At 64.8% G+C, this 56,500-nt stretch carries 53 protein-coding genes and 2 pseudogenes (1 of these 55 only partly in view); 25 read left to right on the forward strand and 30 right to left on the reverse strand.

Annotation, left to right across the window (positions count from 1 at the left end; genetic code table 11):
• Both F8237_RS02955 and F8237_RS02960 read left to right on the forward strand, forming a co-directional pair.
• Positions 1 to 689 carry the 3' portion of a branched-chain amino acid ABC transporter permease gene (locus F8237_RS02955; RefSeq protein ID WP_151642321.1) on the forward strand. It extends 289 nt beyond the left edge of the window, so only the last 689 of its 978 coding nucleotides appear in the window; the start codon falls outside the window, past its left edge; the stop codon is at positions 687 to 689.
• A gap of 20 nt (positions 690 to 709) precedes the next feature.
• The gene (locus tag F8237_RS02960; RefSeq protein ID WP_151642322.1) at positions 710 to 1,849 is read left to right on the forward strand and encodes an ABC transporter substrate-binding protein; all 1,140 of its coding nucleotides are present in this window, start codon (positions 710 to 712) and stop codon (positions 1,847 to 1,849) included.
• Positions 1,850 to 1,909: 60 nt separating this feature from the next.
• On the opposite strand, the gene F8237_RS02965 is transcribed toward F8237_RS02960, so the two are convergent.
• Positions 1,910 to 3,343 carry an amidohydrolase family protein gene (locus tag F8237_RS02965; RefSeq protein ID WP_151642323.1) on the reverse strand — a complete coding sequence of 478 codons (1,434 nt, stop codon included), beginning with the start codon at positions 3,341 to 3,343 and terminating at the stop codon, positions 1,910 to 1,912.
• Between the two features lie 42 nt (positions 3,344 to 3,385).
• Between F8237_RS02965 and F8237_RS02970 the strand changes: the two are divergent.
• From F8237_RS02970 to F8237_RS02980, 3 genes and pseudogenes are all read left to right on the forward strand, one after another.
• Positions 3,386 to 4,378, forward strand: a pseudogene (locus tag F8237_RS02970) (amidohydrolase family protein); the annotation flags it as partial.
• Between the two features lie 30 nt (positions 4,379 to 4,408).
• Positions 4,409 to 5,614, forward strand: coding sequence for an amidohydrolase family protein (locus F8237_RS02975; protein WP_151642324.1), 1,206 nt, complete (start codon positions 4,409 to 4,411; stop codon positions 5,612 to 5,614).
• A 140-nt stretch (positions 5,615 to 5,754) separates the two neighbouring features.
• The gene (locus tag F8237_RS02980; protein WP_151642325.1) at positions 5,755 to 6,072 is read left to right on the forward strand and encodes a hypothetical protein; all 318 of its coding nucleotides are present in this window, start codon (positions 5,755 to 5,757) and stop codon (positions 6,070 to 6,072) included.
• 13 nt (positions 6,073 to 6,085) lie between these two features.
• Here the strand turns inward: F8237_RS02980 and F8237_RS02985 are convergent, their stop codons facing one another.
• The 8 genes from F8237_RS02985 to F8237_RS03020 form a co-directional block, all read right to left on the reverse strand.
• Entirely contained in the window at positions 6,086 to 7,003 is a 918-nt protein-coding gene (locus F8237_RS02985; RefSeq protein ID WP_151642326.1) for a DUF1932 domain-containing protein, read from the reverse strand.
• Entirely contained in the window at positions 7,003 to 7,872 is an 870-nt protein-coding gene (locus tag F8237_RS02990; RefSeq protein ID WP_151642327.1) for a substrate-binding domain-containing protein, read from the reverse strand. Before F8237_RS02990 ends, F8237_RS02985 begins: the two co-directional genes overlap by 1 nt.
• 24 nt (positions 7,873 to 7,896) lie before the next feature.
• On the reverse strand, positions 7,897 to 8,580 hold the full coding sequence (locus tag F8237_RS02995) for a 4-carboxy-4-hydroxy-2-oxoadipate aldolase/oxaloacetate decarboxylase (protein WP_151642328.1): 684 nt from the start codon (positions 8,578 to 8,580) through the stop codon (positions 7,897 to 7,899).
• On the reverse strand, positions 8,577 to 9,290 hold the full coding sequence (locus F8237_RS03000) for a PIG-L deacetylase family protein (RefSeq protein ID WP_011086622.1): 714 nt from the start codon (positions 9,288 to 9,290) through the stop codon (positions 8,577 to 8,579). Before F8237_RS03000 ends, F8237_RS02995 begins: the two co-directional genes overlap by 4 nt.
• 66 nt (positions 9,291 to 9,356) lie before the next feature.
• On the reverse strand, positions 9,357 to 10,658 hold the full coding sequence (gene dctA, locus F8237_RS03005) for a C4-dicarboxylate transporter DctA (RefSeq protein ID WP_151642329.1): 1,302 nt from the start codon (positions 10,656 to 10,658) through the stop codon (positions 9,357 to 9,359).
• Positions 10,655 to 11,539, reverse strand: a complete 885-nt coding sequence (locus F8237_RS03010) for an amidohydrolase family protein (protein WP_151642330.1) — start codon at positions 11,537 to 11,539, stop codon at positions 10,655 to 10,657. The genes dctA and F8237_RS03010 overlap by 4 nt, the downstream gene beginning before the upstream one ends.
• Positions 11,539 to 12,522 (reverse strand): amidohydrolase family protein, encoded by a 984-nt coding sequence (locus F8237_RS03015; RefSeq protein WP_151642331.1) that lies wholly within the window; start codon positions 12,520 to 12,522, stop codon positions 11,539 to 11,541. The genes F8237_RS03010 and F8237_RS03015 overlap by 1 nt, the downstream gene beginning before the upstream one ends.
• Before the next feature lie 74 nt (positions 12,523 to 12,596).
• Entirely contained in the window at positions 12,597 to 13,307 is a 711-nt protein-coding gene (locus F8237_RS03020; RefSeq protein ID WP_151642332.1) for a TetR/AcrR family transcriptional regulator, read from the reverse strand.
• A 117-nt stretch (positions 13,308 to 13,424) separates the two neighbouring features.
• Here F8237_RS03020 and F8237_RS03025 point away from each other — a divergent pair, with 117 nt between their 5' ends.
• The 3 genes from F8237_RS03025 (at position 13,425) to F8237_RS03035 (ending at position 16,299) form a co-directional block, all read left to right on the forward strand.
• A complete protein-coding gene (locus F8237_RS03025; protein WP_151642333.1) occupies positions 13,425 to 14,405 on the forward strand; it encodes a tripartite tricarboxylate transporter substrate binding protein in 981 nt (326 codons plus the stop codon).
• A gap of 10 nt (positions 14,406 to 14,415) precedes the next feature.
• The gene (locus F8237_RS03030) at positions 14,416 to 15,216 is read left to right on the forward strand and encodes an ABC transporter substrate-binding protein (protein ID WP_151642334.1); all 801 of its coding nucleotides are present in this window, start codon (positions 14,416 to 14,418) and stop codon (positions 15,214 to 15,216) included.
• A 159-nt stretch (positions 15,217 to 15,375) separates the two neighbouring features.
• Positions 15,376 to 16,299: a PepSY domain-containing protein gene (locus F8237_RS03035; RefSeq protein WP_151642335.1), complete on the forward strand. Its 924-nt coding sequence runs from the start codon at positions 15,376 to 15,378 to the stop codon at positions 16,297 to 16,299.
• 15 nt (positions 16,300 to 16,314) lie between these two features.
• Here F8237_RS03035 and F8237_RS03040 read toward each other — a convergent pair whose 3' ends face one another.
• A complete protein-coding gene (locus F8237_RS03040; RefSeq protein ID WP_151642336.1) occupies positions 16,315 to 17,454 on the reverse strand; it encodes a mechanosensitive ion channel family protein in 1,140 nt (379 codons plus the stop codon).
• Between the two features lie 121 nt (positions 17,455 to 17,575).
• Between F8237_RS03040 and F8237_RS03045 the strand changes: the two genes are divergently transcribed.
• The gene (locus F8237_RS03045) at positions 17,576 to 18,826 is read left to right on the forward strand and encodes a DUF763 domain-containing protein (RefSeq protein WP_151642337.1); all 1,251 of its coding nucleotides are present in this window, start codon (positions 17,576 to 17,578) and stop codon (positions 18,824 to 18,826) included.
• Positions 18,827 to 18,829: 3 nt separating this feature from the next.
• On the opposite strand, the gene F8237_RS03050 is transcribed toward F8237_RS03045, so the two are convergent.
• Both F8237_RS03050 and F8237_RS03055 read right to left on the reverse strand, forming a co-directional pair.
• Positions 18,830 to 19,156 carry a hypothetical protein gene (locus F8237_RS03050; RefSeq protein WP_151642338.1) on the reverse strand — a complete coding sequence of 109 codons (327 nt, stop codon included), beginning with the start codon at positions 19,154 to 19,156 and terminating at the stop codon, positions 18,830 to 18,832.
• A 106-nt stretch (positions 19,157 to 19,262) separates the two neighbouring features.
• Entirely contained in the window at positions 19,263 to 20,036 is a 774-nt protein-coding gene (locus F8237_RS03055) for a ferredoxin--NADP reductase (RefSeq protein WP_015686883.1), read from the reverse strand.
• A 156-nt stretch (positions 20,037 to 20,192) separates the two neighbouring features.
• On the opposite strand from F8237_RS03055, the gene F8237_RS03060 reads away from it, so the two are divergent.
• Positions 20,193 to 21,389: an amidohydrolase family protein gene (locus F8237_RS03060; protein WP_151642339.1), complete on the forward strand. Its 1,197-nt coding sequence runs from the start codon at positions 20,193 to 20,195 to the stop codon at positions 21,387 to 21,389.
• A 98-nt stretch (positions 21,390 to 21,487) separates the two neighbouring features.
• Entirely contained in the window at positions 21,488 to 22,177 is a 690-nt protein-coding gene (locus tag F8237_RS03065) for a hypothetical protein (RefSeq protein ID WP_151642340.1), read from the forward strand.
• Positions 22,178 to 22,181: 4 nt separating this feature from the next.
• On the opposite strand, the gene F8237_RS03070 is transcribed toward F8237_RS03065, so the two are convergent.
• The 9 genes from F8237_RS03070 to F8237_RS03110 form a co-directional block, all read right to left on the reverse strand.
• A complete protein-coding gene (locus F8237_RS03070) occupies positions 22,182 to 22,571 on the reverse strand; it encodes a hypothetical protein (RefSeq protein ID WP_151642341.1) in 390 nt (129 codons plus the stop codon).
• A 42-nt stretch (positions 22,572 to 22,613) separates the two neighbouring features.
• Positions 22,614 to 23,081, reverse strand: coding sequence for a MarR family winged helix-turn-helix transcriptional regulator (locus F8237_RS03075; RefSeq protein WP_151642342.1), 468 nt, complete (start codon positions 23,079 to 23,081; stop codon positions 22,614 to 22,616).
• A 14-nt stretch (positions 23,082 to 23,095) separates the two neighbouring features.
• Entirely contained in the window at positions 23,096 to 23,800 is a 705-nt protein-coding gene (locus F8237_RS03080) for an ABC transporter ATP-binding protein (protein ID WP_151642343.1), read from the reverse strand.
• Entirely contained in the window at positions 23,797 to 24,588 is a 792-nt protein-coding gene (locus tag F8237_RS03085; protein WP_151642344.1) for an ABC transporter ATP-binding protein, read from the reverse strand. The genes F8237_RS03080 and F8237_RS03085 overlap by 4 nt, the downstream gene beginning before the upstream one ends.
• Positions 24,585 to 26,474, reverse strand: coding sequence for an ABC transporter permease (locus F8237_RS03090; protein ID WP_151642345.1), 1,890 nt, complete (start codon positions 26,472 to 26,474; stop codon positions 24,585 to 24,587). Before F8237_RS03090 ends, F8237_RS03085 begins: the two co-directional genes overlap by 4 nt.
• A 146-nt stretch (positions 26,475 to 26,620) precedes the next feature.
• Entirely contained in the window at positions 26,621 to 27,823 is a 1,203-nt protein-coding gene (locus tag F8237_RS03095; protein ID WP_151642346.1) for an ABC transporter substrate-binding protein, read from the reverse strand.
• Between the two features lie 63 nt (positions 27,824 to 27,886).
• Positions 27,887 to 28,471, reverse strand: coding sequence for an amino acid synthesis family protein (locus F8237_RS03100; protein ID WP_151642347.1), 585 nt, complete (start codon positions 28,469 to 28,471; stop codon positions 27,887 to 27,889).
• Positions 28,472 to 28,498: 27 nt separating this feature from the next.
• Positions 28,499 to 29,395, reverse strand: a complete 897-nt coding sequence (locus F8237_RS03105; protein ID WP_151642348.1) for a UPF0280 family protein — start codon at positions 29,393 to 29,395, stop codon at positions 28,499 to 28,501.
• Entirely contained in the window at positions 29,392 to 30,849 is a 1,458-nt protein-coding gene (locus F8237_RS03110; protein WP_201280203.1) for a 6-hydroxynicotinate reductase, read from the reverse strand. The genes F8237_RS03105 and F8237_RS03110 overlap by 4 nt, the downstream gene beginning before the upstream one ends.
• A gap of 268 nt (positions 30,850 to 31,117) precedes the next feature.
• Here F8237_RS03110 and F8237_RS03115 point away from each other — a divergent pair, with 268 nt between their 5' ends.
• Together F8237_RS03115 and F8237_RS03120 are read left to right on the forward strand one after the other, a co-directional pair.
• Positions 31,118 to 31,600 carry a (2Fe-2S)-binding protein gene (locus F8237_RS03115; protein ID WP_151642350.1) on the forward strand — a complete coding sequence of 161 codons (483 nt, stop codon included), beginning with the start codon at positions 31,118 to 31,120 and terminating at the stop codon, positions 31,598 to 31,600.
• Complete coding sequence (locus tag F8237_RS03120; RefSeq protein WP_151642351.1) at positions 31,600 to 35,121, forward strand: molybdopterin cofactor-binding domain-containing protein; 3,522 nt, start codon at positions 31,600 to 31,602, stop codon at positions 35,119 to 35,121. Before F8237_RS03115 ends, F8237_RS03120 begins: the two co-directional genes overlap by 1 nt.
• Here the strand turns inward: F8237_RS03120 and F8237_RS03125 are convergent.
• The gene (locus F8237_RS03125; protein ID WP_151642352.1) at positions 35,118 to 36,086 is read right to left on the reverse strand and encodes a catechol 2,3-dioxygenase; all 969 of its coding nucleotides are present in this window, start codon (positions 36,084 to 36,086) and stop codon (positions 35,118 to 35,120) included. The two genes, F8237_RS03120 and F8237_RS03125, sit on opposite strands and share 4 nt — an antisense overlap.
• Positions 36,087 to 36,378: 292 nt before the next feature.
• Here F8237_RS03125 and F8237_RS03130 point away from each other — a divergent pair, with 292 nt between their 5' ends.
• From F8237_RS03130 to F8237_RS03140, 3 genes are read left to right on the forward strand one after another with little or no spacing between them, the layout of a single operon-like run.
• Complete coding sequence (locus F8237_RS03130; RefSeq protein WP_151642353.1) at positions 36,379 to 37,605, forward strand: hypothetical protein; 1,227 nt, start codon at positions 36,379 to 36,381, stop codon at positions 37,603 to 37,605.
• Positions 37,602 to 38,702 (forward strand): hypothetical protein, encoded by a 1,101-nt coding sequence (locus F8237_RS03135; protein ID WP_151642354.1) that lies wholly within the window; start codon positions 37,602 to 37,604, stop codon positions 38,700 to 38,702. Before F8237_RS03130 ends, F8237_RS03135 begins: the two co-directional genes overlap by 4 nt.
• Before the next feature lie 11 nt (positions 38,703 to 38,713).
• Positions 38,714 to 40,099 carry an esterase/lipase family protein gene (locus F8237_RS03140; RefSeq protein WP_151642355.1) on the forward strand — a complete coding sequence of 462 codons (1,386 nt, stop codon included), beginning with the start codon at positions 38,714 to 38,716 and terminating at the stop codon, positions 40,097 to 40,099.
• Here the strand turns inward: F8237_RS03140 and F8237_RS03145 are convergent.
• Entirely contained in the window at positions 40,096 to 40,728 is a 633-nt protein-coding gene (locus F8237_RS03145; RefSeq protein WP_151642356.1) for an ABC transporter ATP-binding protein, read from the reverse strand. The two genes, F8237_RS03140 and F8237_RS03145, sit on opposite strands and share 4 nt — an antisense overlap.
• Positions 40,729 to 41,003: 275 nt before the next feature.
• Here F8237_RS03145 and F8237_RS03150 point away from each other — a divergent pair, with 275 nt between their 5' ends.
• Positions 41,004 to 42,743 (forward strand): ATP-binding protein, encoded by a 1,740-nt coding sequence (locus F8237_RS03150; RefSeq protein ID WP_151642357.1) that lies wholly within the window; start codon positions 41,004 to 41,006, stop codon positions 42,741 to 42,743.
• A gap of 122 nt (positions 42,744 to 42,865) precedes the next feature.
• Positions 42,866 to 43,447: a peroxidase-related enzyme gene (locus F8237_RS03155; protein WP_151642358.1), complete on the forward strand. Its 582-nt coding sequence runs from the start codon at positions 42,866 to 42,868 to the stop codon at positions 43,445 to 43,447.
• 41 nt (positions 43,448 to 43,488) lie between these two features.
• Here the strand turns inward: F8237_RS03155 and F8237_RS03160 are convergent, their stop codons facing one another.
• Together F8237_RS03160 and F8237_RS03165 are read right to left on the reverse strand one after the other, a co-directional pair.
• Positions 43,489 to 46,041: an HAD-IC family P-type ATPase gene (locus F8237_RS03160; RefSeq protein ID WP_151642359.1), complete on the reverse strand. Its 2,553-nt coding sequence runs from the start codon at positions 46,039 to 46,041 to the stop codon at positions 43,489 to 43,491.
• 361 nt (positions 46,042 to 46,402) lie between these two features.
• A complete protein-coding gene (locus F8237_RS03165; protein ID WP_162005848.1) occupies positions 46,403 to 47,134 on the reverse strand; it encodes a Crp/Fnr family transcriptional regulator in 732 nt (243 codons plus the stop codon).
• 161 nt (positions 47,135 to 47,295) lie between these two features.
• Between F8237_RS03165 and F8237_RS03170 the strand changes: the two genes are divergently transcribed.
• Positions 47,296 to 47,496, forward strand: a complete 201-nt coding sequence (locus tag F8237_RS03170) for a hypothetical protein (protein ID WP_151642361.1) — start codon at positions 47,296 to 47,298, stop codon at positions 47,494 to 47,496.
• A 32-nt stretch (positions 47,497 to 47,528) separates the two neighbouring features.
• Here the strand turns inward: F8237_RS03170 and F8237_RS36220 are convergent, their stop codons facing one another.
• Together F8237_RS36220 and F8237_RS03175 are read right to left on the reverse strand one after the other, a co-directional pair.
• Complete coding sequence (locus F8237_RS36220; protein WP_167527459.1) at positions 47,529 to 47,672, reverse strand: hypothetical protein; 144 nt, start codon at positions 47,670 to 47,672, stop codon at positions 47,529 to 47,531.
• A 154-nt stretch (positions 47,673 to 47,826) separates the two neighbouring features.
• Positions 47,827 to 48,453, reverse strand: a complete 627-nt coding sequence (locus tag F8237_RS03175) for a ParB-like protein (RefSeq protein WP_151642362.1) — start codon at positions 48,451 to 48,453, stop codon at positions 47,827 to 47,829.
• A gap of 331 nt (positions 48,454 to 48,784) precedes the next feature.
• On the opposite strand from F8237_RS03175, the gene F8237_RS03180 reads away from it, so the two are divergent.
• From F8237_RS03180 to F8237_RS03205, 6 genes and pseudogenes are all read left to right on the forward strand, one after another.
• Entirely contained in the window at positions 48,785 to 49,126 is a 342-nt protein-coding gene (locus F8237_RS03180; protein ID WP_151642363.1) for a hypothetical protein, read from the forward strand.
• Between the two features lie 223 nt (positions 49,127 to 49,349).
• On the forward strand, positions 49,350 to 49,637 hold the full coding sequence (locus F8237_RS03185; RefSeq protein ID WP_007592476.1) for an acyl carrier protein: 288 nt from the start codon (positions 49,350 to 49,352) through the stop codon (positions 49,635 to 49,637).
• 10 nt (positions 49,638 to 49,647) lie between these two features.
• A complete protein-coding gene (locus tag F8237_RS03190) occupies positions 49,648 to 50,118 on the forward strand; it encodes a 3-hydroxyacyl-ACP dehydratase FabZ family protein (protein WP_151642364.1) in 471 nt (156 codons plus the stop codon).
• A pseudogene (locus F8237_RS03195) lies at positions 50,115 to 51,322 on the forward strand (beta-ketoacyl-ACP synthase). The gene F8237_RS03190 and the pseudogene F8237_RS03195 overlap by 4 nt, the downstream one beginning before the upstream one ends.
• Positions 51,323 to 51,370: 48 nt before the next feature.
• On the forward strand, positions 51,371 to 52,648 hold the full coding sequence (locus F8237_RS03200) for a beta-ketoacyl-ACP synthase (RefSeq protein WP_151642365.1): 1,278 nt from the start codon (positions 51,371 to 51,373) through the stop codon (positions 52,646 to 52,648).
• Between the two features lie 8 nt (positions 52,649 to 52,656).
• On the forward strand, positions 52,657 to 53,589 hold the full coding sequence (locus tag F8237_RS03205; protein ID WP_151642366.1) for a lipid A biosynthesis lauroyl acyltransferase: 933 nt from the start codon (positions 52,657 to 52,659) through the stop codon (positions 53,587 to 53,589).
• Positions 53,590 to 53,694: 105 nt separating this feature from the next.
• On the opposite strand, the gene F8237_RS03210 is transcribed toward F8237_RS03205, so the two are convergent.
• From F8237_RS03210 to F8237_RS03220, 3 genes are read right to left on the reverse strand one after another with little or no spacing between them, the layout of a single operon-like run.
• On the reverse strand, positions 53,695 to 54,807 hold the full coding sequence (locus F8237_RS03210; RefSeq protein ID WP_151642367.1) for a polyamine ABC transporter substrate-binding protein: 1,113 nt from the start codon (positions 54,805 to 54,807) through the stop codon (positions 53,695 to 53,697).
• Positions 54,808 to 54,813: 6 nt separating this feature from the next.
• Positions 54,814 to 55,992, reverse strand: a complete 1,179-nt coding sequence (locus F8237_RS03215) for an aminotransferase (RefSeq protein ID WP_151642368.1) — start codon at positions 55,990 to 55,992, stop codon at positions 54,814 to 54,816.
• 8 nt (positions 55,993 to 56,000) lie between these two features.
• A complete protein-coding gene (locus F8237_RS03220) occupies positions 56,001 to 56,327 on the reverse strand; it encodes a rhodanese-like domain-containing protein (protein ID WP_151642369.1) in 327 nt (108 codons plus the stop codon).
• Positions 56,328 to 56,500: the final 173 nt, after the last annotated feature.

The following is a 56,500-nucleotide window of genomic DNA, read 5'->3' on the forward strand; positions in this document are numbered from 1 at the left end:
CGGCTGCCACGATCGCGCTGTGCCTTGCCGCAGCGGCCTTCCTCGGCGCCGTCACACTGCGCACCCGCGAGTTCGTGTTCTCGCTCGTGACCTATGCTGCCGCGGTCGTTGCCTACGAGATCGCGTTCAACTGGGACGCCGTCGGCGGCTCCGACGGCATCGTCGGCATTCCGCCGCTGAAGCTCCCCATGCTCGTCACCAATTTCTCCGGCGCCATGCAGGAAGACCTCTGGCCGATCGCCTTCATCCTGCTGCTGCTGACGCTCGCCTTCATCGCCCGCTTCCGCCGCTCGCGCCTCGGCACCACCGCGCTGATGGTGCAGATGAACCCGGCGCTGTCCGCGAGCCTCGGCGTCGATCCGCGCCGTATCAGGCTCGCCGTGTTCGTGATCTCCGCGCCGATCACCGGGCTTGGCGGCTGGCTGTACGCCTATCAGCGCGCCTATGTCGGCCCCGACATGTTCGAGTCCTACTTCCTCGTGATGATGCTCACCGCGATCGTGCTGGTCGGGCGCCGTATCCTGCTCGGCCCCCTGATCGGCACCGCTTTGCTGATTGCGCAGCAGAACCTGCTGTCGCTCGGCGGCGACTGGAACAAGATCGTGCTGGGATCGGTGCTGGCGCTGGTCCTGATCTTCTGGCCTGCGGGTCTCGTGGGCCTGTACCGCCGCATCACCAGGAAAACATGAAACACATTGGGAGGACGCGCATGCACAAGACGAAACTCGCTCTCGCGCTGCTGTTGGGGCTCGCATCCGTGCCGGCGACAGCGCAGGACATCAAGGTCGGCACCATCTTCCCGCTCAGCGGCGGCGCCGGCCCCGACGGCCAGACCGTGACCAATGCGGTCAAGCTGATGGTCCAGCAGATCAACGACAAAGGCGGTCTGCTCGGCCGCAAGCTGACCGTGATCTCCAAGGACGATGAAAGCACGCCCGCAGTGGGCGTCAGCCGCGCCAACGAGATGATCGCCGAGAAGGCCGACGTCGTGATCGAGGGCTGGAATTCGCCGGTCACGCTGGCGATGCAGCCGATCCTCGCGCGCGGCGGCGTCCTCGATATCACCGCCGTCTCGAAGTCGGACCTGATCCTCAGCGGTGAAACCAACCCTTACGCAATGCGCATCAACAGCTCGAATGGCTTCGACGCGGAGGTGATCGCCAGATACGTCGTCCAGACCATGAAGGCGAAGAAGGTCGCCTTCCTGACCCAGAACGACGTCTACGGCAACGGTTTTCAGACCGCGGTCGAGGCCGAATTCAAGAAGCTGAACTTCTCGGGCCACGTCGTCATGACCGAGAAATTCGCGTTCAAGGACACTGATTTCCGGGTTCAGCTCACCAATCTGAAGGGCACAGACGCCGACGCCATCATCGTCACCAACTCCTCGAACTCGTCCGGCCTGCCGGCGATGGTCGATCAGTATCGACAGGCCGGTATCAAATCGACCTTCGTCGGCGCTGTCGGCATCATGCTCAGCACGGTGTTCAAGGTCGCGGGCGATGCCAACAACGGCGTGATCTCGGCCGATATCTTCTTCCCCGATCTGCCGCCGTTCACGACCCAGCCGGAGAGCACCTCCTTCGTCGCGGCCTACACGAAAGCCTATGGCGCCCCGCCCGACAAGAGCGCGGCGCTTGGCGCCGCGGCCGTACAAGTCTGGGCACAAGCGGTTGAATCGACCAAGTCGCTCGACCGCAAGACCGTGGCGGAAGCGATCCGCGGCAAGCCCGTCAAGGGCACCGTGTTCGGCGACGTCCAGTTCCTGCCGAACGGGCAGATGCAGCCGCGGTATGTCGTATTCAAGGTGGTCGACGGCAAGAACGCCAAGCTCGAGGCGCTGCAGTAAGCGCTGCGCGCGAGACTGGAGGAACGCCCGCCTGGTCGTCAGGCGGGCGTCTTCCTGCTTCTATTCGCAGGTGAGCCGCTGCTCGAACCAGCCGGACAGCCGCTCCGCCAGCGGCGGCCACATCCGCTGAAAGCGTTCGAGCTTGCCGGCATTTACGCGGTACATGGCCCGCAATTCCTGCTCGATGGCCGGAAGGTCAACGCCAACACAGATCCCGTCCCGCGCGACGGTCTTGCCGGCGACGACGACCTCCTTCACCGGGGACGCATTCCCGCGCGCGAACAGCAGGGCCATGGGGTCGACCGGCATGATCTGGTCGCGGTCGAGCCGGTCGAGATCGATCACGACGTAGTCAGCCGGATGGCCGGGACTGAGCTCGCCGCTTCCGGGAGCGCCAGTCGCGCGGCGGCCGTTGCGGATGGCGAGCGCGAACAGCTCGGCCGGCGTCCATGTCGCCTTGAAGCCGAGACCGCCATGGACCATCTGCACCAGCCGCATCTCGCGCAGGATGTCGTCGTCCTCGTCGAACGCCAGCCCGTCGACGCCGACGGCGATGGCGCAGCCGCATGTATGGGCGGCGGCGATCGGAGCAAGTTCGGAGCGCAAATGCATGTTCGAGCTGAAATTGGTGACGATGCGCGCACCGGAGGCAGCGATCATCTCCAGCTCGTCCGGGCGGGCGTGGATGCAGTGCGCCAGCGTCAGCCGCTCCGAGAGGAAGCCGATGTCACGCAGCCAGCGCACCATGTCCGGAAAGTGCCGGTCGGCCCAGGCGCGCTGGTATACGGTCTCAAGCAGATGCATGTGGATGCGGCGGCCGGTTCGCGCCGAGTTCTCCGCGATCGCTTCCAGCAGAGGCTTCGAGCACCATTGCACGCCGGCCGGTCCGAGCTGCACGTCGACCATTGGACCGGCGATGGCCGCGGCAATGGCGTCGGTCAGCTCGATATACGCCGTCGGCGACATCGGCGCACGGACGAACAGGTCTTCGATCGTCTTGCGATCATCGTCGGGAATACCAGAGAGCAACGGCTCGGCATCGCCATAGACGATCGGATTCTGGTCGCGCACGGCAAGCGCAAAGGCCATGCGGATGCCGACGTCGGACGCGGCCTTGGCAATCGCCTTGGCCTCGTCGAGCAAGGGCATCGTTCCGCTCGGGCGGGTGTAGTGCACCATCATGGCCGCGCAGCCCGCCTTGGCGGAACGGGCCAGTGCGGAGGCCGCGGTCAGGTAAGGATCAACCGGCGTGCCGAGCGCGGTCCGCAGGATCCAGCTTTCCAGCGGCATGCGGACCGCGCCGAAGGACGAGGCGGTGGCGCGGGCGTGGTCGTGGGCGTTGACGAAGGCGGGAATGACGAAGGAGCGCGGCCCTGGCCCCGCTCCTTCCGAGATATCGGTGATGACGCCACCATCGTGCCGTAGCACGAAATTGTCGCTGACGCCGCGATCAGGGCCACGGAACAGGCTGGTTGCCGCAATCTCCGTGGCCATGAGCGCCTCCTCAAACTCAGTTGGCGGTATAAACCAACTCCCGCTCCGCGCGCGGCGGCAGGAACTCGCGCGAGAACACCTCTGCCGGCGTCGGCGCGCGGCGCAAAAGTGCTCGAACGCGCCATCGTGCACGGTACGACGCGCATGCGCACCCATGTCGAGATCGACCCGCGCATCGGCCTGCGCGGCTACGAGGCGGTCAAGGCACTGAAGCGCGACCATGCCTGGGCCATCGACCTCTCGCTCTGCGTCTTCCCGCAGGAGGGCCTGACCAACGATCCCGGCAGCGACGAACTCCTGGTCCAGGCGCTGCGCGACGGCGGCGGGGCGATCGGCGGCTGTCCCTATATGGACACCGACCCGAACGCGCACCTCGAACGCATCTTCGATCTCGCCCAGGAATTCGACGTCGACGTCGACCTCCATCTCGACTTCGATCTCGATCCGTCCTGGTGGCACCTCGACGAGGTCTGCCGGCAGACCGAGCGGCGCAGCTATCAGGGGCGCGTCGCGATCGGCCACGCCACGAAGCTCTCGGCGCTGGCGCCGGAGCGCTTGAAGGCGGCCACCGCGCAACTGGCAAATGCCGGCGTCGCCGTCACCGTGCTGCCCGCGACCGACCTCTATCTGATGGGGCGCGAGGCCACCCACAATGCACCGCGCGGATTGACGCTCGCACACAAGCTCGTCGACAATGGCGTGCTGTGCTCTGTCGCCACCAACAACGTTCTCAACCCCTTCACCCCGTTCGGTGACGCCTCGCTGCTGCGGATGGCGAACTTCTACGCCAATGTCGCGCACGCCTCGGTCAGCGACTTCGACACCTGCCTCGATCTCGTGACCGACCTGCCGGCACGGCTGATGAACCTTGGCGATTACGGCATCAAGGTCGGCAACCCCGCCGATCTCATCGTGCTCGATACGAAGGACAGCCGCTTCGCCATCGCCGAGCTGCCGGATATCGTGATGGGGTTCAAGAACGGCCGGCAGACGTTTGAACGGCCGCGCCCGACGCTGTTTTCGCCGCGGAGCTGAACAGCGCCGAAACGATCAACGGAGGAACCGATGGACTTCGACACAATCTTCCTCCACGCGCGCTTCGACGGCGGCACCCAACATCACATCGCGGTCACGGATGGTCGCATCGCGGCGATCATGCCCGCTGACCAGCCTCCGACTGGCGCTACGACGATCGATCTCAATGATGCGCTGGTCGTCCCCGGCTTCGTCGAAGGCCACATCCACCTCGACACCAGCTTCTATGGCGATGCCTGGCGTCCGCACAAGCCGTGCACCAACGGGTTCAATGTGCACGAGCGCGTCGCCTTCCAGGCAGAGAACATGGCCGAGGCTGCGCCGATGGACGTGCGGGCACGCAACCAGCTCGATCTCTGCATCGGACACGGCACCACGCAGATGCGCAGCCATGTCATGGTGGACGGCTCGGTCGGGCTCAAATCCCTCGAGACGATCCTGCGCGTGCGCGAGGAATATCGGGGCCTGATCGACATCCAGCTCGTCGCCTTTCCCCAGAGCGGCATTCTGGCGAGCCCGGGCACGCCGCAATTGCTGGACGAGGCGATCGGGCTCGGCGCCAACCTCGTCGGCGGGCTCGATCCTGCGAGCTTCGACCGCGATGTCGAGAAGCATCTCGACGTCGTGTTCGGCGTGGCCGAGAAACATGGCGTCGATGTCGATATCCACCTGCACGACATGGGCACGCTCGGCGCGTTCGAGATCGAGCAGATCGCAGCGCGCACGCGCGCGCTCGGCATGGAAGGCCACGTTGCCATCAGCCACGCCTACGGGCTCGGCGATATTCCGGCGGATTATCTCAGGAAGATCGCAGACGTTCTCGCCCGTTCCGGCGTCGCCATTATGACCAACGCGCCCGGCGCGCGGGCCTTCCCGCCGATTCTCGCCCTGCGCAACGCCGGCGTCACCGTCTTCAGCGGCAACGACAACATCCGCGATTCCTGGTGGCCTTATGGCGACGGCGACATGCTGCGCCGGGCCGCCACGCTCGGCTATCGCTCCGGCTTCAACATCGACGAAGAACTGCGTGTCGCGTTCGATGTCGTGACAGAGGCCGGCGCAAAGGCGCTGCGGCTCGAAGGCTACGGCCTGCGTGTCGGCGCCAAGGCCGATTTCATGACGTTGAACGCGGACCATGTCCCTGAGGCCGTCGTCGCGGTGCCGCAGGGGCGTTCCGTGTACAAGGACGGGAAACTTGTCGCTGTAAACGGCCAGGTTGTCGGCAAGCACGCCTGACCGTTCAATCGTACCGCCGAGCCTCCCCAAAACTCCGAGTCCGGTAGAATCCCGGTCCGTAGCCCAACGCGTTGCGGCAACGATCGGGTAATCTTACTAAGACCTTGCACTGACCATCTGCGTTCACCAGGAGTTTGGGAATGTTCAGCGCATTCAGTAGTATCGATTATCATTCCATCCGGGCCAGCACGCCTGCCGAGACCGCCGTCAAGCGCTTGAATGGCATCGGCGAAGTCCTGTCGGGCCTCGACATCACGGCAATCCACACACAGGACGACATGGCGCGTGCGCTCTGGACGCTGGATACAGCCGACAAGTGCGTTCGCCTGATCCTGACCGAGTTCCGCAGCGAGCGGACAACGGAGGTCGTGCGAGAGGCCAACAGCCTGATCGATCTGATCGAGGCCGCCCGCGACGAAGTCTCGGGCTATCGCGACGGCAGCAGGGTCCTGAGCTGAATGCGCCCCGACGTCAGCGCTTGATCTTCGCGAGAATCCTGTCTGCCTCGGTGCGCCAATCGGCGCTGCGGGCGAATTCCTTCGTTCCCTTCGGTCCGAACAAGCCCTCATCGGCGAGATCGGCCACCGAGGCCTGACGCTCGGCCGTGCCTTGCGCCGACCACGGCGTCAGCCCCGCCTCCCGCACGGTCTCCGCGACCTCGCGCACTTCCTCGGCGCGGCGGCGGCCGTGCTCGATCACGCGCTGGAAGAAATAGGTGCCCTGCTTCTCCCAATTGATGCTCGGGAAGGTTTCCGTGAGCGAAGCCAGCACCGCATCCTCGACGCCATAAGCGCGCGCGGTGGTGAAGCTCTCGATCACCATGGCCTCCAGGCCCTTGATCATGATGCTGCGGCACATCTTCACGGCCGACGACACACCGAGCTTGTCGCTGGCAACCTTCGCCGCAAAACCGATCGCGTTGAGCAGCGGCTCCAGCTCCTTCGCGCCGGGACCGCCGAGCAGCAGCGGCACCTTGATGCGATAAGGCGGCACCGAGGTCATCACCGCGCCCTCGACATAGCGGCCATCAGCGCCGTCGATCAGCGCCGCGGCGCGCTGCTTGGCGCCGGGAGAGGCCGAGTTGAAATCGAGGAACCAGGTGCCCTGGTTGATCGCGGCCGCGCAAGCCTGTGCGACCGGAACAGCCTGGCTCGCAGTCACGGCAGAGACGATGAAATCGGATGTCGCGGCCAGCTCCGTATGAGATGCCGCAAGCGCAACGCCGAACTTCGCCGCATGCTCCCTGAGCGCCGCGCCCTGCTCGCCTCCGAGCTTGATGTCGTAGGCGGAGACCCTGATGTCCTCCTGGCGCAAATCCTCGGCCAGAATCCGGCCGACCTCGCCATAACCAACCAACCCGATCTGCCAGCGTTTGGGATCGCCCGCCATCAGTTCAGTCCTCGCGTCGTTTCGTCGAACAGCTCCTCGACCGCGTAGCGGCGCGGGATCAGCGCCTGCTGGAATGCGTAATCGACGATCAGCTCTAGCGGCTTCCTGTTCGCCTCGATGCCGAACGGAACGAGGTCGGGTGAGCCCGCCGGCCCCGTCCGCACCTTGTTCTGCTTCAACAGATCATAGACGCCCGCAACCACATCAGGCCGCGATTTCGCAAGCTTCTCTGTCACGACCACAAGGTGATTGACCGGGACGACACCGCGGCGGACATACCATTTGGCGGCTTCCGCGGCCGGATCAGGAAACAGCGGCTTCAGCCTGAGGTCGTTCGACGTCTCGCCGAGGATCGCATCGAGCTTTCCGTCGAGCAGCATCTGCAGGACTTTCTTGTCCTTCGGTGCGCGCTCGGTGGTGTCGACATATTCGGCGACATGCGGATCCTCGAACGTGACCCAGCGGATCCTGTCGAGATTGACGCCGTAGTCGTTGGCGAGGATGCCCCTGATCCACGCCCCTGTCGTCGTGGTGAAGGAGCGGATACCGACGCGCTTGCCTTCGAGATCGGACGGCCCGAGCGTTCCATGCGCGGGATTGTACAGCGCATAGGAATGCTGGAAGCGGCCCATCATCGTCGCCGGCAGCAGGACCAGCGGCTTGCCATGCGCCTTCGCCATCAGATAGGTGACGATCGCCATCTCACAGACGTCAAAAGCCTGCTCGCGCACCATTGGCTTGAACGCCGTGTTGGTCGGCGTGTACTCGATGAAATCGAGGTCGAACAGGTCGGAGCGCAGCTCGCCGCTCTTCACTGCCTGGACATGGGGGTGACTACCGAGCACCGCCTTCAGTCTGAGACGATCCATCCGCCCGCTCCGCTTCTCGTCGCTTCAGACGTCCTCGGGATTGTCGACGTAGACGAGCCCCGCTTTCGCCAGCGCCTCGCGCATGCTGTACATGTCGAGACCGAGCTCGCCCGAGGCGAGCCGCTTGCGCTTGCCGCCCTCGTCGGCGTTTCGCTTCTTCGCCTTCTCGGCGACCTCGGCGGCATAGCGCTTCGGCACCACCACGACGCCATCGTCATCGGCCACGACGATGTCACCGGGATCGACGTTGACGCCGGCGCAAACCACGGGGACGTTGACCGAGCCGAGCGTCGCCTTCACCGTACCCTTGGCCGAGACCGCGCGCGACCACACCGGAAACTTCATCTCGTGCAGCGCTTTGACGTCGCGGCAACCGGCGTCGATGATCAGCCCCTGCACGCCGCGCGCCTGAAGCGAGGTCGCAAGCAGCTCGCCGAACATGCCGTCGGTGTTGTCGGTGGTGCAGCCGACGACGAGGATATCGCCCTTTTTGCACTGCTCGACGGCAACATGGATCATCCAATTGTCACCGGGCTGCGCCAGCACGGTGACGGCCGGGCCGGCGATCGACGCACCGGCCCAGACCGGGCGCAGGTACGGCTTCATCAGGCCGATACGGCCGTAGGCCTCATGCACGGTCGAGACGCCGTACTCCGCCATCCCGGCGGGATCGGCGCGCTTGATGTTGCGAACGACGACGGGCTTCATGCCAACTCCTCCGCGACCGTCGGGAACAGGCGCTGATAGGCCTCGCCATAGGTCATGGGCACGCCGGTGTTGCGGCTACCCTGGATGCCGCGGTTGAGCGCGACGCGCTCATAGTAACCCCAGAGGTGCTTCTGCGCGGCGAGGATCTGGAACGCCTCGTACTTCTCCTTCCAGACCTCGTCGATCTTGAGCAGCAGGTCCGGCTTGTAGTTGCACTGCTCGGGCTGGTGTGGCTCGAACAGGAACACCGGCGGCGCCGAGTATTTGTACTGCGCGCCGGGTTTGTGGCCCATCGCCTGCGCCACCACGCGGGTCTCCTGCGCGAAATGCGCGGCGTTCGGATGGTCGAAATTATAGGGATCTTCCAGCGCATGGGTCAGCACGAAGCTCGGATTGAGCTCGCGGTAGATGTCGACCATGCGGTCGAAATGCGCCTCGGTGAGCTTCAGCGGATAGTCGCCGCAATCGAAGAACTCGATCTCGGCACCCAGCAGCTTTGCCGCGCGCTCCGCCTCGTCCTTGCGGCCGGCCTTGACCGATTCCAGCGTCGCGCCCTTCTCCTTCCAGGCAAACTGGCTCTCGCCGCGCTCGCCAAAGGACATGCAGACGATCTTCATGCGATAGCCCTTCTTCGCATGCAGAGCGATGGCGCCGCCGGCGCGCCAGACGAAATCGCCCGGATGGGCGGTGACGACAAGACCTGTTTTCATGGGACTGCTCCCCTCTTTGGTTCGTAACCATCATAGGCTCCCTGCCTCATGCAGAAAGCCAATTCGTCAGGCGGCAACGGCGGCGGGCTCCTCGCCGTCGAGCACGCGCCTCAACCGCTCGCCGTCGAGCGCGCCTTCCCATTTGGCAATCGCGATGGTCGCAACCGCGTTCCCGATCAGATTGGTCGGCGTCAGGCCCTGCGACATCAGGCGATGAATGCCGAGCACCAGCGCGACACTCGTCACGGGAATTGTGCCTGTCGCGGACAGTGTTGCCGCCAGCACGACAAAAGCGGCGCCCGCGATCCCGGCCGCGCCCTTCGAGGTCACGAGCAGGATCAGCAGTAATTCGATCTGCTCGGCGAGGCCAAACGACGTGTTGGTCGCCTGCGCCAGGAACACCGAGGCAGCGGCGAGATAGAGACAGGTGCCGTCGAGATTGAAGGAATAGCCGGTCGGGATCACCAGCCCGACCACGCTTTTCTCGCAGCCCGCGTTCTCCAGCTTGGTCAGCATCCGCGGCAGCACGGTCTCCGACGAGGTCGTGGCGATGCAGATCAGCAGCTCCTCCCAGATGTAGCGGATCAGCTTGAGCAGCGAGAAGCCGCAGAGGCGCGCGACGGGGCCGAGCGCCAAGATGATGAAGATCACGCAGGTTAGATAGAAGCCGCCGAGCAGCTTGCCGAGCGAGGCCAGCGATCCCACGCCGAACTTGCCGACCGTGAAGGCGATGGCGCCGAACGCGCCGACTGGCGCCGCCCACATGACGAAACCGACGACGGCGAACACCATCTTTGCGGCGATGTCGACGAGGCTCACCAGCGGTGCGGCGCGCTCGCCGAGCTGCACCAGCGCAAGGCCGCACAGCACGGAGACGAACAGCACCTGGAGGATGTTGCCCTCGGCAAAGGCGCCGATAAACGTCGCCGGCACGATGTTCATCAGGAACGGCACGAAGCCGATTGCGCTGGTCTGCTTCACGTACGGCTCGATCGCGCTCGTGTTGATGCTGGCGGGATCGATGTTCATGCCGACGCCGGGCTTGAGCAGATTGATCGCGATGAGGCCGATGACCAGCGCGATCGTGGTCATGATCTCGAAATAGACGATCGCCTTGATGGCCACGCGCCCGACGCGGGCCATGTCCGCCATATGGGCGATGCCGTGGACCACCGTGCAGAAGATGATCGGTGCGATCAGCATCCGGATCGCCTTGATGAAGGCGTCGCCGAGCGGCTGCATCTTGGCGCCGGCCTCGGGACTTGCGATCCCAAGCGCGATGCCGGCCGCCATGGCGATGAGCACCTGGATCCAGAGCTCCTTCCACCAGGCGCGGCCGCGCGGCTTGTCGATCGCCATCGCCGTCATCGGCCGAACTCGAACAGGCGCGCGGGATTGTCGACCAGGATCTTCTGCTGAAATTCCGGCTCCGGTGCGAACAGCGGGATCAGATCAACGAGGTCGCCGTCATTCGGCATCACCTTGACGTTGGGATGCGGCCAGTCGGTGCCCCAGATGACGCGGTCGGGCGCGGTCTCGACGATCTTTCGCGCGAACGGCACCGCGTCGGTGAAGGGCGGACCGGCCGAAGACACCCGCTCCGAGCCGCAGATCTTGACCCAGCATTTCTCGTCACGCTGCATCAGCTCGATCAGTATCCTGAACGGCAATTGATCGAGTCCTTCGGACGATTTCACCCGCCCCATATGGTCGATGGTATAGCTGAGCGGCAGCCTCGCCAGCATGTCGGCATAATCAGGCAGGTCGATCGCGTCGAAATGCAGGTCGATGTGCCAGCCGAGCGGCGCGACCATCGCGATGACGCGATTGAACACGCTCTTGTCGGGGACGCCGCCGAGATGGCGTACAAAATTGAAGCGGCAGCCGCGGAAGCCGCCCTCGTGCAGCACGCGAAGTCCGCGCTCGGTGATGGTGTCGTCGATATTGGCGACCGCGCGATAGGCACCGCTGCTCTGTGCGATGGCATCGAGCGCCACGGTATTGTCAGTGCCGTGCACGCTGGCATTGACGATGACCGCACGATCCACCCCGAGCTTGGCGTGCAGCGCCCTGAAATCCTCGAGCGGCGCATCCGGCGGCGTGTAGGAGCGATCCGGCGCGTAAGGATATTTGACGCCGGGCCCGAAGATATGGCAATGCGCGTCGCAAGAAAGCTTCGGCAATTTGAACTTCGGCGTGCGCGTGTTCGGATCGGGCGGCGGAATGGTCGGCGTGTACATCATCGTCATCAGGTGAACTTGAACAGGCGCGCGGGATTGTCGACCAGCAGTTTTTGCCGGACCTTCTCATCGGGCGCGTAAAGGGGGATCAAATCGACGATCTCGCCATCATTTGGCATGATCTTGACGTTGGGGTGCGGCCAGTCGGTGCCCCAGATGACGCGATCGGGTGCGTTGTCGACCAGCGCCTTCGCGAACGGCACAGCATCGTGGAACGGCTTGCCGGAAGCGGATGCACGCTCCAGGCCGGTGATCTTCACCCAGCACTTCTCGTCGTTCTTCTGCAGGTTGAGCAAGGCGGTGAAGCCGGGATCGTCCAGCCCCTTCCCCGCCTGAACCGTCCCCATGTGATCGATCACGTAAGGCGTCGGCAGCGCGGTGAGGATTGGTGCGAATTCGGCGATCGTGCCCGGTTCGAAATAGACGTCGATATGCCAGCCGAGTTCGGCGACGCGATGCACGATGCGCTGGAATTTGGTCATGTCGCCGACGCCGCCGAGGCGCTTGAGGAAGGCGAAGCGGCAGCCGCAGATGCCGGCCTTGTCGAGCGCCGCCAGCTCTTTCTCGGTCATCTCATCATTGACGTTGGCGACGCCCTTGTAGGCGCCCTCGCTCTGGGCAATGGCATCGGTGACGACGCGGTTGTCGGTGCCGTGCACGGTGGCATTGACGATCACGCAGCGCTCGACGCCGATCTTCTCATGCAGGCTGCGGAATGCCTCCAGCGGCGCATCGGCCGTGTTGTAGGGCCGCTTGTCCGAGAACGGATAGCGGGACGCCGGTCCGAAAATGTGGGTATGGCTATCGCAGGATTTCGGCGGGAGCTTGAAGGACGGCAGCTTCGGATCGGGATCAGGCGGCGCGATCGTCGGGATAGCCTTGAGTTCTGCCTTGAGTTCGACCTTGGGTTCGGCTCCCTGCGCGCAGGCTTCGCCCGTGAGCGCCGCGCCGGCCAATCCGGTCAAGAGATGCAAGCACTCCCGCCTGTTCATTTCCCAAACACCCCGTCACACGGTCCACCTGCAAACGGAAGCGAGCGACCGCATCTCCGCTCGGGCGGTTTCTTTCAAGTCTTGCTGCTGACGACCGGCCGCCGCCGCGCCGGAGCGGCCTGATCCAGCGCCGGCGCCTGGAATGCGGCAACGGTCGCCTGCACCAATTGCTCGATGGCGCTCGCGGCATCGCTGCCGTCGGCCTCGCCGCGCGACAGGCGCGAGACGCGGTCCGGCGTCACCAGCGAATAATACAGTGCGCCGAGCAGGAAGTGACTGCGCCAGACGATGTCGGTGCGTGGAATGTGCGGGAGACTATCATGCACCGCATCGATGAAGGCGTGACTGGTGTCGTCAAAGGTCTGCGCGATGATTTTTCGCGCGACTTCGTTGCCTTCGGCCGACATCACGGCGCGTAGCCGCGTGAAGCGGGCACCGCCGCCGGCAAGATCGCTGCCCGAGGTGAAGGCCGGCACCACATAGGCCCGCACGATCGCCTCCAGCCGGTCCTGGAGATCGCGCACGCGCCTGGCGGCGGCGAGCAGCTCGGAACGGCGCAGGTTCATCGGCCCGCAATGACGCCGGTAGATCTCCAGCAGCAGGCCGTCCTTGGTCTTGAAATGATAGGTGACGCTGCCCGGATTGGCGCCGGCGGCCTGCGCGATGTCGCGCACCGAAACGGCATTGAAGCCGTTGATGGCGAACAGCTCCTCGGCCGCGGCGAGGATCGCCTCGCGCATGTTCGGCTTGCGGGCCGTTTCCTTGCTGGTGGGCTTGCGTGCCATGTGATTTGTACTATCGTACAAAAGATCAGTTCTCGTCAACAAGAACCATGGGCCGCGTCCGGACGACCCGAAAAGACCGACGGCAGGGATGCGAACGCCCGCAAGGAGTGCTGGACTATGCTGGGTTTGAACAAGACGATCGGCCGCTTGATGCTGGGTGCCGGCCTGTTGCTGGCGGGCAGCGCCGCGCAGGCCGCTGATAATTATCCAAGCAAGCCGGTTCATATCCTCGTGCCCTACGCCGCCGGCGGCGCCGTCGACGTGCTCGCGCGCACGCTCGGCCAGGCATTGGCGAAGACCTGGGGCCAGCAGCCGGTGGTCGATAACCGGCCCGGCGCGGGCGGCATCGTCGCCTCGCAGGCGCTGGCGCAGGCGGCGCCCGATGGCTACACGCTGATCCTGGTCGCGAGCGGCCATCCGCTCAACCAGTTCATCTATCCGAGCGTGCCCTACGACACCTTCAAGGATTTCACCGCGATCAGCGAAGTCGCCTCCTCGCCGCTCGCGATCGTCGTTGCCAAGGACAGCCCGTACAAGACACTCGGCGATCTCCTCGCCGCCGCGAAGAAGGACCCGGACAAGCTCTCCTACGGCATGTCCGGCAACGGCACCTCGGCGCATCTCGCCGGCGAGCTGCTCAAATACATGTCAGGCACCAAAATCGTCGCGATCCCCTACAAGGGCGGCGCGCCTGCGCTGACGGCGGTGATCGCCGGCGAGATCCCGCTCAGCATCAATCCGCTTGCGGAGGCGATCGGCCAGCTCGAAGGCGGACCAGTGCGTGCGCTCGCAGTGACCTCGGCCGAGCGCTCCAAGGCGCTGCCGAACGTTCCGACCATCGCAGAGTCGGGTGTACCTGGCTATGACGTCTCGGTCTGGTGGGGCGTCCTTGGCCCGGCCAAGATGCCGCCGGAGATCGTGGCGAAGGTCGAGACAGATTTGAAGGCGGCGTTGCAGGACCCGAACGTGCTGTCGACCCTCGGCAAGATCGGCGCAGCTCCGGTCGGCTCCTCCGCCAAGGATTTCGACGCCTATATGCGTGCCGAGGCGACCAAATGGGAGCCGGTGCTGAAGGCCGCCGATATCCGCGCGCAGTGAGGCTCTGGACATGAGAACCTCTTCCGGACCCCTTGCGCGTGCCGCGCTGCTCGCGGCCGCCATCACCGGCCTGCTCGGCGCGCCCGTTCGCGCCGACGGCGAAGCCAAGCTCCTGGCGCCGGGCGGCGCGTTGCGTGTCGGCATCTATCCAGGCAGCCCGACCTCGATGGTGACGGATGCGGCCGGCAAGCCGCATGGTCTTGCCTACGATCTCGGCGGCGAACTGGCAAAACGGCTCGGCGTCGGCGTCGACTATGTCAGGTTTCAGCGCGTCGCCGACATCGTCACCGCGATCCGCGACGGCCAGGTCGACTTCACCGTGACCAATGCGACGCCGGCCCGCGCCAACGACGTCAGCTTCAGCCGGCCGGTGCTGGCGATCGAGCTCGGCTACCTCGTTCCCGCGAACTCGCCGATCGGCAACATCGAGGATATCGACAAGCCAGGCGTGAAGATCGGCGTCACCAAGGGCTCGACCTCCGAGCGCACGCTGCCGGCCAAATTCAAGAACGCGACGATCGTTCCGGCCGAAAGCGTCAAGGTCGCCATCGGCATGTTCGGCCGCGGCGAGATCGACCTTTATGCCACCAACAAGCCGACGCTGTTCGAGATGTCCGACCAGATGCAGGGCGCAAAAATCCTCGACGGCAATTGGGGCGCCGAGCATATGGCCATCGCGATCCCCAAGGGGCGCGAGGACGCCCTGCCCCTGCTCAACCGCTTCGTGGCCGAAGAGCAGTCGTCCGGCGCGCTGGATACGATCCAGCAGCAGGCGGGCCTCCGCGGCGCCACCAAGGCGACGCGCGACTAATCGTGACGCTCGAACCTGCGAACGACTAGCATTCGCTGACATTGCTGCGCCGGACACTGATTCCGTTTGCTGCAAATCAACGCAACAACATGGATAAAGCGTCATTTGTCTTCGGCGCCGCACTGAGCGACCAAAGCTGCGGATTGCAGGAGACCGGGAATGAACAAGCATTTGTTGTTGACACTCCATCGCTGGATCACGCTGGTCTTTGCGCTCCCCCTGCTCGCGATCATCGCGACCGGCCTCATCCTGTCCTTTGAGCCCCTGGCGCAAATCAGCGCCGTTGGCGGCCCGCCGATCGCCTCCACCCGCATCGTCGACCTGGTGAAACGATATGATCCGGATGGCAAGGCGCGCGGGCTTTCGATCAATGCCGCCGCGCAGCGGATGACGTTGCAAGGCGCGGGAGCGCCGGCGATCGATCTCGCCACCGGCGAATCCGCGGCCACCGGCTCCGGCCTCTCCGATCTCTTCGTGTGGGCGCGCGGCACGCATGAGCGGCTGCTCGGCCAGGCGTGGCTGGTCACGAGTTCCACCGTCGCCATGGTCATCTTGATGCTGCTTGGCGTCCTCATGGGACTGCCGCATCTGCGCAACACGCTGTCCGGATGGCACAAGGGGACCGCCTGGTTCGCATTGCCGCTGATCCTCTTGAGCCCGCTCACCGGCCTCTGCCTGGCGTTCGGCCTGACGTTTCAGAGCGCGTCCGCTCCTGCCGGCGGCGGCCGTTCGTTGCCGCTGCCCGAGGCGGTTGGCATGGTCGCGGCCTCCCATGATTTGTCGCACGTGATATCGATCGGCGTGCGCGGCGGACGCATGATGGCGCGAGTCTACGAAGGCGGAGAGCTGCGCGCCTATGCCGTCAGTTCGTCAGGCGTCACGCCGCTGCCGCGCAACTGGCCGCGCCTGATTCACGAAGGAAACTGGTCGGCCTTGATCGCCTCGCCCCTCAATGTCGTGACGTCGATCGCGCTGCTCACACTGCTCTCGACCGGCCTGCTGATCTGGGCGCGGCGAAAACTTCGCAAGCGGCGACCGCGTACAGACGGGCGGACGGACACCGCCGTCGCGAAGGCCGCCTGACCGCATCCATTAATTTTACGCCCTTGCCCGCATTTTCTCCGGTGCGGCGGGGCGCTGCAGAAACCCGGTGTCGTCGCCGCCGCCTGACGGAATCAGGATCGCGCGCTCGCGCGGCAGGGCTTCTGGCATCTCGTCGCGAATGAAGGCGATCAGCCTTTCCCTCATCTCGCAACGAAGGTCCCAGGATTGCGGCGCATTCCGCGCACTGACCAGCGCCCGCAGCTCGATGGTGCGCGAATCCGCGTCGATCACCTGGAGATTGACCACCGCGCCGTCCCACAGCTTGGATTCCTTCACCGCGCCCTCCAGCCAGCGCCGGATGCGCGGCACGTCGGCGCGGTAATCGACGTGCAGCGCGATGACGCCGATCAGGGACGCAGTGTCGCGCGTCCAGTTCTGGAACGGCTTTTCGATGAAGTAGGACAGCGGCACCACCATGCGGCGCCAGTCCCACAACCGGATCACGACATAGGTCGCGGCGATGTCCTCGACCCAGCCCCACTCGTTCTCGATGATGACGGCGTCCTCGATGCGGATCGGCTGGGTGATCGCGATCTGCACGCCGGCAATCAGGTTGCTGAGCAACGGCCGGGCAGCAAGACCGACGATGATACCGGCGGCTCCGGCGGAGGCGAACAGGCTGACGCCGTATTGCCTTACTGAATCGAATGTCATCAGCGCCGTCGAGATCGTCATGATCACGATGACGATGTCGGTCACGCGCTTGAACACGCGCACCTGGGTGACGTGCTTGCGCGCGACGAAATTCTCCGTGACGTCGCGAAAATTTTGCAAATAACGCGCCGCGCTCATATCCACGATCCGGATCGAGATCCAGCCGATCAGCGCGATGAAGGCGACGATGAACAGGCTCGTCAGCGGCGCGCGGAACATATCGTCCAGGGGGGCAAGCGGCAGCACCAGCGCGACCGCCGCCAGACACAGCGCCAGTTGGGCCGGGCCGGACGTGCGCGCGATGAAGACGCTCATCAGCGGAAGACGCGTTCCAAAGGCGCGGTTGAGCAGCCAGGCCGCGAGCCGGTAGAGCGACAGCGCAAGCAGGATCGCCCCGGCGACCAGGCCGAGGCCGACGAACCATGACGGTATCCATCCGAACATCCTGTCGATGTCGGCCATGAGGGCCTGCCGATTCATTGAGATCCCCGCATTTGCATTTGCGTCTCAACGCGCTTCAACAGGCTTCGCTCCCCCGCTCAGTGCAATGCAGCATCCCTCTGGTGCAACGGCCGCCGAACTGCGCTATTTATGGGCGATCATGACTCGCCGAACCGGCAGCGCCGATCTTCCCCTTCACACCGGCCGGGTTCCACCCTGGCTTGCGACCCGCATGTCGTCGCTCGGCGCGATCGTCACGCAGGCGATCGTGCATCATTACGGACGCGATGCGTTCCTCCAGCGCCTCTCGCATCCGTTCTGGTTCCAATCGTTTGGCGCCGTGATGGGGATGGACTGGCACTCGTCGGGGATCACCACCTCGGTGATCGGCGCGCTGAAGCGCGGGCTCGGCCCGCTCCAGGACGAACTCGGAATTTACGTCTGCGGCGGTCGCGGTCGACATTCGCGCAAGACGCCTGACGAGTTGTTGCAGCTCAGCGACCGCGTCGGCTTCGACGGCGCAAAGCTCACGCGCGCCAGCCGTCTTGTGGCCAAGGTCGACAGCGCCGCAGTCCAGGACGGTTTTGATCTGTATCTGCACGGCTTCTTCGTCACCGCGGACGCCAAATGGACCGTGGTGCAGCAGGGCATGAACGGCGACAAGCGGCAGGCCCGCCGCTATCACTGGCATTCCGAGGCACTGCAGAGTTTCGTCGATACGCCGCACAGCGCGATCGACGGGCCGCAGCAGGGCGAGATCGTCAATCTCACCGACCATCGCGCCGAAATCTCGCGCGCGGCGCAGCTCGAGCTTTTGAGCGATCTCGGCCCCGACCGCATCCTGACGGAATTCGAACGGCTCACCGGAACGGCGCCCGAGCCGGCGCAAGCCATGCTGCCGCACCTGATCATGCCGGCGCATCACGATGTCAGGCCGAAGGACGTGTTCGCGCGGCGCCTGCACGGCACGCTGGCGGCCGCCGCCGAGCGCGGCCCGGTCGACTTCCCGGAGCTCTTGCTGACGCCCGGCGTCGGCGCGCGCACCGTGCGCTCGCTGGCGATGGTCGCCGAAGTCGTGCACGGCGCGCCGTATCGGTTCAACGATCCCGCGCGCTACTCGCTCGCCCATGGCGGCAAGGACCGGCATCCCTACCCCGTCCCGATCAAGGTCTATGACGAGACCATTCGCGTGCTGAAGGGCGCGATCCAGAACGCGAAGCTCGGACGCGACGAGGAGATGCAGGCGATCAAGCGTCTCGACGATCAGGCGCGTCGGCTGGAGCGGACTGCCAGTGGTCCGTCGCTGGAGTCGTTCATCGCAGGTGAACGTGGCGCATCGCCTGAGCTCGACGGACGTTCCGTGTTCGGCTGGGAACGCGACGTCGCGGCGAAGAAGCTGACCGGCTCTTGATCCTTATCCGCGCCCCGGCGCTCGCGGCGCGGTCTTGCGCTGCTGCTGGCTGGTGTAGGCGTCCCAATGGCTCCAGCTGCCGTCGCTGAGGCTCCGCAGATCGGTCGTGAGCGGACGCCGCGTGCGCTTGTCGTGGTCCGCGATCACGCGCTCCGACTGCGCGATCTTGCGCTTGAGGTCCGCGATCGACTTCTGGGTCTGGCCGGTCCGCTTGGAGGACGCAATCTCGCCCATCGTGAAGCGTGCGGTCTCGAGCGCCTTCAACTCGGCACGGTTCTTCTTCAACTGGACCCGGTGCCAGGCGATGTTGCTGTCGCTGTCCGCAACCATGTGGGAACTCCGCTGATTCGCTCCCACAGTGTATCGCGCGCCGAATCGGCGCCGCAACGCCCGTGCGGCGGCGAAACTACGGTCTTATTGCGCAAGAATTCCGAGCTTAGCGCTCGGCAAAGGCCTTTTCGACCACGAACTGGGCCGGCTCGCCGTGATTGCCCTCGACAAAGCCCCTCTCGCCCAGAAGCGTGCGGGTGTCGGCCACCAGCGCCGGGCTGCCGCAGATCATGACGCGGTCGTGGGCGGCTTCCAGCGCCGGCAGGCCGATATCGGCAAACAGTTTGCCGGAGGTGATGAGGTCGGTGATGCGGCCGCGATTGCGGAAGGGATCGCGGGTCACGGTCGGATAATAGATCAACTGGGCGCGGATATAGTCGCCGAGCATCTCGTCGTTCGGCAGATGCTCCGTGATCATCTCGCCATAGGCGAGTTCCTTCACATGCCGGCAGCCGTGCAGCAGCACGACCTTCTCGAACCGCTCGTAGGTTTCGGGGTCCTTGATCACGCTCAGGAACGGCGCAAGGCCGGTGCCGGTGCCGATCAAATAGAGGTTGCGGCCCTCTTCCAGATTGTCGATCACCAGCGTGCCGGTGGCCTTGCGGCTGACGATGATCTCGTCGCCTTCCTTCAGGTGCTGCAGCCGCGAGGTCAGCGGACCGTCCGGCACCTTGATCGAGAAGAATTCGAGGGTGTCCTCGTAATTGGCGCTGGCGACGCTGTAGGCCCGCAGCAGCGGCTTCTCGCCGACCTTGAGCCCGATCATGGTGAATTCGCCGTTGCGGAAGCGGAAGGTCGGGCTGCGGGTGGTCTTGAACGAGAACAGCGTGTCGGTCCAGTGGTGGACGCTCAAAACGCTTTCCTGGTTGAAATTGCTCATCTCACCCTTCCGTGTCGCTTCCAATGCGGTTCGAGGCGGTCAGCTATGCGTCGTTTGTACACGATCATTCGTATACTAATGAATAATCCCGCTTGCTCCCGTGGTCAAGGCTGACCAAGATCGCGAGCGTTGCAGTTAAGGACAAGGACCCCTTCCATGGCGCATGACGCACCCCAGGCCACCGGACCCTCGAAACTCGTGATCCGGAATATCGGTCTGATCCTCTCCGGAGCGCTGGAAAAGCCGATCCTGGACGGCGACACCATCGTCGCCGAGAACGGCAAGATCTCCGCGATTGGCCGCTTCAAGGACCTCAACACCGAAGGCGCGACCACCATTGTCGATGCCAACGGCACGACGGTGACCCCCGGCCTGATCGACAGCCATGTCCACCCCGTCGCGGGCGATTGGACGCCGCGGCAGAACCAGATCGGCTGGATCGACAGCTCGCTGCATGGCGGTATCACCACCATGATCTCGGCCGGCGAAGTGCACATGCCCGGCCGCCCCCGCGACGTCGTCGGGCTGAAGGCGATGGCGATCTTCGCCCAGCGCGCGTTCTGGACCTTGCGTCCGGGCGGCGTGAAGGTTCATGCCGGAGCGCCCGTCATCGAATGCGAGATGGTCGAGGAAGATTTCAAGGAATTGGCGGCTGCCGGCGTCAAGCTGCTCGGCGAGGTCGGCCTCGGCGGCGTGAAGGACGGACCTACCGCGCGAAAAATGGTCGGCTGGGCGCGCAAATACGGCATCCAGAGCACGATCCACACCGGCGGCCCTTCGATCCCCGGCTCCGGCCTGATCGACAAGGACGTGGTGCTGGAGGCTGACACCGACGTGGTCGGCCACATCAATGGCGGCCACACCGCCCTTCCCGACGATCAGATCCGCTGCATCTGTGAGGGCTGCAAGCGCGGGCTCGAGATCGTTCACAACGGCAATGAGCGCTCGGCGCTCTACACGCTGCGCATCGCGCGCGAGATGGGCGATCTGCATCGCGTCATCCTCGGCACCGACGGGCCGGCCGGCTCCGGCGTGCAGCCGCTCGGCATCCTGCGCATGGTGTCGATGCTGTCCTCGATCGGCGAGCTGCCGGCCGAGATCGCGTTCTGCCTTGCCACCGGCAACACCGCGCGGATGCGGCAGCTCGACTGCGGCCTGATTGAGGTCGGCCGCTCCGCCGACTTCGTCATCATGGACAAGGCGCAGCACTCGCCCGGCAAGACCATCCTGGAGAGCGTGCAGCTCGGCGACCTCCCCGGCATCGGCATGACCATCATCGACGGCATCGTGCGCACCCAGCGCAGCCGCAACACCCCACCCGCCGGCAGGGTGCCGGAAGTGGTGGCGAAGTGACGCAGCTTCAAGCGCATTGAACAGATCTGCTGCCTGCTGCGTCTAACGCAGGCAGCCCTCGGCGGGGGCAGTTCATTTGCTGGACCATCGAGCGAGACATGACAAACTCATCGCGAATAGCCGTCGGCGTTGCTGGCGCGGTAGCGGGCTATGTCGCAACCTTTATGCTGTTCTCGCTGCTGGATTTCGGCAACCGCGCCGACCCGATCACATCGGGTCTGCTCGGGCTGTTCTTCTACTCCCCGATCGGGGCGATCGCCGGCGCCGTGCTTGCCAGCTGGCTGGTGACGCGTTCGGGCGGGGGCGCAGACAATGGGGGCGTCGCACGCAACAGCCTGAAGTCGCTCGGTGCCGTCGTCCTGCTCTGCGCCACGGGTATCGGCATCTACATTGCCTATGCCTATGCGACCGCAACGCCCTGGCTCAATCCGAACGCCAGCAATCCCCTGCTCGTGTTCGAGGTTCGCTTTCCCGCCGGCGCTACGGTGCCGACGTCACCGCAGGGCATCACCATCGAATTGCAGACCGACCTCAACACCATGCCGGGCGAAGTGACACCCGCCGCCTTCCATCGCGACGGCGACCAGCCCGTCATCGCGGGCGAAGTCGAACTGGCGTTTCGAACCTCGCACCGGCAGCTTGCCGTCAATATCGAAGGCCAGCCGAGCCGAATCTATCCGATCGACTTGACCGCCCGGGCGCCGCATACGCCGGAATTCGGCACGTGGCGCCGGCTCACTGATGGCAGCGAAATCCGCTACCGCGCCAAATGGCCGGGAAAGACTTAAGGGATCACCGCTTTTTCGCGATCTCACAACGCACATAAGTCTGGCGCTTGGCCCGCCCGACCGGTCCGTTGTCCATCACCAGCCTGCCGTCCGCCGCGATAGAGACACGCGGGCTGGAGCGAAATGTCTCGCCCTCGCCTTCGCAGGCGAGCTTCATCTTCCAGCCGAGCTTACCGTCGGTGGTGATCTCGCTGGCGCGGCAGCGAGTCTCGTACCAATAGAGACGGTTGCCGCCCTCGATGCTCATGCGGTTGGCGCTGTCCTGATCGCGACAGTCCTTTTGGGTCGACGCCCAGAAGCCTTCATAGGGCTGCGCCGCAAAGGCAGGCACACATTGGCCCGCCAGCGCCGCGCCAAGACTCAAGGCTGATGCAAACCGCGCCGTCGCTCTCATGACGAAAAACCTCGATAAACCCTGACCGAGATTAGTCGCCGCTCAACGCAGCTTGTTCAACAGCGCCATCAGCGTCTCGCGCTCCTTAGGCTCGAGCGGCGCCAGCGTCTCACGGGTAATCGCGAGCGCATTTGGCGCTGCCTTCTCCGCGAGTTGCTGACCGGCCCGCGTCAGGCTGACCAGCAGCCGCCGCCCGTCCTCGGGATCCTGGCTGGTCTCGGTGAGGCCGCGCGCCGTCAGGCGATCGATCACGCCCTTGATGGTCGCGACATCCATCGCCGTCAGCCGCCCGAGCTGGTTCTGCGAGCACGGCCCGGTCTCGGCGAGTTTCGACAGCGCCGCCCACTGCGTCGGCGTGATGTTGGTGCCGATATCGCGCGAGAAGATCGAACTGTGGCGCTGCCAGACCTGGCGCAGGATGAAGCCGACCTGCTCGTCGAGCACGTAAGACGACTTGTTGGACGATTTGGCCAGCTTGACGCCCTTCTTCACCGCGACGCTTCTCGCCATCCGTTCCCCGCCCCTCACAACGACAAATGCGCGTCGCGGATATCCGGACGCGCGTCGAGCTCGGCCATGGTGCCGCCGAAACAGATGCGGCCGCGCTCGATGATATAGGCGCGATCGGAGATCAGCCGCGCAAAATGCAAATTCTGCTCGGAGACGACGATGCTGACGCCTTCTTTCTTCATGGTCAGGATGGCGTCGACCATCTGCTCCACGATCTTGGGCGACAGGCCTTCCGAAGGCTCGTCCAGCAGCACCAGCGACGGATTGCCCATCAGCGTACGCGCGATCGTCAGCATCTGCTGCTCGCCGCCGCTCATGCGGCCGCCCGGACGGTTCTTCATCTCACCGAGATTCGGAAACAGCGAGAACAGCTTTTCGCGGGTCCAGTATGGCGCGTTCGGGCGCTTCGGCTGACGGCCGACTTCCAGATTTTCCTCCACCGTCAGATCGGTGAAGATGCGGCGCTCCTCCGGCACATAACCGAGCCCATCGCGTACGATCTCATGGGTCGGGCGTGCCGAGATATCCTTACCCTCGAACATGATGCGCGCGGTGCGCTGTGCGACGAGGCCGACGATCGAGCGGAACGTGGTCGACTTGCCCGCACCGTTGCGGCCCAGGAGCGCGACCACCTCGCCCTCGCCGACCTCGAAGCCGATGTCGAACAGGATATGCGCCGGGCCGTAATGGCTGTTGAGGTCCTGCACCGTGAGCTTCATGCGGAGGCTCCCTCGCGATGCCCGGCCTCGTAGAGCAGGCCCTCGCCGAGATAGACCGCCTGCACCTGCGGATTGCCGCGCACCTCGGCCGGCGAGCCCTCGGCGATCAGCGTGCCGCGGTTGAGCACGATGATGCGGTCGGCATGCTCGAACACCACGTCCATGTCGTGCTCGGTGAAGAGCACGCCGATCGATTTTTCCCGCGCGATCTGCGCGGTCAGGCGCATCAGATCGACGCGCTCGCGCGGCGCCATGCCGGCGGTCGGCTCGTCCATCAGCAACAATTTCGGCTGGTTGGCGAGCGCCACCGCAAGCTCGAGCCGCTTGAGGTCGCCATAGGCGAGCTCGCCGCAGGGCCGGTCCGCATAGCCGCCCATGCCCACGAGCTCGAGCAGGCGTCCAGCCTCGCCGCGATCGTAATTCGGCGCCGAGCCCCAGAGATTGAACAACTGCCTGCCGTGCGAGACCAGCGCGACCTGCACGTTCTCGCGCACGGTCATGGTCGCGAAGGTCGCAGTGATCTGGAAAGTGCGCCCCACCCCGAGCCGCCAGATCTCGCGGGGCTTCTTGCCGGTGGTTTCCTCGCCGAGCAGACGGACATGGCCTGAATCCGGCCGGTTCTGGCCATTGAGCATGTCGAAACAGGTGCTCTTGCCGGCGCCGTTGGGGCCGATCAGCGCCAGGATTTCGCCTGATCGCAGCGAGAACGAGACGCCGCGCACGGCGTGGATGCCGCCATAGGATTTGGTCAGGCCTTCGACCGCGAGAAGTGTGGGTGCGACGCTCATTCGGCTGACTCGATCGGCTTGGCAATGAGAGGCGATCCGGGCGGCGATGCCTTCCTGCGGCGTTGCGCCAGCATCTCCAGCATGCCGACGATGCCCTTGGGGAAAACCACGACGATCAGCACGATGAAGCCGCCGAGCACGAGCTTCGACAGATCGGTCTGGCTCACCAGCCAGATATTGAGGGCCTTGTATACGATGGCACCGATCACCGCGCCCGACACCGTCTCGACGCCGCCGAGCAGCACCATGACCAGCGCGTCGACCGAGAGCGAGATGCCGAGATTGTCCGGGAAGACGCTGCCCTTGAGGTAGGCGAACAGCGCGCCGCCGATGCCGGCGGTGGTGCCTGCGATCACGAAGGCGGTCCACTGGATGCGCTTGGCGTTGATGCCGATCGCCTCGCTGCGCAGCAGCGAGTCCCGTGTGGCCCTGAGCGCGTAACCGAACGGCGAGAATACCATGGCGCGCAGCGCGATCGTGACGAGCGCCGCGACGCCGAGCGCCAGCCAGTAGAAATTCGACGGGCTCGCCGCCCATTTCTCCGGCCAGATACTCAAGATGCCGTTGTCGCCGCCTGTTACGCTCACCCACTGGAACGCGATCGACCAGACGATCTGCGCGAAAGCGAGCGTCAACATCGCGAAATAGACGCCGGAAAGCTGCACGGCGAAGAAACCGAACACCGCGGCGCCCATGCAGCCGAGCAGCGGGCCGAGCAACAGGCACACGATCATCGGCAGCCCCGCCATCTTGGCGAGGAAGGCGACGCCGTAGGCACCGAGGCCGAAATAGGCTGCGTGCCCGAACGAGGCGAGCCCGCCGACCGACATCAGGAAATGCAGGCTGACCGCGAAGATCACGAAGATCGCGATCTCGGAGCCGACGGTCAGCGCATAGTTGCCGGCGAACAGCGGCAAGGTCGCCGCGATGATGAGCGCCGCCAGCGCGGCCAGCCGCTCGTTCGACGTCAGCGGCCGCCACGGATTGACGGTGAGCCCGGGCGTCTTGCGCGCGGGGGCCTCGGGCTTGCCGAACAGGCCCCAGGGCCGGACGATCAGCACCGCCGCCATCACCAGGAAGACCAGGATGATGGAAATCTTCGGAAAGATCAGGATGCCGAACGCGTTCAGCTCGGAGACCAGCACCGCCGCGACGAAGGCGCCGACGATGCTGCCGAGACCGCCGATCACGACCACGACGAAGACTTCGACGATGATGCGCAAATCCATCGCGTGATGCACGGCATCGCGCGGGATCTGGAGCGCGCCGCCGAGGGCGGCGAGGAACACGCCGACCGCAAACACGGAGGTGAACAGCCATTTCTGATTGACGCCGAGCGCTGCGACCATGTCGCGGTCCTGCGTCGCCGCGCGCACCAGCACACCCCAGCGGGTGCGCTGGAACAGCAACCAGAGAATGCCGAGCACGACAGGACTGAGCACGATCAGGAACAGATCGTAGCTCGGAATGTTCTGGCCGAAGAAATCGACCGCGCCCCTGAAGCCCGGAGCGCGACGGCCGACGAGATCGTCGGGCCCCCAGATCAGCACCACGAGATCCTCGACCATCAGGGTCAGGCCGAAGGTGCCGAGCAGTTGAAACAATTCAGGCGCGTGATAGATGCGCCGGAGCAGCACCATCTCGACAAGCACACCGATCACCGCAACGGCCAGCGCCGCCAAAACGATCCCGCCCCAGAAGCCAAAGGTGCCGGACAGTCGCTCCGTCAGCGTGAAGGCGATATAGGCGCCGATCATGTAGAAGGCGCCGTGCGCGAAATTCACGATCCGCGTCACGCCGAAGATGATCGACAGGCCCGAGGCCACCAGGAACAGCGACGCTGCGCTGGCGAGACCGGTCAGAAACTGTACGACGTAGAAGGCCATCGGCGGTCCAGGTTGGGTGAAGTCGTAGGGTGGGTTAGCGCAGCGTAACCCACTACCTTTTCTCGTGTGGCACCGAAAGTGTTGGGTTACGCCCAACAGACGCGCTTTGCGCATCTGCTGGGCTAACCCACCCTACGGCACTTCCATCAATCCTTCGGGCGCAGCTTCTCGACTTCGGCGTCACTCGGCAGATAGTCCGAGCCCTTCTTGTAGACCGAGTCCACCATCACGCCCTTGCCGTCCTTCAGCGCGGTCTTGCCGACATAGGCACCGAGCGTCGACTGGTGGTCGATCTTGCGGAAGGTGATCTCACCGAGCGGCGACGGCATCGAGAGGCCTTCCGCCGCGGCGATCAACTTCTCCGGATCGGTCGAGCCGGCCTTCGCCAGAATCGCGGCCGCCGACTTGATGGTCTGGTAGCCGACGATCGAGCCGAGGCGCGGATAGTCGTTGTACTTGGCCTGATAGGCCTTCAGGAACGCGTCATGCTCGGGCGTCTTGATCGAGTACCAGGGATAGCCGGTGACGATCCAGCCCTCGGGCGTCTCGTCCTTGAGCGGATCGAGATATTCGGGCTCGCCGGTCAGGAACGACACGACCTCGCGCCCCTTGAACAGGCCGCGGGTGTTGCCCTCGCGCACGAGCTTCACGAGGTCGGCGCCGAAGGTGACGTTGAGGATCGCTTCCGGATTGGCGGCGGCAACAGCCTGCACCACCGGACCCGCGTCGATCTTGCCCTGCGGCGGCCACTGCTCGTCGACCCACTGGATGTCCGGGCGCTTCTCCGAAATCAGCTTCTTGAACACCGACACCGCCGACTGGCCGTACTCGTAGTTCGGCGCGATCGTCGCCCAGCGCTTCGCGGGCAGCTTCGCGGCAGCCTCCACCAGCATCGCAGCCTGCATGTAGTTGGAAGGCCGCAGGCGGAAGGTGTACTTGTTGCCCTTCGACCAGGTGACGGCGTCCGTCAGCGGCTCGGCCGCGAGGAAGAACACCTTCTTCTGGTTGGCGAAGTCGCTGACCGCGAGGCCAATGTTCGACAGGAACGTGCCCGCCAGCATCGCCACGCCCTCGCTCGAGACGAGTTCGTTGGCCGCGGTCTGCGCGTCGGCCGGCTTGCCGCCGTCGTCCTTGGAGATGACGACGAGCTTCTTGCCGTTGATGCCGCCGGCCGCGTTGATCTCTTCGACCGCGAGCTGCCAGCCCTTGCGGTAGGGTTCGGTGAAGGCCGGCAACAGCGAGTAGCTGTTGATTTCGCCGATCTTGATGTCCTGCGCCATCGCCGAATGAGCCATGCCGCCCGCCAGAAGCGCGAAGGCCGCGCCGACGAAATAATTTCTTGCTCGCATCCCAACCTCCAGTTTTGAACTCTCTACGTTTTCAGCGCGATGATGTCGGAGTAGCTGTGCCCGCTATCTCAGACCGTCTTCGCCCTTGACCTCCGCAACCGTCAGCCCGCCGACGCGCGGCAGCGGACGGCCGCTGTCGGTGACGGCGACCGCGACCATGATCTCGTTGGCGCGCGGCGCGTCGTTGATCTGCACCTCCATGCCGTCGAAGTGACTGCGCACGAAGGCTGCGTCCTTGTGACCAAGCGGAATATCCAGCGTCGTGCCGGGACCGCTGCGCTTCTTCGACGACGGGATCAGCGCGGCGCCCTTGCCCAGCACCTTGCGCACCGGAGCGCCCATCTTGGGGTGAAGGATCGCAGCCGCGTGTTCCAGCTCGCCATTCTCACCGACCGCTGCGGCCTTGCCGTAGCTCTGCGCCTTCGAACCGTCGATGCCGAGCGCGACCACAGCGCGCTTCGACAGCAGCTCACCAAGTTCCTCACCGATCGCGATCAGCGGCGAGAGGTCCTCGACGTATTTTCCGGCGAAGGGATTTTCGATCACGGCGATGGCCGCGGCGCGCCTTGTCGGCGGCGAGACCTGGCGGCCCATCTCCATCTGCGTCTCTTCGACGACGGTGACGATCTTACGGATGATCGCGCTCATGATTGTTTCCCTTGGTCTCTTCCCTGCTCAGGCATGAACCGCATTCTCCAGCACCAGCGGGCGCGATCTCTGCAGTTCAATATCTTTCGGTCCGATGACAAGCATATCACCACAAAGCTGCAACACGGCATCCTCGATCAATCCGCGATCGAATAATTGCCGTGCACATTCCGCGCCAGATTCCAGCGCAGCCGCGATCTCGGTCTGCGACAATTCACCGATATCGCGGGTCACCAGGCGTGCGCCGAGATCGCTGTCGAGCTGAAGCGCGTTCGCGGGCTTGCGGATGATGGCGGGATGTCCGGGCAGGTCGACCGCATTGGCGATGATCGTAGCCGCCGCATCGGCCTGCGATGCCGTCGCGGCCAGCACCGTCACCGCGTCCGCGATGCCGAGCGAAAAGCTGCGGCCATGGCGCCCGCTGGTCGCGATGCCGCGCACAGGGTCATTCGCATCGACCGTCATCGTTCGCATCACGCCGTCGCGATCGGGCCGGTCCATCAGACCGACGGAGAAGTGCTCGCCCTGGCCGAGGTGGAGCGCAATGTCGCCGCCATTGTTGACATACGCACGATCAAGCGACGCAGCACCGAGCATTGCGCCGAGGATTTCCTCCGCCACGCTGCCGGCGACGGCCGCCATCGGCGTGATGAAGCAATCGGCCGCATAGGGCGCGACGGCGGCGTGCATCCGGCGCGCGACAACGCCCCTCAGCAAGGTCCGCTGCTCAGCCGCCGACCGCAAATCCGGCAATTCCGCACAGAGCTCATCGAGCAGGCCGGTGAAACGGCGCGCCGCCGCCTCATAGGCAGCCCGCACCTCGTCCGCGCGCCCCCTCGCCTCGACGATTAGATCAATGGGACCATCCTGCAAATGCAGCCGCCGGCCATCAGACAGCAATGCGATTTGCGGGAGCCTGGTCATGCCCGCGGCCCCGGAATCGGGTTCTGCCAGGGCAATTGGCGGACATCATCGCCGTTCTTCACCTCGGAGAGCGGCTTTACATAATCCATGTGCCCGCCGAGCGCGGCGTAATCGGACAGCTTCATCGTGAACTCGATCGGCGCGACCAGCGCCGGCGTCGGCACGTAGCCGAAGGCGCCCGCCGGCATCTGCGTCACGTCGACCATGTAGGTGATGCCGCCGCCCGGCCAGACATAAACAGGAGCGCCGCCACTGGTGACACGCGTCAGCGCATCCTTCACCGAACGCGTCAGCCGCACCGGATTGTCGGTGACCCCCGCGCGCAAGGAGCCGCCGGCCCCCGCCATGAACAGCACCGTGCACAGGGCAGGCTCGCAATTCTCCTGGATGCGCTCGACCGAAAACTTCAGCTCATCGGGCATCTCGGCCTCGACCGGATTCAAGGTCGCGTCGAGCACGTAGTAGGACGAATGCTCGCCGGTCGTGGAGACCATCAGCATGGAGAGGCCCACCCTGGCCTCCTTCGCGTCGAACGGCCCGAGAATGGAGAGCGGATCGGAGATGTTGGTGCCGCCCCAGCCGGTGCCGGGATCGGCAACCTGGAAATAGCGGCCGGGGGTCGAGCGGCGCCCCTTCATCTTGATGCCGGTGTCGGCGATGTCGAGGAGCTTGCCGGCCTGGTGCTCGCTGAGCACGCCGGTGATGTGGTCGTCGACCACGACGACCTCGTCGACCTTGCCGTGCCACTGTTTTGCGAACATGCCGATCGTCGCCGAGCCGCAGCCGACGCGCATGCGCTCTTCTTTCATGCCGTTGACGATCGGCGGCTGGCCGGCCTGCACCACCACGCTCGCGCCGCCGTCGATGGTGAGCTCCACCGCCTTGCAATTGGCGAGATCCATCAACGTGTCGCAGGTGACGCGGCCCTCTTTTTTGGAGCCGCCGGTGAGATGATGCACGCCGCCGAGCGACAGCATCTGCGAGCCGTATTCGCTGGTGGTGACATGGCCGACAGCCTCGCCCTGCGCGCGAACGGTCGCGGTCTCAGGCCCGAGATAGCGGTCGGTGTCGATCTTCACCTTGATGCCGCAATACGAAAAGATGCCCTCGGTGACGACAGTCACCATGTCGACGCCGTCGACCTCCGCGGAGACGATGAACGGCGCCGGCTTGTAGTCGGGATAGGTCGTGCCCGCGCCGATCGCGGTGACGAAGGTCGAGGGCTCGTGGACGATCTTGCCGTCCCAATCTTCGGTGCGGCTGAACGGGACGAGCTTGCCACCATGCGAGACCGTGCGCTCGAGAATGATGTGCGGATCGACGCGGACGAGCTTGCCGTCGTGATTGGCGTAGCGATCGCAGGCGCCCGCCGCGCCCGGTTTGATGTAGCACATCACCGGACAGGCATCGCAGCGGATCTTGTCGGCAACAGCGCTCGTCGTTTCCATCACCATGTCAAAGCCAGCGGACACCGCGGTTATCATTCGTATACGAACGATGGTGCGCGTGCTCCCGAAGGCTGTCAAGCGGCGGTGCATCGCAAAAGATGCGACTGCCGCATAAAACCTCATTTGCCTACCCACCCTGTCCACAAAGCGGGCAATCGCGCTGCACTGCGGCATGCCGACTTGCACGTTTGTGTACAAACGGTATCGTCACGACTTGGATTTCGAGCGATGTGGAATTTTTGCGATCTCGTGATCGCGGGGCTTGGGAACGAGGATGATTCAAACACCGATCCGCCTCACCGTGAACGGCAGGATCCACGACGTGACGGCAGCGCCGCAGACGCCGCTGCTCTACGTGCTGCGCAACGATCTCGGTCTCAACGGCCCGAAATACGGCTGCGGCTTGGGTGAATGCGGCACCTGCACCGTCCTGATCGACGGCGTGGCCGCACGCTCCTGCGTGATTCCGATCGCCGGTTGCACCGGCCGCGACATCGTGACGCTCGAAGGCCTCGGCACGCGCGACAAGCCCGACGTGGTGCAGCAGGCCTTCATCGACGAGCAGGCGGCGCAATGCGGCTACTGCCTCAACGGCATGATCATGACCACGAAGGCGCTGCTCGCGATCAATCAACAGCCGACCGAGCAGGAGGCGCTTGCGGCGCTGCGCTACAATCTCTGCCGCTGCGGCACGCATGTCGAAATCCTGCGCGCGGTGATGCGCGCCTCGGGCCAGCTCGCCGAGGCCGGTGATTGATGGCCTTCCCTCTTCCGAATGAAGCTGAGCGGCAACCGGGCTCGCTCGTCGTCGTCCGCACGGTGGACGAGGTCACATCCGAGACCTTCGTCCGCATCACCGCGGACGGTTCGGTCAGCGCCTATAACGGCCATGTCGATCTCGGCACCGGCATCCGCACCGCGCTCGGGCAGATCGTCGCCGAAGAGCTCGACGTCTCCTTTGCCCGCGTCGTCGTGGTGCTCGGCGACACCGCATTGGTTCCGAATCAGGGCGCGACGATCGCAAGCGAAACCATCCAGATCACTGCCGTGCCGCTGCGCAAGGCCGCCGCCCAGGCGCGCCACTTCCTGATTGCGCGGGCGGCCGAGCGGCTGGAGCTGCCCGCGGCCGACTTGCGGATCGAGGACGGCCTCGTGCGCGGGCGCGACAACCGCAGCGTCAGCTATGGCGAGTTGATCGGCGGCGAGACGATCCGCCTCGAGCTTGCCGACGACGTCGCCTTAAAGCCCGTCGGCGACTACGCCATCGTCGGCCAGTCGATGCCGCGCGTCGACCTGCCCGCCAAGGCCACAGGTGAGCTGACCTTCGTGCACGATATCCGCGTACCCGGAATGCTGCACGGCCGCGTGGTGCGGCCGCCCTATGCCGGCGTCGATGCCGGGCCGTTCGTCGGCACCAGCCTGATTGCCGTCGACGAATCGTCGGTGCGCGACATCCCCGGCCTTATCGCCGTCGTGCACATCGGCGATTTTGTCGGCGTCGTCGCCGAACGCGAGGAACATGCGATCCGCGCGGCGGAGCAGCTCGCGGTGAGCTGGCGGCCGACGCCCGCACTCACCGACCTCGCCGATGTCGAGACAGCGCTGCGCGCCAATCCGTCGACGCCGCGCACGCTCATCGACAAGGGTGACGTCGACGCGGCGATATCAGGCGCGGCCAGGCCGATGCAGCGCACTTACGTCTGGCCGTACCAGATGCACGCCTCGATCGGCCCGTCCTGCGCGGTCGCCGATTTCAGGGACGGCAATATCCGCGTCTGGTCGGGCACGCAGAACCCACATTTGCTGCGCGGCGATCTCGCGCTGCTGATCGAGCATCCCGAGAGCGAGATCGAGGTCATCCGGCTGGAGGCGGCCGGATGCTACGGCCGCAACTGCGCCGATGACGTCACCGCCGATGCGCTGCTGCTCTCACGCGCCGTCGGCCGGCCCGTCCGCGTGCAGCTGACGCGCGAGCAGGAGCACGCCTGGGAGCCCAAGGGCACCGCGCAGCTCATCGACGTCAAGGGCGGCCTCGACGCCGACGGCGGCATCGCGGCTTACGATCTCGCTACGCGCTACCCCTCGAACGCCGCGCCGACGCTTGCGCTCCTGCTCACCGGTCGCGTTTCATCCGAGCCCGCGGTGCTGCAGATGGGTGACCGGACCGCGATCCCGCCCTACGACTACGACCACATGCGCGTCGTCGCGCACGACATGGCGCCGATCGTGCGCGCGTCCTGGTTTCGCGGTGTCTCGGCGCTGCCGAACACCTTCGCGCATGAATCCTATATCGACGAGGCCGCAACCGAGGCCGGCGTCGACCCCATCGAATACCGCCTGCGCTATCTCAAGGACCAGCGCGCGGTCGATCTCGTCAACGCGGTCGCCGAGCGCGCGGGCTGGACGCCGCGGCCGGTCCGCGAAGAGAAGAGCGGCGAGATCGTGCACGGTCGCGGCTTTGCTTACGCGCTCTACGTCCACAGCAAGTTTCCCGGCTACGGCGCGGCGTGGTCGGCCTGGGTCGCGGACGTCGCGGTCAACAAGACCACCGGCGACGTCAGCGTCACCCGCGTCGTCGCCGGGCAGGACTCCGGCCTGATGATCAATCCGGACGGCGTGCGCCACCAGATCCACGGCAACGTCATCCAGTCCACCAGCCGCGCGCTGATGGAGGAGGTCTCGTTCGAGCGCGGCGCGGTGGCCGCGCGCGAATGGGGCGCTTATCCGATCATCCCTTTCCCCGACGTGCCTAAGATCGACGTCCTGATGCTGCCGCGGCCGGACCAGCCGCCGCTCGGCGTCGGCGAGTCCGCGTCGGTGCCGAGCGCGGCGGCAATTGCCAATGCGATCTTCGATGCCACCGGCGTGCGCTTCCGCGAGCCGCCGTTCACGCCGGAGCGCATCCTGAAGGGCCTGCACGGCGAGACATCGCCCGTGCCGCAGGCCCTGCCCGCCCCCACCGCGCCGCCGCCGTCCCGCATCTGGCAAAATCCGTTCGCCAGGCCCGCCGGCATCGTCGCGACAATTGCCGCCGTCTGCACCGCCGCGATCGGCATCGGCGCAGCTCTCCTGCCCGGTCGTGCCATCGTGCCGATCGCCCGGCCCGATGCGTCGGTCTATTCGGCCGCGACGATCGCCCGCGGCCAACAGCTTGCCGCACTCGGCAATTGCGCCGAGTGCCACACCAGCCTCACGGGCGCGCTCAACGCCGGCGGCCGTGCGCTGGAGACGCCGTTCGGCACGATCCACAGCACCAACATCACGCCCGATGTCGAGACTGGCATCGGCGCCTGGTCCTACCCCGCCTTCGAGCGCGCGATGCGCGATGGGCTGCATCGCGACGGACGACAGCTCTATCCCGCCTTCCCCTACCCGCATTTCGCCAAGACCAGCGACGCCGACTTGCAGGCGCTCTATGCCTATCTGATGGCACAGCCCTCGGTGCGGGCGACGGCGCCGCCGAATGCACTCGCCTTCCCGTTCAATCTCCGCCCGCTGCTCGCAGGCTGGAACGCGCTGTTTCATCAGACGAAGGAGTTCAAGCCCGATACCGCCAAATCCGAGGCCTGGAATCGCGGCGCCTATCTCGTCGAGAGCCTCGGCCATTGCAGCGCCTGCCATTCTCCGCGCAACGCGCTCGGCGCCGAGCAGCGGAATGCCTATCTCGCCGGCGGCTTTGCCGAGGGTTGGGAGGCGCCGCCGCTGAGCTCGCTGTCGCACGCACCGATCCCGTGGAGCGAGGACGAGCTGTTCGCCTATTTGCGCACCGGCCAGTCGCGCTATCACGGCGTCGCCGCCGGTCCGATGGCGCCGATCGTCAAGGATCTCAAGGCCCTGCCCGATCACGATATCCGCGCAATGGCGGTCTATCTCAACTCGTTCAACGACGACGTGGCCGATGCGCCCGCACTCGCCGCGAAACTCGAAAGCGCAACGCAAGTCACCACCGCTGCCTCCACCGGCGCGCGCCTCTACCAGGGCGCCTGCGCCGTCTGCCACGAGGTCGGCGGCCTGCCGCTGTTCGGCAGCCGGCCCTCGCTCGCGCTCAACAGCAACCTGCACAGCGCGACGGCGGACAATCTCGTGCAGGTGATCCTGCACGGCATTGCCGATCCGGTCTCCAGCGATCTCGGCTACATGCCCGCCTTCAGGAACAGCATGAGCGACGCGCAGGTCGAGGAGCTCGTCAGCTTCCTGCGCAAGCAGTTCGCGCCGGACAAGCCGGCCTGGACTGGTGTGCGCGAGGCCATCGCACGCGTGCGGATTTCAAGCCGTTAATCGTGCTTCTTCACTTCCACCGGCGGCGTGCCGTGGGTGTGAAACGACTCGATCGTCTTCAACCCCCAGGCCTGGCCTTTCTTGCGCTCCTCCTCGGTCCACACGATCGGCTTCCAGTCCGGCGCGAGGATCAGGCGCGCGCCGGCGTTGGCGACCTCGACGCGGTTGCCGCCGGGCTCGTAGACATAGAGGAAGAAGGTCTGCTGGATCGCGTGCTTGTGCGGACCGGTCTCGATGTGGACGCCGTTCTCCAGGAAGATGTCGGCAGCGCGCAGAATCTCCTCGCGGCTGTCGAGCGCGTAGGTGACGTGGTGGAAGCGGCCGGGCACGCCTGAATGGTCGAGCGAATAGGCGAAGTCGTAGCTCTTGTTCGACATCGTCAGCCACATCGCCGCTTCCCTTCCGTCATTGAGCACGATCTGCTCGGTGAGGCGGCAGCCGAGATAGTTTTGGAAGAACTCGCGATTGGCCTTGATGTCGACGGCGAGGCAGTTGAGATGGTCGAGACGACGGACATTGACGCCGCGTGCGGGAAAGCGCTGCGCCTGGTTCTTCAGCGCAGGCTTCAGCTCCGGCGGCGCCTGATACCATTCGGTCTCGTAATAGAGCTCGACGATATGGCCGTCGGGATCGCGGCAGCGGAAGGTCGGCCCCTGCCCCATGTCGCCGTCGATCCAGCCGATGTCGAAGCCGGAGCCCTTGAGCGCGGCGACGCGCCGCTCCAGCGCCTGCTGACTGCGGGCGCGTAGCGCCATATGCTCCATGCCCGATGTCTTGGAGGCCGTGAGCTTGAGCGAATAGCGCTCGTAATCGTCCCAGCCGCGCAGGTAAACGGATTCACCCTTCTGCCCGCTCACGGTCATGCCCATGACGTCGACGAAGAATTTCAGGCTCTCGTCCGGCTTCGGCGTCAGCAGTTCCATATGGCCGAGATGGGCGAGATCGAGGATCGGTTCGGGCTGCATGGTCTCCTCCAGGGCTTGGCTGCGATCCCTCTCACGGGATCGCGCAATCGGGCGCAGGCGCAAATGTCGATGGCTGCGCCGGGCGGCGCAGCGGGCCGCAGGCTCATTTGTACTAATGTACAAATGATTAGGTCCCGTCAACAAATTCAGTCCCGGCGTACCCCGGTACGGTCGCGACGACGAAGCCGACGGGCGCGGCAATTTGCCGTCCGAACAGGTTTATGCCGGCGACAAGCGCAATCTTACGATGTAACGTGGGGCATTCGTTTTGCCGGGAGTTGGGGGAAGCTCGATGGCCAAGCAATCCGGGAGCACGCAGCCGTCCGGCAATTCAGCGTCAGGACGCATCGCCACGATACGCGCGGCGGGGGTGCCCGATACGTCCGTCACTCATCCCCAGCAGCTCCCGCGCCTGGCACAGGAATGGACCTATCTCCTGCGGGTGCGCTCGCGATGGGCGTCCGATGTCGAGCTGCGCAAGTCCATCGCCAAGCGCGCAGTCGAGGGCCTCGAAAGCGTTGGCGTCTCGCTTGAGCGGCTGCGCGAACTGGCGAAAGCGGATCGCATCGAGATCGAGCTGCACGACTGGAATCGTCAGGACGCGCAGATCTGCGCGATTCATGAGGCGGCCTGCGAGATTCCCTGGGAATACCTGCTCAGCTCCGGCACACGCGCAGAAGGCCGTTACAACAGCGTCTTCATCTCGCGCCTCTTCGACAACGGGCTGGCGCGGGTGAGACCGCATCCACCGACCAGCGTTCTGTTCGTCGAGAGCGCGCCCGGACGGTTCAAGGACAAGTACGAATTCGAGGACGAGGAAGATCGCATCAGCGCCGCCGTCGGTGCTCCCAACAAGCCGGATGACGACAAGTACCGGACGATTCTCCGCACCCCCCAGAAGAGTGAACTCGCCGATAAGGTTGGCGGCGCCAACTGGGAGGCGATCCACGTCACGGGAATAGACACCCATCAGGCCGGATGGGTGATCGACGATTTCTACGTGGACATGAAGAAGAAGAACAAGCCGCTGTTCGAGAGTCTGATCGACTCGGCCGGCCGGCTGGCTGATGGAATGATCCTTCGCCAGGGTCACGAGAGCGAGCTTCCCGTTCTCTACGACGAGCTGGCCAAGGTCCTGGTGGGCCCAACGCCGCCCCGGATCGTCACCCTCAATCTCTACTATTCCGGTGCACGCATTGCGCGTGAGCTGGTCAGAAACAAGGCCCACGTCGCCCTCGGATTTCTCGATGAGATCGACGATGAACTGGCGGAGCTGTTCTTCCAGGCCTTCTACTGGAATTGGTGCCATGGAGAAAACAACAAGATCCTTTCGATCCCGGATGCATTCCTGAAGGCCTGGGAGGCGATGCCCCTGGACAAGGTGCACGGCACGTCGATCGTGATCTGGATGGGGCGCAGCGTCTTCGAGCCCGGCAGCAAATCCATCAGCAAAACGGCGTCGAAACCATCCCCCGCAAGGAAGAAAGCGTCTCCCCGAAAGAAGAGGGCAGCCAGATGAACCAGATTCAGGTCGATCTGGAAGTGCCGGAGGAAGTCAACTACTCCCTGCTCCATAACAACAGACCCCTGCTCGACAAGCTGACGCTGACGCGGCTGGTTCGGGACCCCGTTCGTGCGATTACGATTCAGGTCGAGCTCTGTGTCGGGGCCGAGAACTACCCCTACCGTTACACGATCGCGGAGATGGAGGAGTTGCAGCTCCCGCTGTCCTCCGACGTGATCATCCCCCTCACCGCCAGCTTGACCCGCTCGCTGCACGAACGGGTGCAGTCCGCCGTCTACGTCAAGGTGACTTGCGCCGGGCACACCGTCTTCGAGGACACCAGACGCGTCACGCTGATCCCCGTGGACGAATGGCTCGACGACACCGAGAACAATCCATGGCTGCCGTCTTTCGTGTTGCCGCGAGATCCCGCAATCCTGAAGATCATCCAGGCTTCGCGGCGTTACCTGATCGGCATCCTCGACGATCCCGCCGCAGGGTTCGACGGCTATCAGCAGGGCGTGCAGCGCGCCGTCGATCGCCAGGTGCAGGCGATCTGGACCGCGCTCGTGAACGAGTACCGCCTGCAGTACATCAACCCACCGCCGGCCTATTCGGAACAGACGCAGCGGCTGCGCACCCCGAGCGAGATCGTCGCGTCCAACACCGGCACCTGCATCGACCTCGCGCTGCTGCTCGCCTCCTGCCTCGAATATGTCGGCATTTTCCCGGTCGTGGTCCTGCTCACCGGTCACGCCTTCGTCGGCTATTGGCGATCCGAAGAGGCTCACGACGACTTCAAAGGTGTGGTGAAAGTGCCCGCCACGGTGCCCGCCATCGGCGATGCCGCGACCCGCGACGCAGGATTGTGCTACGTCGATCCTTATGGCTGGCGGCTCACCAGGATGAGCTACACCGAGGTCATGGCCTATGTGACGTCAGGCGATCTCGTGATGCTGGAGGCCACCTACCTGACGGGAGCCTACGGGTTCAAGGACGCGCAAACCGAAGGTCGGGCCAACCTGCGCAGCCAGAAGGAGTTCGACAGCCTGCTCGACATCCAGCGCGCGCGCGAATTGAACGTCACACCGCTTCCGATCATCAACGAATGACGGCATCGAACATGTCACAGTTTGCCGCGGAAGATCCCAGGCGTTACCTGTCTCTGATCAAGGCGGCCGAGGATCATGACGACCTGTTCCAGGCTCTCTATGTCGATCATGATGACAGGATGGACTCCGTCGCCGGCTTGAGACGCCGCCGGCGGCGTGCCTCCAACACGCCCGACGACAATATTCTTGCGGCTTCCCTGGTCGAGGAAAACGGCGTCCTGCGCTGGCATGACGGCGTTCCGGCCCGGGAGGAAGCGCCGCAGCGCCGCCGCCGTGCACGACGTGCCGGAGGGCCGCCGCCGCTTCCGGACCAGACCGTCGTCCTGATCAAGGAGTTTCCGAGGCTTCAGCCCAACAGGGCCGCCGCCGCCATTGGCGCGATCGACATGCGCCTCAATTCCGCGATCGGCGTCTCGCTGCAGTCCCACCTCAGGCAATTGCGGGGTGGACCGCAAAAATTCGTCATCGATGCCAATGATGCCCACGGACCGTTCGACGGCCGAACCTTGTTGCTCGTCCACGGGACCTTCTCCAACGCCGTCAACATGGTTGGCGAATTCGAGGCGACGACGGACGGCCAGGCATTTCTCAATGCCGCTCTGAACGGACCCGACAAGTACGACCAGGTTCTCGTGTTCGAGCACGCAACGCTTGCCGTAAGCCCGGTGCTGAATGCGCTCGAGCTCGGACGCGCTTTCAGCGGCGCCTCCGGAGCGGTCCACGTCATTGCCCACAGCCGTGGGGGACTGATCGTTCGCTGGTGGCTGGAGGCGTTCGGCGCTGCGCTCAAGGCCGAGACCCGCGTGGTCTTCGCGGGCTCGCCGCTGTACGGCACCTCGCTGGCTGCGCCCGACAAGCTCCAGCACGCGTTGAGCCTGATCTCCAATATCGGGACGTTTGCCGAGAGGACGCTAACGCTCGTTGGAGGTGCCAATCCGTTCCTCTGGGTCGCGGGCAAGCTGGTCGAGGTGGTGATGACCGTCACCGGGACGCTCGCCCACACGCCTCTCCTTGACGGGCTCATCGCGCTCATTCCGGGGCTGTTCGGACAATCCCAGATATCCAACAACTACGAACTCAATTTGCTGCGACTTGGCCCTTGCACGACGCAGCCTGCGTATTTCGTCGTCAAGTCGAATTTCGCCACGGTGGACCCCGGATGGCAGTTCTGGAAGAACTTCAGAGCGCTACGGGGTGCCGACCTTGCGGCCGACCAGATTTTCCCCGGCGACAACGACCTCGTGGTCGATACTGGCTCGATGACCAACCTCGGAGAGACAGACTTTCCGCTGAAAATCAGGGACGTCGAGGATTTTGGCAACGATCCCGAAGTCTGGCACTGCAACTATTTTCGCCAGAAGAGGACCATCGACTTCATCCGGCGCAACCTCCCTTAGCCTGCCGGCACCGACAGCTTCGTCGCGTGCTCATGGAATAACGCCCGCAGCTTTCGCCGCAACGGCATCAACGCCTTCGACGCAAGACCGAGCTTGCCCGAAGGCGCAATCAGATAGGCCTGGGTTTCGTCCTCGATGACGTGTTGCGCGTAGCCGGCCCTTGCGAGCTGCCGCCCGAGCGTACGCGTATCATATGGACGCATCGCCTCTCGCACCTTGCTGCGGTAATCGGCATCGGTGAAGAACAACGCGTGAGCGAGTTCGTGCGTCAAGGTGCTGCCGCGGCCTTGGTAGACGCCGATGACGTAAAACCGTCCGCGCAACCTAGCGAACAATCCGAGCAGTCGCTTCTCCTTGCGCGTGAGCGGATCGAACGCGCCGGCATAGAACGGAGCAAACGCGGTCGAAGGAACGTTGAAGCCGGACCAGTCCTGATAGTAGGTGAAATTGCCGTGTCGCGCGGCATACCAGTCCATGTACTGCTCGAGCGAGAAGACCCGCCCGTGAAACTCCGGCGACTCGTAGTGCTCCTGCACGCGCAGGAAGGTCGATGTCAGCTCATATTGCGTCTTGAATCGAAGCAGGTAGATGCGCGGCCCGACGCGCGTCTTGACGATCCCTCCCGACATCCGTCGCGTCCCCCTCGCCGGCCGTCGCGACTTGCGCCGTTCATCAACCGCTGTTCGGTACATGGTAAATCATTCCTTAACCGGCCGCGACAAGACAGGCCTAGAAAATCAGCATTTTTCCGCCGATTCCCGGAGCAAGCATACATTCGGAACAAATCTCATGGCCGAATTGTCGCAGATTTAAGAAAACGCCTGCACCTGCTGCTTAACCGTTTGTGCAGCCCCGCCTCTCATAGTCAGGGTTAAACTCCTCGCTCATTCCAGGTTCATTCATCGTGACATCCTTTGGACGCGTGATTTCGGTTCGCGGGTCGCTCGCCCGGGTCGGACTTCTGGCGGAAAGTCAGATGCCGGTCTCGGAGGTCCGGGCCACCGTCGGCCGCTTCGTCAGCATCCGCTGCGCCAGCTCGGTCATCGTCGCCATGATCACCGAGGTGTCCTGCGAGAATCTGTCGAGCAGCGACAACTACATTGCCATCGCCTCCGTCGACCTGCTCGGCGAAATCCACAATGCCGCCGACAAGGCCAAGTTTCAGCGCGGCGTCACCAACTATCCGACCATCGGCGATTCCGTCGACCTGATCACCAGCCAGGAGCTGCGCACGATCTACGCGCCGACCGGGTCGGACCAGATCAACGTCGGCTTCCTCCAGCAGGACCGCTCCGTCGTCGCTTATGTCGACGTCGAGGAAATGCTGTCCAAGCATTTTGCGGTGCTCGGATCGACCGGCGTCGGCAAATCCACCGGCGTGTCGCTGCTGCTCAACGAGATCCTCAAGGCGCGTCCGAATCTGCGCATCTTCCTGCTCGACGTGCACAACGAATATGGCCGCTGCTTCGGCGACCGCGCGCTGGTGCTCAACCCGCGGAACCTGAAGCTGCCGTTCTGGCTGTTCAATTTCGAGGAAATCGTCGACGTGCTGTTCGGCGGCCGCGCCGGCGTGCCGGAGGAGCTCGACGTCCTCGCCGAGGTGATCCCGATCGCCAAAGGCATCTACACCCAGTACCAGAACACCGACCGCCTCGGCCTGAAGCGCGTCGATCCCAAGCAGGTCGGGTTCACCGTCGACACGCCGGTGCCGTATCGCCTGGTCGATTTGATGTCGCTGATCGACGAGCGCATGGGCAAGCTCGAAAATCGCTCCTCGCGCATCATCTATCACAAGCTGATCTCGCGCATCGAGGCCGTGCGCAACGACCCGCGCTACGCCTTCATGTTCGACAACGCCAATGTCGGCGGCGACACCATGGCCGAGGTGATCAGCCATCTGTTCCGTCTGCCCGCCAATGGCAAGCCGATGACGGTGATGCAGCTCGCCGGCTTCCCCGCCGAGGTCATCGATTCCGTCGTCTCGGTGCTGTGCCGCATGGCCTTCGATTTCGGCCTGTGGAGCGACGGCGTCTCGCCGATGCTGTTCGTCTGTGAGGAAGCCCACCGCTACGCCTCCGCCGACCGCAATGTCGGCTTCGGGCCGACCCGCAAAGCGGTCTCGCGCATCGCCAAGGAAGGCCGCAAATACGGCGTCTATCTCGGCCTCATCACCCAGCGCCCGGCCGAGCTCGACGCCACCATCATCTCCCAGTGCAACACGCTGTTCACGATGCGTCTTGCCAACGAGCGCGACCAGGCGCTGCTGCGTGCCGCGGTGTCGGATGCGGCCGCGAATTTGCTGTCCTTCGTGCCCTCGCTCGGCACCCGCGAGGTGCTGGCATTCGGCGAAGGCGTCGCGCTGCCGACGCGCCTGCGCTTCAAGGAGGTACCGCCGCATCAATTGCCCCGCGGCGAAGCCACCATCAGCAGCGTGCCGTCCGTCACCTCGGGGCATGACATGCATTTCGTCGGTGCGGTGCTCGAGCGCTGGCGCGGCGCCACCTCGCAGCGCGACGTGCCGAACGACCCGGTGTTCCAGGCGCCGCCGGCCAAGACGCTGGCACCCGCCGAGACACCGATGCTGCAACCGTCGATGGGGCTCGATCCGGATCGCTTCTCGCTGCTGAAGAAGCCGCTGCGGTAAGATCCTCTCGTGTCCCGGGCGCACTGCAGCGTGCAACGCTGCTGCGCAGAACCGGGACCCACGCGTTGAGCCCGTCGTCCGCATCGACTATGGTTGCCGGCCCCAAGCCGGAAACCATCCCCATGACAAAGCCCGCCGCTCCACGCTTCGCCGCACCCGCCCTCGACACGCTTCCCGACGACATCCGCACGCGCCTGCTCGCCGTGCAGGACAAGAGCGGCTTCGTGCCGAACGTGTTCCTGACGCTGGCCTATCGGCCCGACGAATTCCGCGCCTTCTTTGCCTATCACGACGCGCTGATGGAGAAGGACGGCGGCCTCACCAAGGCCGAGCGCGAGATGATCGTGGTGGCGACTTCGGCCGCCAACCAGTGCCAGTATTGCGTGATCGCGCACGGCGCGATCCTGCGCATCCGTGCCAAGAATCCCCTGATCGCGGACCAGGTCGCGGTGAACTACCGCAAGGCCGACATCACGCCGCGGCATAAGGCGATGCTGGACTTCGCGATGAAGGTTTCGGTCGATGCGCAGCGGATCTCCGAGGAGGATTTCGTCGCGCTTCAGCCCCACGGCTTCAGCGACGACGACATCTGGGACATCGCCGCAATCTCCGCCTTCTTCGCGCTGTCGAACCGGCTGGCGAACTTCACCGGAATGCGCCCGAACGAGGAGTTCTATCTGATGGGACGGCTGCCGAAAAAATAGCCGAGAAGAAACACCCGAAAGCCGGGTTCAATCAGCCGATGCTAGAATCGCAGCCGCTGCCCCCACAGCGGCTTCAGCAGCTCGAGCACCGTCAGCACCAGCAATCCCGCGCCGAGCGTGATCATCAGATCGTCGGTATGCAAGGGACCGAAGCGGAACAGGCTGGACGCCGGAGGCCACAGCAGCGCCGTGGCGAGAACGAGCGCGACCGTCACGAAGATCAAGACCAAAGCGGAATTTGGACGGGAGAATGCGGACACGAGCGACGCGCTGAAAGACCGGTTGACCAGGACCAGGGCCAGGATGCAGACGACGAGGGATACGAAGGCGAGCGCCCTCGCCTCATCGGACGTGAGGCCGGTGCGAAGCGCACCGACGAATATGGCAGCGGTCGCGGCAAATGCCAGGGCGCCCTGAAGCACGCTCCAGCCGATCAAGGGCCACGAGAACAATTCGGAATCGGCCCGCCGCGGCGGACGCGTCATCGCATCGTGTTCGTCCCGCTCCGCCTCGAACACGAGCGCGCACACGGGGTCGATGATCAGTTCCAGAAACGCGATGTGCACCGGACTGAAGATCAACGGCAGCCCGAACACCAGAGGCAACAGCGCAAGCCCCGCGATCGGGACATGGACGGCGAAGATGAAGGCCATCGCCTTTCGCAGATTGTCGTAGATGCGCCGGCCCAGGCGAATGGCCGCCACGATCGAGCCGAAATCGTCGTCGAGCAGGACGATCGACGATGCCTCGCGGGCGACGTCGGTCCCGCGTCCTCCCATCGCGATGCCGATATGGGCGGCCTTGAGCGACGGAGCATCGTTGACGCCGTCGCCGGTCATCGCGACGATCTCGCCGTTGAGCTTCATCGCCTGGACGATGCGCAATTTCTGTTCCGGCAAGACCCGGGCGAATACATTGGCATGCCTGACACGGTCGGCGAGCTCCGGATCGTCCGCCAGCTTGAGCTGGTCGCCGGTCACGACGTCGCGGGCGTCGAGCCCGGCCTGGTTCGCAATGGCAACGGCCGTTGCTGGATAATCGCCCGTGATCATGACGACGCGGATCCCCGCCGCACGGCATTCGCGAACCGCATCGGGGACCTCTGGACGGAGCGGATCGGCCAGCCCGACCAGACCGACGAAGCGATAGGCGAAATCCGTCTGGGACGATGGAAGCTGCGTGTCATCGCCCGCTGCTACGGCCACTCCCAACACGCGAAGCCCGTCTTTGGCCATCGCTCCGATTGCATCTCGCACCGCCGCCTGGTCGGCGTCGCTCAGCCGGCACAGCCGTGCGATCGCCTCGGGCGCGCCCTTGGCACAGATGACGAGGTCGGCCCGACCGGGTGTGCGCCAGACCTGAGACATGGCCAGCAGCTCGGGACGCAGACCGTAAGTCCGCACCAGGGTCCGCGGACCGTCCGCCGCATCGCTCTCCCGCAAGGCATCCCGCGCGAAGACATGCAGGGCCTTCTCCATCGGATCGAACGGCTCCGGCGAGCTCGCCAGCGCCCCGCAGCGCGCCAGCTCGACGAATTCGGGCGCGGCATGATCTTGTCCGGCCGGCGCCGGACGCATCGATGCCCCATTGGGCAACCGCAGCTCAGCGACGGACATCTGGTTCTGCGTCAGCGTCCCGGTCTTGTCGGTGCACAGCACGGTCGCAGAACCGAGGACCTCGATGGCCGCGGCGCGGCGCGTCAGCACGCGGGCCTGCGAGATTCGCCATGCCCCCATCGCCATGAACACCGTCAGCACGACGCTGAACTCTTCCGGCAGCATGGACATGCCGATTACGATGCCTGCGAGCAGCGCTTGCAGCCAATCCCCGCGCAGGGCTCCGTAAAGCGCAACGGCGGCCAGGCTGACTACCGCTCCGCCGAGAAAGCAGAGCCGCACCAGCCTTGCCGTCTGTTGCTTGAGCCGCGGCGGCTCCGCCTGCAAACCGCGCAGCGACAGCCCGATCTTCCCGATCTCGCTGCGAGGGCCGGTGGCTCCGACCCGCGCCAGCCCCTCACCGCGCACCACCATCGAGCCGGAATACACGAACGGCTGATCCTCGCCGCCGGGCCGGTGATCGACCGCTAGCGCCTTGTCCGCGACCTGCTTGCGAACGGGCACCGACTCTCCGGTCAGCAGGGATTCGTCGATTTGCAGATCGCGCGCGTCCACCAGCATGGCATCGGCGGGAATCCGGTCGCCTTCGCCGAGAACGACGAGATCGCCGCGCACGACCTCGCGGCCTGGAATCCGGCGGCGTGCGCCGTCCCGTATGACGAGCGCGCGCGGGCTGGTCAGGTCCCGCAAGGCCTCGAGCACGCGCTCGGTCCGGGTCTCCTGCACCACCGTGATCACGATGGACATCGCACCGAATGTCAGCAGGATGATCGCTTCCTTGAGATCGCCGAGCGCGAGGTAGACCAATCCGCCGCCGAGGAGCAGCGCCAGCATCGGTTCGCGCAGCACCTCGAGCACGATGCGCAGGGGGCTGCGCCGGTCGGGTCGAGGCAATTCGTTGTAACCGTCGTCCGCAAGCCGCGCCCGAGCCTCGGCCTCGCTCAGTCCGGCCGGGCTCCCGCTCTCCGTGCCGCTCACGTCTTCCGCCGCAGGCTCCAGAGGCTCCCGGCGAGCAGGACCGCGGTCACGAGCAGGATGGCGACGAAAGTCTGAATGATGGTGAAGTTCAGCGCATCCCGCGCGACGAACAGCGCGGTGACGGCTCCGGCAAGGACAAACAGAAGGCGAAAGATCAGACTCATCGTCACGTCTCCAGGTCGGCATAATGTACCCACCTGGCGCTTCCACATCAAACGCTGTTCGGCATCATGCCGGCGGACCTTAGCGGCCGACACCAGCGCCGATTTGCGATACGTCAAGCCGGCCTGCGCCGTCGGGCCGCAGGTTCGGCGCTGTCACCGTTCGAATGTCAAAATTGGAATCGCGGCATCTGGCGCCATCAAAGCGTCGGCGACTGGTGCAGATAACGGCCGTCGAAATCCGCCAGCTCCAGGAGCTTCCGCTCGTCCAGCACCGTCACCCGGCCGCGCTGCAGCTCGACGATGCCCTCCTGGCGCAATTGCTTGATGACGCGGTTGGCGTGAACGGCGGTGATCCCCAGAGCTTCACCGATCTGCTCCTGGGTCAGCGGCATCTCGAAATCGTTGCCGTCCACGCGCCCGATGATTCTCAGTCGCTCACGAAGCTCGATCATCACATGGGCAAGCCGCGCCGGCGCGGGGCGCTGGCCCACATTGACGATCCATTCGCGAAACATCGCGGCGTCGATCAACGTGTCCCGCCAGAACATTTCCGCAACATTCGGCCTGCGGCGATGCAGCTTCTGCAGTGTCTCGTGGCTGATGAAGCCGAGGGTCGACGGCGTCAACGTCGACAGATCATGGTCCATCACATGCAGGAACAGGCTCATCAGATCCGGTATCTCGCCGGGGATATGGATCGAGAGGATCTGCCGCTTGCCGCTTGCGATCGTCTTGGAGCGCACGCAGAAGCCGTCGGCGATCAGGCAGCAATCGGTCGCCCGCTCGCCGTCGCGCACGACCGGTGTTTCCGCCGGATACTGCCGCACCGAAATTGGCAGGGCCTCGAGCTCCTTGATGTCCTCCTCCGCGATCGCGGACGAGATGCGCAAACGCCTGATGAGCGCAGCGCGGATCGTATCGCTGGACACGCGAGGAAGCTCCGGTTGGCGTGAATGGGAACCCGTATTGCAAGTCGCGGCACCCGGGCGCCGCTGCAATGAAAACCCGCGATCCGCGCCGCCGGTTCCAACAAAAGTTAAGGACGCCGCTGGCGTCGGCATGGTTGGTTTCGCGCCGGAAAGGCCAAGCCATGACCAAGAAACGCAACCGTACGCGACCGCCCCTGACGCTCCAGGAGCGCCTCAACAAGTTCACGCAAGAAGCCCGCGCCGCCGCAAAGAACCTGCCGGCCGGTGCCGAGCGCCACACGCTGCTTCAGAAGGCGCGCGATGGCGAGGCCGCAGTGGAAATGGAGCGCCTGCTGTCCTCGCCTGGCCAACCACCGAAGTGATCCGCATGGCGCAGCTCTGAAGGGCTATGCCGCTAGCGTTTCGCCATCAACTCGAGCGCTGGCGCGAAGCGCTCGGAAAACGTCAATGTCTTGGCGTGGTGAACCGCGGCAAACGATGCGGATATCCCTGCTGAAGCGATCGCGAGCAAGGCAATAACGAAAACCAGACGGCGCATTTTGGCCTCCTGTGTGAGCTCGACTACTCCACACAGATGAGGCGGCTCTGTTTCAGGACAGTTTCATGGGCGCCGAAAATGATGTCGCTCAAGAGGCTGTGATGAGGCCCGGCTTGACGGCCGCCTGCTGTCCTCATGCGAGGCCGCCGCTGCCCTAGTCGTCCGACGCCGGGCCGCACCAGCCGGGCAGGTAGATCGCATCCTTGCTCTTGGCTGCCGACAAGGCCTTCTCGAGCGCCTTGTCGAAATTGGCGTCCACCTCCTTGCGCAACAGTTTCCGGCGCAGATAGTCGGCCCACAGGAATTCGGAGAACGGCGTGGTGTCCTTCGCGAAGCCGCCCATGCGACGCAGCTCGCCGGCGAGGCTGCGGAAGGGGTCGTCCTTGAGATCGACGACCGATTTCGGCAGGTCGCGGAACGGCCGCCGCTCGCCCTTGGCGTCGTAGGGATAGACCCAGCGCTTGTTGTCCATCACGCCCCAGAAGGCCTCGCGCTCGACCATCCTGAGATCGCCGACCACGGTCACCAGCACCTCCTTGATGCCCTCGTCGTGCAGGGCGCGGCCGAGATGATGATGGTCGATCACGTAATAGCGCTGGTCCGGCCCGTAGACGACGGGAATCATGTGGGTGCCGAGCAGCTCGGATTGCTTCTTCTTGCCGTGCTCGCGCCAGCGCTTGCGCTTCTCCTTGACCTCGCGCATGCCGACCGTCATTTGCGTCGGCCGCAGCGACAGGATCGGCACCGGATGCACTCTCGGCTCGCGCGCGTTGCTGGTCATGGTCGAAGGGCCCTCACAGGATTGCAGCCGGTCGTTCAGGTTCCCGGATTATGCCATGACGCCGGCGGCGACAAAATGCGTTCGGCCCCGGCACCGAGATCACAAGCCGATGTTCACGGGCGGGACGGCGGGGGCTCGGGGCTGTTGTTGCAACGCAACCCGGGCCGGGCACCGAGGTCACGGACGCCGCCACGATCGCTCGCAGCGAACCAAGAAATCCCCATGAAGGATAGTGCAAACGCGCAATGCACGTGCGCGTTGAGAAGATTTTCTGCAACGCGTTCATCGCGTATGCTATCTAAAATCGCTGCTTCGGAGTGATCCCTGCACCATGAAAACCCAGCGGCCCATAAGCTCGGATGACGAGCACCGGGTGCTCCAGTTCAGGCCGCGCACCTCGCCTTCCCCGGCCACCAACCGGGGCGGCGGTACCGTGCAGCCGCTCCGCGTCGCCCCCGAACCGCTCGACCTGTCGCGCTACGAGCAGCCTCGCCCCGAGCCGGACGATTTCCGCCACCGCATGCTCGCGAATATCGCCGCACTTGCCTTCACCATCGCACTGACCGCGGTCGGAATCTGGCTCGCGGTCAGCATCGCCGACCTCAGGCGGACCCAGGATTGCGTGCTGATGGGCCGCCGGGACTGCGCGAAGATCGTCACGCCGCAGATCTAGCCACGGCCTACCAACCGCCCCTTGAGCCGAAAGGGTGCCGGCGGGCATCCCCAGCCCTGTCCCCGCCCCTGTCCGGCTCCATTGAACTCAGGGCGGCGCTCCGTTATACGGGCACTCAACCCGGCCAGAGGGGGGTTTGAGGGCGTCATCAGGGGCGCGATGCCCACCCACCATGCCACTCTGGAACATCTGACAATATCCGCAATATATCAAAGGCTTAGTGATGTCCTCCACATTCGATCAGGTCGCTACGATCATCGCTGAAACCTGCGACATCCCCCGCGACACGATCACGCCGGATAGCCACGCCATCGATGACCTCGGCATCGACAGCCTCGATTTCCTGGACATCGCCTTCGCGATCGACAAGCAGTTCGGCATCAAGCTGCCGCTGGAAAAGTGGACCCAGGAGGTCAACGACGGCAAGGCGACCACCGAGCAGTATTTCGTGCTGAAGAACCTGTGTGCGCGCATCGACGAACTGGTTGCCGCCAAGGGCGCGAGCGCCTGATCGGGCGGTCATGCAACTCGAATATTTTCATATGATCGATCGCATCGTCGACCTCAAGGTCGACGAGAAGACGATCGTCGTCGAAGCCCAGGTCCCGAAGGAGAGCACCATCTTCGAGGGACACTTCCCGGGCTATCCCTTGATGCCGGGCGTGCTCCTGATCGAATCGATGGCGCAGGCCTCGGGCTTTCTGCTGCTCGGGGTCCTGAAGTTCGAGCGGATGCCGATTCTTGCCGCCGTGAAGGAAGCCAAGGTGCGTGGCTCGGTATTCCCCGGCGATCTCATGAGCATCGAGGCAAGCGTCGCCCATGAGGGCTCGGGCTATGCCATGACCGAGGCCAAGATCAGGGTCGACGGCAAGCTGCGCGCGAATTCGACACTCACCTTCACGCTTATCCCGTTCCCCAATGCGGATATGCGCGGATACATGGACGCGGTCGCAAAGCGCGTCGGCTTTCCGCAACAGGCCGTTTCGCCATGACTGACACTGCTGCTCTGAGGCCCGGCCAGACCGAAGTCTGGATCACCGGCATTGGACTTGCCACCTCGCTCGGCGAGGGCCTGGACGCGAACTGGACCGCGCTCCAGGAGAGGCGCATCAATGTCGACGAGAAGGGTTTTGCGCCCTACATCGTGCATCCCCTGATGCCTGTCTCCTTCGACAGCCAGATCCCGAAGAAGGGTGACCAGCGCCAGATGGAAGCCTGGCAGCGGATCGGCACCTATGCCGCCGGCCTCGCGCTCGACTCCGCCGGGATCAAGGGCAACAAGGACATTCTGTCGAAGATCGACATGGTGGTCGCCGCCGGCGGCGGCGAGCGCGATCTCAACGTCGACACCGGCGTGCTCACGGCCGAGGCCAAGGGAGCGAACGCGCCCGGCTTCCTGAACGAGCGGCTGATGAGCGATCTCAGGCCGACGCTGTTCCTGGCCCAGCTCTCCAATCTCCTCGCCGGCAACATCGCCATCGTGCACGGTCTCGGCGGCACCTCGCGCACCTTCATGGGCGAAGAAGTCGCGGGCGCCGATGCCGCCCGCATCGCGCTGGCGCGAATCGCCTCGGGCGAGAGCGACATCGCGCTGATCGGCGGCTCGCATAACGGCGAACGCAAGGACCTGATGGTCCTCTACGAATTCGGCGACTTCAATCTGAAGGACAAGTTCGCCCCCGTCTGGGCGCGCAAGGAACACGCCGGTTTCGCGCTCGGCTCGGCCGGCGCCTTCCTGGTGCTGGAATCGAAGGCGCATGCCGAGGCGCGCGGCGCCAAGCCGTTCGCAAAGCTGTCGAGCGTCGTTGCTGATCTCGCCCGGCGCAAGCAGCCCGGCGACATGGCCGCAACGCTGGAGAAGCTTTGGGCCAAGCTGCCGAGGCGCGAGGGCAAGGGCGCGATCATCACCGGGGCGACCGGCGCGGAGCCGGCGACCTCGGAAGAGCGCGGCTTCCTGAAGAGCCATGCCGAATTCCCGGTGCGATCCACCGGTACGATGTTCGGCCACACCATGGAAACGCAATTCCCGCTTGGCCTCGCGCTCGCCGCCCTCTCGATCTCGCGCGGCGCGCTGTTCCCGCCGAACGATTCCACGGGACTTGAGATTGAAATGCAGGGGGCGCCCACCCAGATTGTGGTGGTGGGGCCGGACACTGGCGCGGCGAAGGCATGGCGCTGGTCGAGGCGGTCAGCTGACGCGCGGCGCGCTTCGGCTGATGACGCTCTAGCTCTATCGGGGGACACATGACTGCACCACGCGACAAACTCGGGCGTCCCGTCGTCGTCGTCACCGGCATGGGCATCATGACCTCGCTCGGCGCCGGCAAGGCCGACAATTGGGCCAAGCTCGTCGCCGGCGAATCCGGCATCCGCACCATCACGCGCTTTCCGGTCGACGGCCTCAAGACCACGATGGCCGGCACCGTGGACTTCGTCAGCGTCGATCCGTTCTCCTCCACCGGCCTGTCCGAGCGGATGGCCGAACTCGTCACGCAGGAAGCGCTCGAGCAGGCCGGCATCGGGGCCAAGGCCGATTTCCCGGGCCCCCTCTTCCTTGCGGTTGCGCCGGTCGAGGTCGAATGGCCGCAGCGCCGCGAGCTCGGCCGCGCCGTCGGCGCGCCGGACTTCACCTATGACGATCTGCTGCGGATCTCCGGCGGCGGCAAGTACAGCGCTTATCACCACCGCTTCATGTTCGGCTCGGTTGCCGCCCATCTTGCCGAGACCTTCGGCACCAAGGGCTCGCCGATCTCGCTGTCGACGGCCTGCGCCTCGGGCGCGACCTCGATCCAGCTCGGCGTCGAGGCGATCCGCCGCGGCGAGACCGACGCCGCGCTGTGCGTCGCGACCGACGGCACCGTGAACCCGGAAGCCCTGGTGCGCTTCTCGCTGCTCTCGGCTCTGTCGACCCAGAACGATCCGCCGCAAGCGGCCTCCCGCCCCTTCTCCAAGAACCGCGACGGCTTCGTCATGGCCGAAGGCGCCGGCGCACTGGTGCTCGAAAGCTACGAAGCCGCGACCGCGCGCGGCGCGAAGATTCTCGGCGTCATCGCCGGCTGCGGCGAGCTGACCGATTCCTTCCATCGCACCCGCTCCTCGCCCGACGGCAAGCCGATCATCGGCTGCATGAACAAGACGCTGGCCGATGCCGGCATGACGCCGGACCAGATCGACCACATCAACGCGCACGGCACCTCGACGCCCGAGAACGACAAGATGGAGTACAACACGACATCGGCCGTGTTCGGCGATCTCATCTCGAAGATCCCGGTCACCTCCAACAAGTCGATGGTCGGCCACACCATCTCGGCCGCCGGTGCGGTCGAGGCGATCTTCTCGTTGCTGACGCTCGAGCATCAGCGCATTCCGCCGACGATCAACTACGAGACGCCGGATCCCGCGATCCTGTTCGACGTCGTCGGCAACAAGGCGCGCGATGCCCGCGTCACCGCGGTGATGTCGAACTCGTTCGGCTTCGGCGGCCAGAACGCCTCGCTGATCCTGACGCGCGAACCCGCCTGACCGGACGCATGGCGCTGATTCCCATCAGCACGAAGATTCGCGCGCGAAATGCAGCCAAGTCGATCGGCGGAAGCCTGATCGGCGCGGCCACCGTCGGCATGCTGCGCACCACGCGCTATTTCGATCCGGCCAAGACCTCGGACTTTTTCGCGCGCGTCACCAAGCTGATCGGCCCGCGCCTGCGCGAGCACCGGATCGGCCGCGCCAACCTCACCGCCGCGTTTCCCGAGAAGTCGCCGGAGGAGATCGAACAGATCCTGATGGGCGTGTGGGACAATCTCGGCCGCGTCGGCGGCGAGTTTGCGCACATGGACCACGTCTGGGATTACGATCGCGACCATCCGGAAAAGAGCCGGATCGAACTGCCTCAAGCCAGCATCGAACGGTTCGACCGAATCCGCGACGACGGCAAGCCGGCACTGATCTTCGCCGCCCATCTGTCCAATTGGGAACTGCCGGCGCTGGCAGCCATCGCGCATGGGCTCGACACCGCGATCCTCTACCGCCGGCCGAACATCGCCTCGGCCGACCGCATCATCCAGGAGATGCGCCAGGTCAACATGGGCACGCTGATCCCGGCGGGCCGCGACGCGCCGCTACGGCTCGCGCAGGCGCTCAAGGACGGCAAGCATGTCGCCATGCTGATCGACCAGTATCTGACCGGCGGCGTCGAGGTCACCTTCTTCGGCCGCAAGACCCGCGCCAATCCGATGCTGGCGCGCCTGCTCCGCCAGGTCGAATGCCCGATCCACGGCGTCCGCATCATCCGCCTGCCCGGCAATCGCTTCCGCGCCGAGCTGACCGAGGAGGTCAAGCCGGTCCGCGATGCTGACGGCAGGATCGACATCCAGGGCACGACGCAGGCGATCACGAGCGTGGTGGAGAGCTGGGTGCGCGAGTATCCTGAGCAGTGGTTGTGGCTGCACCGGCGGTGGCGGTAGCTCTGCCGTCATTGCGAGGAGCGAAGCGACGAAGCAATCCAGAGCGTCTCCGCGGAGAGATTCTGGATTGCTTCGCTCCGCTCGCAATGACGACGCCTCGCCCCTCTACCTTCCCGTCTTCACCTTCGTCCACAACCGGTTGATGACCCGCTGCGTCGCCGGCTCGCGCGCCGTGATGACGAACAGCTTTGCGAGCGTCGCCTCGTCCGGATAGATATTCTTGTCGCCGAGAATCTTGGGGTCGATCAGCTTCTGGCTGGCGAGGTTGCCGTTGGCGTAGGACAGGAAGTCCGAGTTCTTGGCGGCAACGTCGGGGCGATAGAGGTAGTTGATCAGCTCGTAGGCCTCGCTGACATTCTTCGCGTCCGCGGGGATCGCGAGATTGTCGAAAAACATCTGCGCGCCCTCCTTCGGGATCGCGTAGCCGATCTCGATGCCGCTTTTAGCCTCGGCGGCGCGGGCGCGGGCCTGCATGATGTCGCCGGACCAGCCGACCACGAAGCAGATCTCGCCGGTGGCGAGCGCGCTCAGATATTCGGACGAGTGGAATTTTCGTACCGACGGGCGCACCTTGGCGACGACGTCAGCGGCCTTCTCCAAGTCCGCTTGTTTGGTCGAGTTCGGATCGAGCCCGAGCCAGCTCAGCGCCGCCGGAAAGATGTCGTCGGCGGAGTCGAGCATGTGGACGCCGCAGTCTTTGAACTTGGCGAGGTTCTCCGGCTTGAAGACGATGTCCCAGCTGTCGATCTTCGCGTCGGCCCCGAGGATCTGCTTCAGCTTGGCGACGTTGTAACCGATGCCAGTCGTGCCCCACATGTAGTTGGCGGCGTAAACGTTGCCGGGATCGTAGATGCCGAGTCGCTCAGTCACCACGGGCCAGGCGTTGCCGAGGTTCGGCAGCTTCGTCTTGTCGAGCTTCTGGAAGATGTTGGCCTTGATCTGGCGCTGCAGGAAATAGGCCGTGGGCACCACAACGTCGTAGCCGGACTTGCCGGCCATCAGGCGCGTCTCCAGCGTCTCGTTGGCATCGAAGGTGTCGTAGACCACCTTGATGCCGGTCTCCCTGGTGAAGGCCTCCAGCACGTCCGGCGCCATGTAGTTGGACCAGTTGTAGAAGTTGACGACGCGCTCCCCGGCCCCCGCCGGGGCCGAGAGGAACGTCAGCGCTGCGGCGATTGCGAGACCAAAGCCAAATCCGGAGCGGCCGACGTTCGTCATTCCTGTCTACCTCTTGCGTCCACGCACCGCGTCCGACAGCCGCTCCAGCGCGGTGTCGAGGGTCTCGTCCTTCTTGGCAAAGCAGAAGCGCACCACCGAGGTCACGGGGTCCTGCTCGTAGAAGGCCGAGACCGGGATCGCGGCGACCTTGTAATCCTTCACGATCCGCCAGCAGAACTCGGTGTCACTCTCGTTGAGCCCGAGCGGCGACAGGTCGACGGTCAGGAAGTACGTGCCTTGCGACTTCAGCACGGGGAAGCCAAGGCTCTCCAGCCCCTTGGTCAGGCGGTCGCGGCTGCGCGTCAGGTCCTTGCGCATCGACAGGAAGTAGTCGTCGGGCTTGCCGAGACCGTAGGCGACGGCCGCCTGGAGGTTCGGCGCGGTGGTGAAGGTCAGGAACTGGTGCACCTTGGCCGCCACGCGCAGCAGCGGCGGCGCGGCGCAGACGAAGCCGATCTTCCAGCCTGTCAGCGAGAAGATCTTGCCGGCCGAGCCGACCTTGATGGTGCGGTCGCGCATGCCGGGGATGGTGATCAGCGGGATGTGCTTGTGCTCGTCGAAGGTGACGTGCTCCCAGACCTCGTCGGTGATCGCGATGACGTCGAACTCCTGGCAGTAGCGCGCGAGCAGTTCGAGGTCCTCGCGCGGATACACCACCGCGGACGGATTCAGGGGATTGTTGAACAGCACCGCCTTGGTCTTTGAATTGAAGACGCTTTTCAGCATGTCCTCATTCAGACGCCAGTGCGGCGGCTCGAGCCGGACCAGGCGCGGAATGCCGCCGGCCTGGCGGATGATCGGCAGATAGGAATCGTAGACCGGCTGGAAGCAGACCACCTCGTCGCCGGGCTGGACCACCGCGAGGATGGCCGAGGTCAGCGCCTCGGTGCCGCCGGAGGTCACCATTACTTCGCTCATCGGGTCGAGCTTGAGGCCGTGCCAATGTCCGTAATGGGTCGCGATCGCCTGGCGCAGTTCCGGGATGCCCATCATCGACGGGTACTGGTTGTAGCCGTTCAGCGAGGCCTCGGCCGCGGCGCGGCGGATGTCCTCCGGACCGGGATCGTCAGGGAACCCCTGGCCGAGATTGATGGCGGCATTGTCGCGCGCGGCCTGCGACATCGCCTCGAAGATGGTGACGGGAAGATCAGCGAAGATCTTGTTCAGGGACGAACTCTTGGACATCGGGTCGATCAGCCACCGACCTTGCTGGGAAGACCCGCCGCCTTCCAGCCGAGCATGCCGCCGGCCAGGTGCTTGTCGTAAGGCAGGCCCGCCGCCTGCGCCGCGAGCGAGGCCGTCACCGATCGCTTGCCCGAGCGGCAGGCGAACACGACCTCCTTGCCGGCGCGGTCCGGGATCGCCCTGGGATCGAAAGTCGAGAGCGGCACGACGACGCCGTAGGGATAGGCCTCGGCCTCGACCTCGTTCGGCTCGCGCACGTCGACGAGCAGATAGCGCCCTTCCGCGACACCCTTGGAGACCTCGTCCGGGGTCAGATCCTGTACTTGATTTGCCACATCATCCTCCAACGTCGCGGGCCGCTGCCGGGGCGATCCCGGCGGCCGGCAACCTCGCCTCTCGGCAGGCGAAAATCAAGCGCTACAAAGGCTTGAGCCGCATGCCGCAAGTTAAAGCTAAATCGCAGCGACTTGAAGTGCAGCTTTCAGACGGCCACCGGAGGTCGGCGGCG

It is taken from the genome of Bradyrhizobium betae (assembly GCF_008932115.1).
GTDB classification, from domain to species: Bacteria; Pseudomonadota; Alphaproteobacteria; order Rhizobiales; family Xanthobacteraceae; genus Bradyrhizobium; species Bradyrhizobium betae.

Coding starts and splice junctions, on each gene's coding strand:
- F8237_RS02960 (WP_151642322.1), top strand. CDS start 710: ATGCACAAGACGAAACTCGCTCTCGCGCTGCTGTTGGGGCTCGCATCC.
- F8237_RS02965 (WP_151642323.1), bottom strand. CDS start 3,343: ATGGCCACGGAGATTGCGGCAACCAGCCTGTTCCGTGGCCCTGATCGC.
- F8237_RS02975 (WP_151642324.1), top strand. CDS start 4,409: ATGGACTTCGACACAATCTTCCTCCACGCGCGCTTCGACGGCGGCACC.
- F8237_RS02980 (WP_151642325.1), top strand. CDS start 5,755: ATGTTCAGCGCATTCAGTAGTATCGATTATCATTCCATCCGGGCCAGC.
- F8237_RS02985 (WP_151642326.1), bottom strand. CDS start 7,003: ATGGCGGGCGATCCCAAACGCTGGCAGATCGGGTTGGTTGGTTATGGC.
- F8237_RS02990 (WP_151642327.1), bottom strand. CDS start 7,872: ATGGATCGTCTCAGACTGAAGGCGGTGCTCGGTAGTCACCCCCATGTC.
- F8237_RS02995 (WP_151642328.1), bottom strand. CDS start 8,580: ATGAAGCCCGTCGTCGTTCGCAACATCAAGCGCGCCGATCCCGCCGGG.
- F8237_RS03000 (WP_011086622.1), bottom strand. CDS start 9,290: ATGAAAACAGGTCTTGTCGTCACCGCCCATCCGGGCGATTTCGTCTGG.
- dctA (WP_151642329.1), bottom strand. CDS start 10,658: ATGACGGCGATGGCGATCGACAAGCCGCGCGGCCGCGCCTGGTGGAAG.
- F8237_RS03010 (WP_151642330.1), bottom strand. CDS start 11,539: ATGACGATGATGTACACGCCGACCATTCCGCCGCCCGATCCGAACACG.
- F8237_RS03015 (WP_151642331.1), bottom strand. CDS start 12,522: ATGAACAGGCGGGAGTGCTTGCATCTCTTGACCGGATTGGCCGGCGCG.
- F8237_RS03020 (WP_151642332.1), bottom strand. CDS start 13,307: ATGGCACGCAAGCCCACCAGCAAGGAAACGGCCCGCAAGCCGAACATG.
- F8237_RS03025 (WP_151642333.1), top strand. CDS start 13,425: ATGCTGGGTTTGAACAAGACGATCGGCCGCTTGATGCTGGGTGCCGGC.
- F8237_RS03030 (WP_151642334.1), top strand. CDS start 14,416: ATGAGAACCTCTTCCGGACCCCTTGCGCGTGCCGCGCTGCTCGCGGCC.
- F8237_RS03035 (WP_151642335.1), top strand. CDS start 15,376: ATGAACAAGCATTTGTTGTTGACACTCCATCGCTGGATCACGCTGGTC.
- F8237_RS03040 (WP_151642336.1), bottom strand. CDS start 17,454: ATGAATCGGCAGGCCCTCATGGCCGACATCGACAGGATGTTCGGATGG.
- F8237_RS03045 (WP_151642337.1), top strand. CDS start 17,576: ATGACTCGCCGAACCGGCAGCGCCGATCTTCCCCTTCACACCGGCCGG.
- F8237_RS03050 (WP_151642338.1), bottom strand. CDS start 19,156: ATGGTTGCGGACAGCGACAGCAACATCGCCTGGCACCGGGTCCAGTTG.
- F8237_RS03055 (WP_015686883.1), bottom strand. CDS start 20,036: ATGAGCAATTTCAACCAGGAAAGCGTTTTGAGCGTCCACCACTGGACC.
- F8237_RS03060 (WP_151642339.1), top strand. CDS start 20,193: ATGGCGCATGACGCACCCCAGGCCACCGGACCCTCGAAACTCGTGATC.
- F8237_RS03065 (WP_151642340.1), top strand. CDS start 21,488: ATGACAAACTCATCGCGAATAGCCGTCGGCGTTGCTGGCGCGGTAGCG.
- F8237_RS03070 (WP_151642341.1), bottom strand. CDS start 22,571: ATGAGAGCGACGGCGCGGTTTGCATCAGCCTTGAGTCTTGGCGCGGCG.
- F8237_RS03075 (WP_151642342.1), bottom strand. CDS start 23,081: ATGGCGAGAAGCGTCGCGGTGAAGAAGGGCGTCAAGCTGGCCAAATCG.
- F8237_RS03080 (WP_151642343.1), bottom strand. CDS start 23,800: ATGAAGCTCACGGTGCAGGACCTCAACAGCCATTACGGCCCGGCGCAT.
- F8237_RS03085 (WP_151642344.1), bottom strand. CDS start 24,588: ATGAGCGTCGCACCCACACTTCTCGCGGTCGAAGGCCTGACCAAATCC.
- F8237_RS03090 (WP_151642345.1), bottom strand. CDS start 26,474: ATGGCCTTCTACGTCGTACAGTTTCTGACCGGTCTCGCCAGCGCAGCG.
- F8237_RS03095 (WP_151642346.1), bottom strand. CDS start 27,823: ATGCGAGCAAGAAATTATTTCGTCGGCGCGGCCTTCGCGCTTCTGGCG.
- F8237_RS03100 (WP_151642347.1), bottom strand. CDS start 28,471: ATGAGCGCGATCATCCGTAAGATCGTCACCGTCGTCGAAGAGACGCAG.
- F8237_RS03105 (WP_151642348.1), bottom strand. CDS start 29,395: ATGACCAGGCTCCCGCAAATCGCATTGCTGTCTGATGGCCGGCGGCTG.
- F8237_RS03110 (WP_201280203.1), bottom strand. CDS start 30,849: ATGGTGATGGAAACGACGAGCGCTGTTGCCGACAAGATCCGCTGCGAT.
- F8237_RS03115 (WP_151642350.1), top strand. CDS start 31,118: ATGATTCAAACACCGATCCGCCTCACCGTGAACGGCAGGATCCACGAC.
- F8237_RS03120 (WP_151642351.1), top strand. CDS start 31,600: ATGGCCTTCCCTCTTCCGAATGAAGCTGAGCGGCAACCGGGCTCGCTC.
- F8237_RS03125 (WP_151642352.1), bottom strand. CDS start 36,086: ATGCAGCCCGAACCGATCCTCGATCTCGCCCATCTCGGCCATATGGAA.
- F8237_RS03130 (WP_151642353.1), top strand. CDS start 36,379: ATGGCCAAGCAATCCGGGAGCACGCAGCCGTCCGGCAATTCAGCGTCA.
- F8237_RS03135 (WP_151642354.1), top strand. CDS start 37,602: ATGAACCAGATTCAGGTCGATCTGGAAGTGCCGGAGGAAGTCAACTAC.
- F8237_RS03140 (WP_151642355.1), top strand. CDS start 38,714: ATGTCACAGTTTGCCGCGGAAGATCCCAGGCGTTACCTGTCTCTGATC.
- F8237_RS03145 (WP_151642356.1), bottom strand. CDS start 40,728: ATGTCGGGAGGGATCGTCAAGACGCGCGTCGGGCCGCGCATCTACCTG.
- F8237_RS03155 (WP_151642358.1), top strand. CDS start 42,866: ATGACAAAGCCCGCCGCTCCACGCTTCGCCGCACCCGCCCTCGACACG.
- F8237_RS03170 (WP_151642361.1), top strand. CDS start 47,296: ATGACCAAGAAACGCAACCGTACGCGACCGCCCCTGACGCTCCAGGAG.
- F8237_RS36220 (WP_167527459.1), bottom strand. CDS start 47,672: ATGCGCCGTCTGGTTTTCGTTATTGCCTTGCTCGCGATCGCTTCAGCA.
- F8237_RS03175 (WP_151642362.1), bottom strand. CDS start 48,453: ATGACCAGCAACGCGCGCGAGCCGAGAGTGCATCCGGTGCCGATCCTG.
- F8237_RS03180 (WP_151642363.1), top strand. CDS start 48,785: ATGAAAACCCAGCGGCCCATAAGCTCGGATGACGAGCACCGGGTGCTC.
- F8237_RS03185 (WP_007592476.1), top strand. CDS start 49,350: ATGTCCTCCACATTCGATCAGGTCGCTACGATCATCGCTGAAACCTGC.
- F8237_RS03190 (WP_151642364.1), top strand. CDS start 49,648: ATGCAACTCGAATATTTTCATATGATCGATCGCATCGTCGACCTCAAG.
- F8237_RS03200 (WP_151642365.1), top strand. CDS start 51,371: ATGACTGCACCACGCGACAAACTCGGGCGTCCCGTCGTCGTCGTCACC.
- F8237_RS03205 (WP_151642366.1), top strand. CDS start 52,657: ATGGCGCTGATTCCCATCAGCACGAAGATTCGCGCGCGAAATGCAGCC.
- F8237_RS03210 (WP_151642367.1), bottom strand. CDS start 54,807: ATGACGAACGTCGGCCGCTCCGGATTTGGCTTTGGTCTCGCAATCGCC.
- F8237_RS03215 (WP_151642368.1), bottom strand. CDS start 55,992: ATGTCCAAGAGTTCGTCCCTGAACAAGATCTTCGCTGATCTTCCCGTC.